At 47.8% G+C, this 57,671-nt stretch carries 48 protein-coding genes (1 of these 48 running past the window's edge); 11 read left to right on the top strand and 37 right to left on the bottom strand.

What is annotated here, in order from left to right:
• The 18 genes from nusA to AC4IE7_RS07060 all read right to left on the bottom strand — a co-directional run.
• Nucleotides 1-1,114 carry the 5' portion of a transcription termination factor NusA gene (gene nusA, locus AC4IE7_RS07145; RefSeq protein WP_490776131.1) on the bottom strand. The gene continues 380 nt to the left of window position 1, outside the view, so the window shows 1,114 of its 1,494 coding nt (coding positions 1-1,114); its start codon is at nt 1,112-1,114; the stop codon falls past the left edge of the window.
• Between the two features lie 15 nt (nt 1,115-1,129).
• Entirely contained in the window at nt 1,130-1,588 is a 459-nt protein-coding gene (gene rimP / locus AC4IE7_RS07140; RefSeq protein ID WP_490776130.1) for a ribosome maturation factor RimP, read from the bottom strand.
• A 269-nt stretch (nt 1,589-1,857) separates the two neighbouring features.
• On the bottom strand, nt 1,858-2,610 hold the full coding sequence (locus AC4IE7_RS07135; protein ID WP_490776129.1) for a DUF1223 domain-containing protein: 753 nt from the start codon (nt 2,608-2,610) through the stop codon (nt 1,858-1,860).
• A complete protein-coding gene (gene msrB, locus AC4IE7_RS07130; protein WP_490776128.1) occupies nt 2,607-3,101 on the bottom strand; it encodes a peptide-methionine (R)-S-oxide reductase MsrB in 495 nt (164 codons plus the stop codon). The genes AC4IE7_RS07135 and msrB overlap by 4 nt, the downstream gene beginning before the upstream one ends.
• 348 nt (nt 3,102-3,449) lie before the next feature.
• Nucleotides 3,450-4,913, bottom strand: coding sequence for a sensor histidine kinase (locus AC4IE7_RS07125; RefSeq protein ID WP_490776127.1), 1,464 nt, complete (start codon nt 4,911-4,913; stop codon nt 3,450-3,452).
• An 87-nt stretch (nt 4,914-5,000) separates the two neighbouring features.
• Complete coding sequence (locus tag AC4IE7_RS07120; RefSeq protein WP_490776126.1) at nt 5,001-5,717, bottom strand: response regulator; 717 nt, start codon at nt 5,715-5,717, stop codon at nt 5,001-5,003.
• A gap of 288 nt (nt 5,718-6,005) precedes the next feature.
• Nucleotides 6,006-7,982 (bottom strand): alpha-amylase family glycosyl hydrolase, encoded by a 1,977-nt coding sequence (locus AC4IE7_RS07115; protein WP_490776125.1) that lies wholly within the window; start codon nt 7,980-7,982, stop codon nt 6,006-6,008.
• A 73-nt stretch (nt 7,983-8,055) separates the two neighbouring features.
• Nucleotides 8,056-8,937, bottom strand: coding sequence for a carbohydrate kinase family protein (locus AC4IE7_RS07110; protein WP_490776124.1), 882 nt, complete (start codon nt 8,935-8,937; stop codon nt 8,056-8,058).
• 128 nt (nt 8,938-9,065) lie between these two features.
• Complete coding sequence (locus tag AC4IE7_RS07105; protein WP_490776123.1) at nt 9,066-9,923, bottom strand: HAD-IIB family hydrolase; 858 nt, start codon at nt 9,921-9,923, stop codon at nt 9,066-9,068.
• Nucleotides 9,920-12,049 carry an HAD-IIB family hydrolase gene (locus AC4IE7_RS07100; protein WP_490776122.1) on the bottom strand — a complete coding sequence of 710 codons (2,130 nt, stop codon included), beginning with the start codon at nt 12,047-12,049 and terminating at the stop codon, nt 9,920-9,922. Before AC4IE7_RS07100 ends, AC4IE7_RS07105 begins: the two co-directional genes overlap by 4 nt.
• A 486-nt stretch (nt 12,050-12,535) precedes the next feature.
• Nucleotides 12,536-13,060, bottom strand: a complete 525-nt coding sequence (locus tag AC4IE7_RS07095; protein WP_490776121.1) for a nitrous oxide reductase accessory protein NosL — start codon at nt 13,058-13,060, stop codon at nt 12,536-12,538.
• An 81-nt stretch (nt 13,061-13,141) separates the two neighbouring features.
• A complete protein-coding gene (locus AC4IE7_RS07090) occupies nt 13,142-13,825 on the bottom strand; it encodes a nitrous oxide reductase accessory protein NosL (protein WP_490776120.1) in 684 nt (227 codons plus the stop codon).
• A 22-nt stretch (nt 13,826-13,847) separates the two neighbouring features.
• Entirely contained in the window at nt 13,848-14,528 is a 681-nt protein-coding gene (locus tag AC4IE7_RS07085; RefSeq protein WP_490776119.1) for a sulfite exporter TauE/SafE family protein, read from the bottom strand.
• The gene (locus AC4IE7_RS07080) at nt 14,525-15,019 is read right to left on the bottom strand and encodes a TlpA family protein disulfide reductase (protein ID WP_490776118.1); all 495 of its coding nucleotides are present in this window, start codon (nt 15,017-15,019) and stop codon (nt 14,525-14,527) included. Before AC4IE7_RS07080 ends, AC4IE7_RS07085 begins: the two co-directional genes overlap by 4 nt.
• Nucleotides 15,016-16,023, bottom strand: coding sequence for a hypothetical protein (locus AC4IE7_RS07075; RefSeq protein WP_490776117.1), 1,008 nt, complete (start codon nt 16,021-16,023; stop codon nt 15,016-15,018). The genes AC4IE7_RS07080 and AC4IE7_RS07075 overlap by 4 nt, the downstream gene beginning before the upstream one ends.
• Nucleotides 16,024-16,026: 3 nt before the next feature.
• Nucleotides 16,027-16,710: an ABC transporter ATP-binding protein gene (locus tag AC4IE7_RS07070; protein WP_490776116.1), complete on the bottom strand. Its 684-nt coding sequence runs from the start codon at nt 16,708-16,710 to the stop codon at nt 16,027-16,029.
• 6 nt (nt 16,711-16,716) lie between these two features.
• Nucleotides 16,717-17,850, bottom strand: coding sequence for an ABC transporter permease (locus AC4IE7_RS07065; RefSeq protein WP_490776115.1), 1,134 nt, complete (start codon nt 17,848-17,850; stop codon nt 16,717-16,719).
• On the bottom strand, nt 17,847-18,137 hold the full coding sequence (locus AC4IE7_RS07060; protein ID WP_490776114.1) for a hypothetical protein: 291 nt from the start codon (nt 18,135-18,137) through the stop codon (nt 17,847-17,849). Before AC4IE7_RS07060 ends, AC4IE7_RS07065 begins: the two co-directional genes overlap by 4 nt.
• A gap of 460 nt (nt 18,138-18,597) precedes the next feature.
• Between AC4IE7_RS07060 and acuR the strand changes: the two genes are divergently transcribed.
• Together acuR and acuI are read left to right on the top strand one after the other, a co-directional pair.
• Nucleotides 18,598-19,233: an acrylate utilization transcriptional regulator AcuR gene (gene acuR, locus AC4IE7_RS07055; protein WP_490776113.1), complete on the top strand. Its 636-nt coding sequence runs from the start codon at nt 18,598-18,600 to the stop codon at nt 19,231-19,233.
• 49 nt (nt 19,234-19,282) lie between these two features.
• Nucleotides 19,283-20,269, top strand: a complete 987-nt coding sequence (gene acuI, locus AC4IE7_RS07050; RefSeq protein ID WP_490776112.1) for an acrylyl-CoA reductase (NADPH) — start codon at nt 19,283-19,285, stop codon at nt 20,267-20,269.
• A gap of 263 nt (nt 20,270-20,532) precedes the next feature.
• Here acuI and AC4IE7_RS07045 read toward each other — a convergent pair whose 3' ends face one another.
• Both AC4IE7_RS07045 and AC4IE7_RS07040 read right to left on the bottom strand, forming a co-directional pair.
• Nucleotides 20,533-21,078: a GNAT family N-acetyltransferase gene (locus AC4IE7_RS07045; RefSeq protein WP_490776111.1), complete on the bottom strand. Its 546-nt coding sequence runs from the start codon at nt 21,076-21,078 to the stop codon at nt 20,533-20,535.
• Nucleotides 21,071-21,649, bottom strand: a complete 579-nt coding sequence (locus AC4IE7_RS07040; protein ID WP_490776110.1) for a TetR/AcrR family transcriptional regulator — start codon at nt 21,647-21,649, stop codon at nt 21,071-21,073. Before AC4IE7_RS07040 ends, AC4IE7_RS07045 begins: the two co-directional genes overlap by 8 nt.
• A gap of 323 nt (nt 21,650-21,972) precedes the next feature.
• On the opposite strand from AC4IE7_RS07040, the gene AC4IE7_RS07035 reads away from it, so the two are divergent.
• The gene (locus tag AC4IE7_RS07035) at nt 21,973-22,395 is read left to right on the top strand and encodes an MAPEG family protein (protein WP_490776109.1); all 423 of its coding nucleotides are present in this window, start codon (nt 21,973-21,975) and stop codon (nt 22,393-22,395) included.
• A gap of 43 nt (nt 22,396-22,438) precedes the next feature.
• Here the strand turns inward: AC4IE7_RS07035 and arsJ are convergent, their stop codons facing one another.
• Together arsJ and AC4IE7_RS07025 are read right to left on the bottom strand one after the other, a co-directional pair.
• Nucleotides 22,439-23,665, bottom strand: coding sequence for an organoarsenical effux MFS transporter ArsJ (gene arsJ, locus AC4IE7_RS07030; protein WP_490776108.1), 1,227 nt, complete (start codon nt 23,663-23,665; stop codon nt 22,439-22,441).
• 2 nt (nt 23,666-23,667) lie between these two features.
• Complete coding sequence (locus tag AC4IE7_RS07025; RefSeq protein WP_490776107.1) at nt 23,668-24,669, bottom strand: ArsJ-associated glyceraldehyde-3-phosphate dehydrogenase; 1,002 nt, start codon at nt 24,667-24,669, stop codon at nt 23,668-23,670.
• Between the two features lie 228 nt (nt 24,670-24,897).
• On the opposite strand from AC4IE7_RS07025, the gene AC4IE7_RS07020 reads away from it, so the two are divergent.
• Both AC4IE7_RS07020 and AC4IE7_RS07015 read left to right on the top strand, forming a co-directional pair.
• Complete coding sequence (locus AC4IE7_RS07020) at nt 24,898-26,034, top strand: putative sulfate/molybdate transporter (protein ID WP_490776106.1); 1,137 nt, start codon at nt 24,898-24,900, stop codon at nt 26,032-26,034.
• A gap of 265 nt (nt 26,035-26,299) precedes the next feature.
• Nucleotides 26,300-26,923 carry a hypothetical protein gene (locus AC4IE7_RS07015; protein ID WP_490776105.1) on the top strand — a complete coding sequence of 208 codons (624 nt, stop codon included), beginning with the start codon at nt 26,300-26,302 and terminating at the stop codon, nt 26,921-26,923.
• A 1,205-nt stretch (nt 26,924-28,128) separates the two neighbouring features.
• On the opposite strand, the gene AC4IE7_RS07010 is transcribed toward AC4IE7_RS07015, so the two are convergent.
• Nucleotides 28,129-33,570, bottom strand: a complete 5,442-nt coding sequence (locus tag AC4IE7_RS07010; protein WP_490776104.1) for a DUF7379 domain-containing protein — start codon at nt 33,568-33,570, stop codon at nt 28,129-28,131.
• Between the two features lie 127 nt (nt 33,571-33,697).
• Between AC4IE7_RS07010 and AC4IE7_RS07005 the strand changes: the two genes are divergently transcribed.
• Complete coding sequence (locus AC4IE7_RS07005; RefSeq protein WP_490776103.1) at nt 33,698-33,838, top strand: hypothetical protein; 141 nt, start codon at nt 33,698-33,700, stop codon at nt 33,836-33,838.
• On the opposite strand, the gene AC4IE7_RS07000 is transcribed toward AC4IE7_RS07005, so the two are convergent.
• Complete coding sequence (locus AC4IE7_RS07000; protein ID WP_490776102.1) at nt 33,833-34,756, bottom strand: hypothetical protein; 924 nt, start codon at nt 34,754-34,756, stop codon at nt 33,833-33,835. The two genes, AC4IE7_RS07005 and AC4IE7_RS07000, sit on opposite strands and share 6 nt — an antisense overlap.
• A gap of 375 nt (nt 34,757-35,131) precedes the next feature.
• Between AC4IE7_RS07000 and AC4IE7_RS06995 the strand changes: the two genes are divergently transcribed.
• A complete protein-coding gene (locus AC4IE7_RS06995) occupies nt 35,132-36,397 on the top strand; it encodes a peptidoglycan-binding domain-containing protein (protein WP_490776101.1) in 1,266 nt (421 codons plus the stop codon).
• A gap of 168 nt (nt 36,398-36,565) precedes the next feature.
• On the top strand, nt 36,566-37,675 hold the full coding sequence (locus AC4IE7_RS06990) for a hypothetical protein (RefSeq protein WP_490776100.1): 1,110 nt from the start codon (nt 36,566-36,568) through the stop codon (nt 37,673-37,675).
• 89 nt (nt 37,676-37,764) lie between these two features.
• On the opposite strand, the gene AC4IE7_RS06985 is transcribed toward AC4IE7_RS06990, so the two are convergent.
• The 13 genes from AC4IE7_RS06985 to AC4IE7_RS06925 form a co-directional block, all read right to left on the bottom strand.
• Nucleotides 37,765-41,256 (bottom strand): sensor domain-containing protein, encoded by a 3,492-nt coding sequence (locus tag AC4IE7_RS06985; protein ID WP_490776099.1) that lies wholly within the window; start codon nt 41,254-41,256, stop codon nt 37,765-37,767.
• Nucleotides 41,257-41,907: 651 nt separating this feature from the next.
• Complete coding sequence (locus AC4IE7_RS06980) at nt 41,908-42,336, bottom strand: DUF4399 domain-containing protein (protein WP_490776136.1); 429 nt, start codon at nt 42,334-42,336, stop codon at nt 41,908-41,910.
• Between the two features lie 755 nt (nt 42,337-43,091).
• Nucleotides 43,092-43,250, bottom strand: coding sequence for a hypothetical protein (locus AC4IE7_RS06975; RefSeq protein ID WP_490776098.1), 159 nt, complete (start codon nt 43,248-43,250; stop codon nt 43,092-43,094).
• Nucleotides 43,251-43,525: 275 nt separating this feature from the next.
• Nucleotides 43,526-44,785: a (Fe-S)-binding protein gene (locus AC4IE7_RS06970; RefSeq protein WP_490776097.1), complete on the bottom strand. Its 1,260-nt coding sequence runs from the start codon at nt 44,783-44,785 to the stop codon at nt 43,526-43,528.
• A 38-nt stretch (nt 44,786-44,823) separates the two neighbouring features.
• Nucleotides 44,824-45,465 carry a hypothetical protein gene (locus tag AC4IE7_RS06965; protein WP_490776096.1) on the bottom strand — a complete coding sequence of 214 codons (642 nt, stop codon included), beginning with the start codon at nt 45,463-45,465 and terminating at the stop codon, nt 44,824-44,826.
• Entirely contained in the window at nt 45,462-46,553 is a 1,092-nt protein-coding gene (locus tag AC4IE7_RS06960; RefSeq protein WP_490776095.1) for a formate dehydrogenase subunit gamma, read from the bottom strand. The genes AC4IE7_RS06965 and AC4IE7_RS06960 overlap by 4 nt, the downstream gene beginning before the upstream one ends.
• Before the next feature lie 44 nt (nt 46,554-46,597).
• Nucleotides 46,598-47,227: a formate dehydrogenase FDH3 subunit beta gene (gene fdh3B / locus AC4IE7_RS06955; protein WP_490776094.1), complete on the bottom strand. Its 630-nt coding sequence runs from the start codon at nt 47,225-47,227 to the stop codon at nt 46,598-46,600.
• A gap of 26 nt (nt 47,228-47,253) precedes the next feature.
• On the bottom strand, nt 47,254-50,151 hold the full coding sequence (locus tag AC4IE7_RS06950; protein ID WP_490776093.1) for a formate dehydrogenase subunit alpha: 2,898 nt from the start codon (nt 50,149-50,151) through the stop codon (nt 47,254-47,256).
• A gap of 18 nt (nt 50,152-50,169) precedes the next feature.
• On the bottom strand, nt 50,170-50,382 hold the full coding sequence (locus AC4IE7_RS06945) for a hypothetical protein (RefSeq protein WP_490776092.1): 213 nt from the start codon (nt 50,380-50,382) through the stop codon (nt 50,170-50,172).
• 192 nt (nt 50,383-50,574) lie between these two features.
• Entirely contained in the window at nt 50,575-51,240 is a 666-nt protein-coding gene (locus AC4IE7_RS06940; RefSeq protein ID WP_490776091.1) for a TorD/DmsD family molecular chaperone, read from the bottom strand.
• 96 nt (nt 51,241-51,336) lie between these two features.
• Complete coding sequence (locus AC4IE7_RS06935; protein WP_490776090.1) at nt 51,337-52,947, bottom strand: 4Fe-4S binding protein; 1,611 nt, start codon at nt 52,945-52,947, stop codon at nt 51,337-51,339.
• A complete protein-coding gene (locus tag AC4IE7_RS06930; protein WP_490776089.1) occupies nt 52,944-53,498 on the bottom strand; it encodes a DUF3306 domain-containing protein in 555 nt (184 codons plus the stop codon). The genes AC4IE7_RS06935 and AC4IE7_RS06930 overlap by 4 nt, the downstream gene beginning before the upstream one ends.
• Nucleotides 53,488-54,006 (bottom strand): DUF3305 domain-containing protein, encoded by a 519-nt coding sequence (locus AC4IE7_RS06925; RefSeq protein ID WP_490776088.1) that lies wholly within the window; start codon nt 54,004-54,006, stop codon nt 53,488-53,490. Before AC4IE7_RS06925 ends, AC4IE7_RS06930 begins: the two co-directional genes overlap by 11 nt.
• Nucleotides 54,007-54,289: 283 nt before the next feature.
• Here AC4IE7_RS06925 and moaA point away from each other — a divergent pair, with 283 nt between their 5' ends.
• From moaA to AC4IE7_RS06910, 3 genes are all read left to right on the top strand, one after another.
• Complete coding sequence (gene moaA, locus AC4IE7_RS06920) at nt 54,290-55,312, top strand: GTP 3',8-cyclase MoaA (RefSeq protein ID WP_490776087.1); 1,023 nt, start codon at nt 54,290-54,292, stop codon at nt 55,310-55,312.
• Between the two features lie 10 nt (nt 55,313-55,322).
• Nucleotides 55,323-56,207: a formate dehydrogenase accessory sulfurtransferase FdhD gene (locus tag AC4IE7_RS06915; RefSeq protein WP_490776086.1), complete on the top strand. Its 885-nt coding sequence runs from the start codon at nt 55,323-55,325 to the stop codon at nt 56,205-56,207.
• A 61-nt stretch (nt 56,208-56,268) separates the two neighbouring features.
• The gene (locus AC4IE7_RS06910; RefSeq protein WP_490776085.1) at nt 56,269-57,183 is read left to right on the top strand and encodes a substrate-binding domain-containing protein; all 915 of its coding nucleotides are present in this window, start codon (nt 56,269-56,271) and stop codon (nt 57,181-57,183) included.
• The last annotated feature ends 488 nt before the right edge of the window (nt 57,184-57,671 follow it).

Below are 57,671 nucleotides of genomic sequence, written 5' to 3'. Positions count from 1 at the left end.
CATCCACATCCAACTGATCCATGAAAGCATCTATAAAACCTTTCGCTTCCGACTCACTCTTCTCGGATGCCTGGGCTTCATCCATTACATTCAGTTCCCAACCGGTCAATTGACTGGCCAAGCGGACATTCTGTCCGCCTCTGCCGATTGCCTGGGATAGATTCTCCTCGCTGACCGCGACATCCATTGCATGGGTGTCTTCATCAACAACGATGGAGACCACATCTGCGGGAGACATGGCGTTGATTACAAACTGTGCAGGATTATCATTCCAAAGAATGATATCGACCCGCTCACCGTTCAATTCATTAGAGACAGCCTGTACCCGGGAACCACGCATACCGACGCAGGCCCCAACGGGATCAATACGCTGATCCAGTGCTTTGACAGCAATCTTGGCACGCAACCCCGCATCCCGCGCAGCGCTCCTGATATCGATCAGACCTTCACCAACCTCAGGCACTTCAAGCTTGAACAGCTCGATCAGCAACTCCGGCATGGTGCGACTGATAAACAGCTGCGGACCTCTGGGTTCGGACCTGACTTCATAGAGATAACCGCGAATACGGTCGCCTACCCGAATCGATTCTTTCGGAATCATGTGCTCGCGACCGATGAAAGCCTCAGCATTTCCACCCAGGTCCATGAAGATATTGCCCCGGTCGATGCGTTTTACCACACCGGTGACCAGCTCACCTTCCCGGCCTTTATAGGCCTCGACCACTTTGGCCCGCTCAGCTTCACGCACTTTCTGAACGATGACCTGTTTAGCAGCCTGGGCAGCGATTCTTCCGAACTCGATTGATTCAATCGGCTCTTCGACAAACTCACCGACCTGGATATTCGGATTCTCCTCACGAGCGGCATCCAGAATAATCTGCCGCAAGGGGGCATCTGGCTCATCTTCCGCATAGGATTCTACAACTTCCCATTGTCTGTAGGTATCGTAGTCTCCGGAAGTGCGATCTATCGCCACTCGAACCAGAATATCGTCACCATTTCTCTTTCGAGTGGCAGATGCCAACGCGGCTTCAATAGCCTCAAAGATGATTGTCTTACCGACATCTTTTTCGTTGGAAACCGCATCAACGACCAGCAGTATCTCTTTACTCATCAAATGTTTCCTAATTCAAAATTCCGGTATCACTCGAGCCGAATCGATCAGATCGATCTGAATTCGATAGAGCGTTCCATCTTCTTCAATTAAAACCTGATTATCTTCCACGCCACCCAGTTCACCAGTGAAACGGTGACGTCCATCAATCTTTGTTTGGGTCTTGACCCGCACCTTACTGCCTTTGAAACGCTCAAAATGAGCCTTTTCAAACAGCGGCCTGTCCATTCCAGGTGAAGAGACTTCCAGCTGGTAGCGCTCTTTGATCGGATCTTCCACATCAAGCACACCGCTTATCTGATGACTGACTTGTACGCAGTCATCCATGACAATGCCCTCTTCGTGGTCGATATAGACCCGTAACAGCGAACCACCTTTGCCCTGGCTAGTCAGTTCAATGCCCAGCAGCTCAAACCCCAGCAGTTCAACTTCCTGGCGTACAAGGGTTTTAAGTTTTTCTGGCGCAGACCTCATTTTTCCCACCGCAATAAAAAATGGGCACATGGCCCATCCTGTCGTACTCAGAAAACGGGAGGCCGTAACCACCTATTCTCTAAATAAAAAAACCCCGCTATCGGGGTTTTATTATAATGCACTGCGGCTGATGACCGACAGCTATCGCAAAAACTGGTGCGAATTTTAGCATAGGACCTGCCTTCAAGCAATTTTAGTATGGTATTGTCTTTATCTATGTAGCGCCAGAAATGATTCCCTGTCACAGCCAGACCGCATAGCGTAAAGCTCTAGCCCGGCAACCACCCTCCTGCAGCCTGCACCGGCGCTCCAGTCTCTGGATCACTCAGCCACACCACCACCGCAAGCCGCTTGGCATCATTTACAGATATTTCAGGCCATGAGAATGACCATTTTCCAGTTTCAGCGCCTGATTCAGACCTGGAATGGCTCAACACAACAAAATTTTCGGATAGATCCCGGCCTCGATTCTCCCCCCCACCAATGTGACTCACAAGATCGAATCCGAGAATCGCCAGATTAGCCTGTAAGCCCTTGGCATGGCCACCTGCTTCGGGAATAAATTCAGCGGAAACCCCTGCCCCTGGATCGACCGCTAAAGTGAGGCGACCAACCCGTAACTGTTTACCCGCAGCGAGTTCAGGATGACGAAACCAGCCTCGCCACTCCTGCCCGTCAACGACAAATCCTGGAGTATAGACCGAACCCAGGGCTCCGCTGTGACGATAGTCCCGCTGGCGTTGACTGAATGCGGATGAGGCAAAGCGATCCGGCCAACCCAGACCGTCCCAGTAATCGACATGAAATGCCATGGGGATCAACTGACGCCACAGTCCCGGATGGTTCTCCAGCTTACTTAGCCAACGATCCGCCGGAGGGCAACTGCTGCAGCCATGAGAAGTATATAGCTCCACAAGCCGCACCTGCTCTACCGGACTACTCAGTGTCAGGGTATTTGTCGCTTGCGCGGAAGCTGTTGCCAGCATACCAGACAATAACAGCAACCCAATTCTGGCAGTCATGAGACATCTGGCACAAATTTCAGTGCGACACCGTTATTGCAGTAGCGCAAACCAGTCGGTTTCGGCCCATCGTTGAATACATGCCCGTGATGTCCGCCACAGCGGGCACAATGGTACTCAGTGCGAGGCCAGATGAGCTTATAGTCTTTCCTGGTTCCCAAGGCATTGGGCAGGTAATCATAAAAACTTGGCCAGCCGGTGCCACTCTCATACTTGGTCGAGGAGGCGAAGAGTGGATTATCGCATCCGGCACAGACAAAGGTGCCCTTACGTTTTTCATCGAGCAGAGCACTGCTGCCAGGCCGCTCAGTACCCTCTTCCCGTAGAATATGAAATTGCTCTGGAGTAAGTCGCTTACGCCACTCTTCCTCGCTCAAATCAAGTTTTTCCACTTGCGTCATCTCTTCACCCTGCTTTGCAAATACAGAATGCCCAATAATCGGCATCACAGTCGCCACACCCATTAGTTTGATCAAACTTCGACGTTTCATTCAATATCTCCTGTTACATAGGCAAGGGATTCACAAGTCACTCCCTCAATGGGATATCTGACCCAGTTGAGTACAGAGTCGTGGTGTGACTACCAGGTTCGGGGATTGGCTAAGCTCGCGCTCTGTTTATAAACCACTTCTGATTTTAATCTCACACTAATCGTTGGCTACATATAGACAGCGATTATCCCACCAGATTCACCCACAAAAACTCGGTATATTGTGCAGGAAAACCATTCACCATCAGTCACATCTCGAACTCATGGGGATCACTCTATATCTCAGCCATCCAGGGCTGATCACGCAAACATCACAAATCGATCACAGTGGCGACTAGTGTGGGAAAATTCAGGCCAGGGGCAGGGTAAAACTGAAACAGGCGCCACCAGACTCATTATTCTCAGCTTTGATTGTTCCACCCTGCAATTCAACCATGCGACGAGCAATGGCAAGGCCCAGGCCAGCATGCCCAGACTCATGACCGCTCTTGTGTTTACGGAAAAAGGGATCAAATATGTGCTCTAACTCTGATTCACCAATACCCTCACCATTATCTGAGACGCTCACCAGAGCCAGCTTCTCCTGTTGAGAAATGGTCACAGAAACCGCCCCACCCGATTGGGTATGATCCAAGGCATTTCCGATGAGATTATCCAGTACCCGCTCGGTCATGGCGAAATCCGCATTAACAAATGGCAGTGAACGAGGGACCGTCCATTCAACCCGAACCTCTGACTGTTGTGCCGGCAATTGGAATTTCTGAATCACATCCTGAACCAGCTCCGCTAACGGCATTGGCTCACAAGTTGGTTGCTTCTCTCTGGCTTCTAATTGAGCCAGTTCAAAAAGATCCTCAAGCATTCCTTTCAAACGCCTGCTCTGCTTTAAGGCTACTCGCAGATACTCCTGCTGCTGTTCCTTATCAAGAGTATTCTGTTTCATATTCAGGGTTTCAAGATAACCATAAAGTACTGCAAGCGGGGTTCTGAGGTCATGGGAGACTTGAGCCACCAGATCCCTTCGCAGGCGATCCTGTTGTTTCAGTTGCCCCCATTGATCGGCAATGCGTTTTGCCATCGCTTCAAATGTAGCCCCTAGCCGCTCAACTTCATCTCCCTCAGGATTAAAAGTCTCCGCTAATTGCTCTTGATGGGTAAAGCCACTCTGCTGAAACGACACCATAACGCTGGAAAGACGCTGTAGACGGCGAGTCAACCAATGAAACAGTAATAGGCCCGTCAGTAAGCCAAACCCCATACTGACCGCAACAGCGCCAGCACTGTATCTCAAGGCATAACTCTCCTGCACTGCCTGTTCGGCGATATCGTACTCTTCACCTCTTAATACCACGTAGAGAAATCCTGCCGCCATATCACCTGCCGGTACTGGCGTTACTGAAAATGCTTTGCGTCGTTCATGGGATCGAGGGTCATCGCCCAACAAGGGAAAGCCTTCTCCGCGCAGAAAAGCTTCTATCGGTTTCAGATCCACCTGCTTGCGTTTAACCTTTCCAGCATCTGCGGAGAAGGCGAGGATAGTCCCCAGCTTATCGAGCAGATAGATTTCAATACTGGGATTTATATCCATATAGTCACTGAAGGTTTTCTTCAGTGCCAGATCATTCATTGCACCATCGATGACAAGCCGTCGATCTGAGACTATGCGCTGCGCCAGATCCCGGTTGAAATGTTGGGTAATCTCTTGCAGATAGCGGTCGGTGGTTGACAGGGTGATCAGGGTATATAAAAGCCCGGTAACCAGAAATAGAGCAATCAGTGCGAGGGATAGGCGAGCATATAAGGAGTGAAACATGAGCTTAGTCGCTTTAACCCGGAACCAGGCTTTTCAGGGTTCGACAGCAATGCCAGCTTTTTAGAAAGATTACGGAAGTTTGGTATTTCAAGCGTCTCCCCTCTCTTCGCGAAACTTATAACCCACGCCCCAGACCGTCAAAACATAGTGGGGATCCGATGGATCTTTTTCGATCTTTGCGCGCAATCGGTTGATATGGGAGTTTACTGTGTGCTCATAACCGTCATGGTTGTAACCCCACACTTTGTCGAGTAGCTGAACACGACTGAAAACACGCCCGGGATGTCGCGCAAAAAATAGCAGCAGGTCGAATTCTGTAGCCGTCAATTCAATATCTTCACCCTCAACCTGAACCTTACGTTTTGTGACATCAATGATCAGCCCGCCACTGGTCAGAGTCTCTTGCTGCGCAACTTTATCACTACCCTCTCTGAGGGCATCAATACGACGAAACAGAGCCTTGATGCGCGCCATCAACTCGGGAACACTGAACGGCTTGGTCAGGTAGTCGTCTGCACCCATCTCAAGGCCCAACACACGATCAAGTTCGGTGGATTTCGCAGTCAGCATGAGTATCGCCACATAGTCTTCAGCTGTTCTCATATTTCGACATAGTGTCAAACCATCCGTATCAGGCAGCATCAAATCGAGAATAACCAACTGATATCGATGCTTTTTGAACAGCTCCATGGCTGCCGCACCGTTTCCAGCTATATCCGCATCGTAACCAGCATCATGCAAATGGTTTTGTACCAAATGGGCGATATCCGGTTCGTCTTCAACGATGAGTAGCTTTCGTTGCATCTGTTTTTATCTACCTTTGGTAAGTTTCTAACCAGAACATGAGTATAAGTTGTTCTGAGATCACCTGGATGTTAATGCTTTTTGAATCCGTAATGTATGTCATGGGATTCACATTAATATCACGAAAGTATCACAGCAATCTATCAGACCAATCGTAACTACCAACCGGGTTATAAGCATCCAGACACTCAGCCATGAAGGCTTCAAAACGCCGCTGTAGCCCCCTGCTAACTTAGTCCGTGAGCAATCAAAAGACGCTCTGTCATAAATATCAATATCTCAGGGATACTAATACAACTCCGACTCCGGACGTTGATCGGTTAACCAGTAAAACTGATGGGGTGGCACAACCAGCTGTTGCTTGAATAGTTCCGGGCTCTCACCGGAATAGAGATCTTTGAGATTGCCATATTCGAACATGCCTCTATTACCTAAGGCACTCAGCTCCATGTACTGTGGCGCACTGTCGAAATTGCAGACCACCAACACGGAGCCCATAGGCATGAAAGGATCGCTCCGCCAGAAGACAAACAGATGCGGGTTCTCTACGTCGATCAGCTCTCGGTTATTAAAATCTGAAAACGCAGGAATACCTTTTCTGGCAGCAATCATTTTTTTCAATCCATCGAATATCTGCTGTTCCGGTGTACCGTGCTGATGGCGACGTGCGGCTCTATCCCAATCGATCTTTGGTCTTTGCATCCAGCGGCTGTCACCCGCCTTATTCTCGTCATTGAGAAAATCCCTGTCATTGAGAGTACCGATCTCGTCACCATAGTAGAGCAGTGGCATACCACCGAATGAGCAGATTAAACTGTGAATCAGCAGTATAACTTTTACCGAATCATTGATAGCTTCAAGATCATTCTGCTCAATGGCAGACTCCAAGCCAACCAGGGATGCCAGGGAACCGGAGATACGAGCATCCCCGGTTTTCAGATTAACGCCGAAGGGTGCACCACGGGCAGGCGAGTCATCATAACTGCCGGTGAAATAGTCGACCAGGAATTTACGGTGCGCGAAAGGCTCATAACCGGCCCGAATGATATCGGCATTATCAAAGCCGAGACCGATATCATCATGACAGCGCAGATAGTTGAGCCATGTTGCCCGATCCAGTTTTGTCGGCAGGCTCTGTATACCCTGCATCAGCAACTGGGTGTTCTTGGTAGCCACAGCATCCCATATCAGCGCCATAAATGTTGCGTTGTAGGCAATTTCGCACTCCTTTGCGATTACTGCATCCTCACCGAAGTATTTAATGATCTCCACTGGCGCCACTATCGCTTCAGCAATAAATAACACCCCAGGCGCGGTAACCTGGCAACAGTCTTTCATGAGTTGTAGCAGCAGGTGGGCCTCACGCTCGTTCTGAGAGGTGGTGCCTATCTTTTTCCATAAAAAAGCAACAGCATCGAGGCGCAGAATATCTGCACCCTGGTTTGCCCAGAACAGCGTGTTATCCAGCATTTCAATAAACACTGCTGGATTGTTGTAGTTGAGATCCCACTGATAGTGATTGAAGACACTCATCACCCATTTGTGCATGCCTTCATCCCAGGTAAAATTACCAGGAGAGGTCTCGGGAAAGATCTCCGGCATTGTCTCCTCGAACATATCGGGGATATCACGATTTTTAAAGGTGTAGTAGTAGTCCTGATATTTCTGTTCGCCAGCCCTCGCCCGCTGCGCCCACTCATGCTCATCCGAAGTGTGATTGAGCACCATATCCAGGACTAGAAGCATGCCTCTTTTACGTGTCGATAGAGCCAGTTTATTGATATCTTCAAGAGTGCCGTAACGAGAATCCACATTGCGAAAATCACTGACCGCATAGCCACCGTCGCTCGCCCCTTTTGGACAGTCCATAACCGGCATCACATGCAGCATATTGACGCCGAGTTCCTGTAGGTAGGGAAGCCGCTCCTCTACGCCTTGCAGATTATTGGCAAAGCCGTCCGCATAGAGTGCCATCCCGACCCATTCCTGACTGAGAAACCAGTTGTGGTGTTTCTCTCGCTCACTGTCGAGTTGTTTGAGGTCGACATGTCGTTGTACATATCGTATTGCCATCACCTCGACCAAGTGAATCATCTGCTCTTTGAAATCATCCCGTTTACCATAGAGGTGATTGAATAGCAGATGAATACCATAGAAGTTGGCACCCAGACGGGTATAAAAATGGCGCAGGTCCCGTTTGCGAATCTCTGTTTTGAGTTCGTCAAGGATTTGATTCAGAAGCGAATGTGCTACCTGCTCATACATAGTGGTTCGCCTGTGGTCGCTCCAACTTACCGCTTCTCTCTTGTTTGGTGTTTCATATCAAGGCCTGTTAACACTAATTCCATTGCGCCATAAAGTCACTATAGAACGATGCGGAGGAGACTGTCGCACCTCTCTGACCCACAATTGCCGAGGCAAAGGCTTGTGCTCGTTTCAAACTGCTCTCCAGTGACCATTGTTTCATCAGCCCAAGCAATATCACCGAGGTAAAAGCATCTCCCGCACCGACTGTATCCACTGTTTCGAGGATAGGTTCAGGAACTATCTCCAGAGGTCGATCCCCGTTACCAGCCAAAACTATAGCGCCCTTCTCCCCTCGCGTCACGATTACCCCTTGCAAACCGTAGGTTGTCTTGAAATCCATAGCTTGCGACAGAAGATCGGATGATTGACCCAGTAACTGCTCAAGCTCATGCCGATTAAGTTTTACCCAGTCTGCTTGAGAGACCCAATCCAATATCTCTTTACGATTCCACCAGGGGGGGCGCAAATTCACATCCAGGAAAATAGTCTTTGCACCACTCTTTTTCAGTTGATCAAGCGCGCTGCGGGCAATCGAGTTTCTTAATCCAAGACTTCCGTGGTAGAGGGTATCGCAAGCGGTATCCTGCAAGGGCAGTGGATCGATGAAGTCATATGCCGCATCCGCCACGATTTCGTAGCTTGGCTCTCCATGATTAATGGTGATTGTCACTTTTCCTGTGGCATGATCTGCATCCTGCTGCACACCTTCGGTCTCCATTCCCCAGCGAGACATAGTCCTGAGAATGGTATCCCCCTCACTGTCCCGACCAACACGACTGACAAAACTTGGGGACTGACCAAAGGCCTGTAGATGCCAGGCAACATTGAAAGGGGCACCACCAAGTACCTTTTCACCCCCAGGAAAGCAATCGTAGAGAACCTCGCCAAAAATAATCAGTTTTTTATTGTTCATAGATGTCTCATTTCTCTATTTGCAGACTTATAGCCCCTCTCCCTTGATGGAAGAGGGGTTGAGGAGAGGGTGCGCGTCAGACATTTGATGAAATTGGAGCATAGACTGCACTAGCCCAAAAATCCTCGTCATCTTGAGTTTTGATTCATAAGCCGACTGGCATATTCCGGATGGTAGTGAGCCAACCCCTCCAGTATCCCCGCACTGTAGTTGCCATTCATTCCCATAAAACCTCCCTTAGCCGGATAAAAGGCATTGGAGAGACCATTTTCATCTACCATTCGTTGAGCCTCACTCAACACCTCTGGTCGGGCATTTGCTACCAGCACTGAGGGCAGATGGCTGGTAAGCACATCAAGATCATTACCACTGTCGCCTGAGAAGAGTGTATCCGCTATCTCATACCCCAGATGCTGACGCAGAAACTCGATCGCCTGGTACTTTCCTGCCCTCTCTGGCAAGAGATCGAGCAAGCCCACCCCTGCCAAGTCATCAATACTCCATATCAGGTTGGCCCGTACACCGAGGTTGATGAGCCGTTTCCTAATCCCTTCCAGTAGTGGACGATGGTCAGCCTCCAGTTCAACATAGAAACTCAACTTGAATGGTTGCTGTTTTTCCGGCTCCTGCATACTAAGGCCAGGCCAATCAGATAACTGTTGAGAAAGTGCCTGGTGAGAATAGCCATTCCAGTCGCTTTCAATCTCTTCCTCCCACTCAGCCCACTTCTCCCATCTGTTTAATCCATGGACCTGGTATAGCGTCGAACCGACATCAGCAATCACATAGTCTGGTTGAGGTAGATCGTAGTCGTTGATCGCATCAATCACCAGAGAACTATCACGACCACTGACATAGGCCAGATCTACATCTTCAGAGTCACAAAGCTGTTGAAAATAGTCTCTCGCGTCTGGGGATTCAGGCTCAGATCCGTTGGGTATCAGAGTTCTGTCCAGATCAGTACAAATGAGTAGCTTTTGGGTCATATGTCTTCTGGTACATGGCAACTTTTGAAAAAGTCATAGTGTTCGATTGCCTCCAAAATGCCCAAGGCATGGGATTGACTGGCGAAGTAGATACGCTCCAGGTCAACCATATGAGAGAGCTCTTCATGATGTCGGTTGGCCACCACCACGGCAAGCGTGTTACCTCGCATCATATCTTCGTCAGAACCCGAGCCCCCTGCAACCAGGGTATTCTCAAGAGGCACATCCAGACGTTGCGCCACATAGCGCAACGCCTGCCCTTTTGACGCCCTTGATGGCAATACATCAAGGAATTGACCGAATGCATGAATGACGTTACAGGTCAGCTCCTCTTTGTGCAGCAGAGTATTGATTTCATCAACAGAAGGCGCCTTGTTTGGATCATAGTGGTAGGCCAGTTTAAAGTAATGCTGATCCCGTTTCGGTTGAGGTTTGATGCCTGGCAGATCCGCCATCACTCTACGAATGCTTTTGGGTTGCCACAGATGGTCAATGTGGTCTCCCCAGTAATCATCCATGGAAAGACCTTGTGAGTAGTGAATTTTAGTGCCTAAGCTGGTGATTAATACATCCGGAATCGGAATGGAGAACTTTTTCATGATCTGCAGTGCATCATCCAAACGACGTCCTGTTGCTATGCCAAATGTGGCACATTTTCGGTTATTCCGTACAACCTCTATAAAACGCTTCAATCCGGTTGGGTTACCTAACAGGTTTTGATCCAGGTCTGTAAAGATTGCCCTGTCCCTGTATCGATATTTAACATGTCTGGGAGGTTTGGTGGGTATCCTTTGATGTGTATCCGGCATCGGCGTTATCAGCGAAAGATATTTTTTCGCATGGGCCTTCCATGAGTAGTGTTTGCGAACACCGGTGAGTCCGTTGTTGGCGAATTTTTGCCACAAATCATTGTCGTGCAGAATTTTCAGTAAGCTGCGCCGGATCGCCTTTTTATTCAGTGGATCGACCAATAGACCGTTTTTGCAATTACCGATGATATCCACTGGCCCGCCATTTTCCGTAGCAATCAATGGTAATCCGCTTGCTGCAGCCTCAAGCAGAGTCAAACCAAAGGGTTCCGTTAACGCCGGATTGACGAACACCCCTTTGGAGTCAGTTGCCAGCTGATAGATCTGTGGCACCTCCCTGGCTAGATGGCGTTTTGGAACTGCCACATGTCCATACAGATCAAAAAGGTCGATGGTCATCAGGATTTCAGTCATAACAGACTGGGGACCACTATCCATATCCCGGATGTCGTCACGATTACCGGCAACAATCACCAGATTTGCTGCATTCTGCAGTTGGGTCGATTCCCCGTAGACTTCCAGCAGGGTGAGAATATTCTTCCGTTCGTCAGCCCGGGAAAGGGCAAGAATAATTGGCTTTTCAGGATCTTGAAGAAACCTGGCCAGGGACTTTTTAAATGAGATTTTTTCCCCTGCTACAGGTGGATGAAATTTAGTCAGGTCGGTGCCAGGCGGTATGACCGCCATACTCTCCGGCTGATAGTAGTTATAGAGGCTGTACTGCTCTTCGATTTCATTGTGAGTACTGGTGATCACCAGGTCGGCGTTTGCCAGCACCTCCTCTTCAGCCTCGACCCGCCGTTCCATGTTATAACGAATGCCAATCTCTTTTCGAGTCAGCCCCTTGGCAAGTAGCTGTTGCTGTTTATCCCGACCCAGAGAGTGACCGGTATGCACTAATGGAATACCCAGCAGATGAGAAAGTCGCACACCGACATATCCAGCATCAGCATAATGGCTATGGACAATATCGGGCATGCGGGGCTGGGTCTTCAGCCAGTTGAGCAGATTATCCATGAAGCTGTCCAGATGATCCCACAGGATCTCCTTGGCAAGGTACCCTTCAGGCCCCGCGTCAACACGGACAATTCTTGCCTTGGGTGAGAGCAAGTCCAAAGGCTCAGCGTAGTCATCGCTGATCTCCGGATCTACGACCCTTCTGGTCACCAGATCAACACGACTGACCTCATCGCATTCAGCCAGGGCTCTGGCAAGATCCACAACATATTTGGTTTGGCCACCGGTATCTGCATCACGTCCCAATTCCAGATCGTGACTACGAATCAGCCCATGAACACTTATCAGACAGATATACATCGCATATTCTCCCCGGCACTGATGCATGAGACAGGAAATCCCGCTCAATCGGAATAATCGAAGATGGCAATGCTTGACCGCCTTGTATAGAGCGACTCTCCCCCAAAAAAGATATGAAATAGATACTTAATGTTAAAGGGTTGGGCGCTGAAACTATCAGTCAGGTAATCCATTTCACTGCAAGCATCAACAATATCTATATATTCAGGTGGCCCTAGATAACCTCAGAATAAGTCCGGGTCGAACAGATTGTCGATCAAAATGCTCCACTTCAAGGTGCAGATCACACCTAACAATTCGCTCTTTGCGAAGACCTGCAATGAAGAGAAGGTACATTTTTCACAACAAGATGTCGGCTCATGGCTTGTTCAGAGACTCCCTGGCAAGGTCGCCTGAGAATGTGCCGTGTCTAGGGATTAATAGTATCAGATTTATACTTACTAATCAGGCCATAGATATTCATGCAGCGAGCATGATATTCGCGGGCTATTTCACGACTGGGCCCAACTCAAATACGCCTTCGTCCATATTAAACAACAGACGCGTTTTTATCTGATCAAATTTCAGAATCGAGACACCCTGATGGTCCAGCTTGAACTCTTCAGCCTCTTCCCTGCTTTCCAGTGGAATCAACTCATGCCCCATGGGGCCTAAAATATCGGAGCCGATGACATAGTATGCGCTGTGTGCATCTATTCTCTGAAGACCGTAGTATTCAGTCACACCTATGCTTTCGATCTCACTCGTCTGATGATTCGGCGCCCATTTCGACAGATCCAGCAGATATTTAAAAAGATCCTTTGCGCCATCGAAATGGTGCGCGTGACCATCCTTGTAGACTACTGTTGCAATCCATTCAGGATATTTTGCAACGAACATCCCACATACCGGACAGGTATCCCTTGGGCCAGGATCAGGCTGATTCACACTCTCTGCAGCCAGGATATTCACTTGAAACAACAAACAGCAAAGTAGCAACGAACTAACGATCTTTTTCAAACCAAATAACATTCACACTTTCCGTTTATCAATTTTTCCAAAAGAGATGTTCCATTAACCCGGCAACATATGTGCCGGGTTAATGAGAGAGTGTTACCCTTTTTTCTGTTTCATCTTTTGCATCATCTTCTGACGGCGTTCAAGACGTTTTTTCCGAACCATCAGGGTATCCTTTGCCATCCCTATATACGCCTCACTCAGCGCTTCATCAAAACCTGCTATCTCACCGCCTTTAGCTGCCTGCACTGCTTTTGCAGCCTCAGCTGAAGAGAAAGCCATTTTGCTCCTGGTGGTCATCGTACCCTTCAACTTAGCCCCTAACAGATAACTTACGTCATCCACATTAACCATCGGCTTGATCTCTTTGTCTGCACCGAAGTCGGCTGCATAGATCGCTTTAGGACCACGATCGATATTTAACGAAAGGCTGATTGCCAGACAGTGAATTGAACAGGTGCCATCCACCAGGCCATCATCGTAGTGAACCAAATGTCTGCTATGGTGCCATTTAGTACGATCCATGCCGCAATAGGGACACTTGGAATACTTTTCAAGCTCATTTTCCAAGGGCTTATCGTCTGGCGTGTTCTTCGGGATAAACTGTAGTGGTGTACCATCTCCATCACAGGCACTATCCGATGCTTTCACCCATCCCTTTCCAGGCACCATCACACCAACGCCCTGTCCCGCTATCGCACCACCTGATAAGCCAGCCAATCCGGCCACAGATAACATCTTCAGCAGATTGCGACGTTCCTTATTACTCTCTTCACACATAGTCTACTTCTCCTTTTCTAAATTACCAATTGGCCAATCCCCGCATGATGTCGAAAAAAATCACACCTTCATACAGGGTCCAAAAGCCAAGCAACAAAACTACAAGACCGGCCATTTTAGCCAACCTACCTCTAAACACAGATCCGACATAAACTCCAGATAAGGTAACTACGACCATGGATGGCAATGTACCAGCACCGAAGCTCATCATGAGTAGTCCAGCCTGTAGCGGGTCTGCAGTGGATAGTGCTTTTACCGCTACAGAAAAAACCAAGCTGCATGGCACCAGGCCATTGAGTGTGCCTGCCGTCATCGCTGTTACCAGAGATGACGAGTTGCTCAGAGTGGCAACAGGAACAGCGACTACAGCAGGCTTTCCAGGGTTTATCTTCAACAAGGGTATACCGAGCATGTTCAAGCCGAGCAACAGGATCAACACCCCCGCCACAATCATCAGGATGCCTTGCGCTTTACCAACAATGCCACTCTGAACCAGTACCTGACCCACAAGGGCACCAGCCACCCCCAGCATGGTATAGACAGCGATACGCATACCATGAAATGCAAACAGTGAACTTATCCTGTATCTCGGAGCCTGGTTGATAAAAAATCCAGCATTGATACCACTGCACATACCGAGACAGTGAAAACTACCTAAAATACCTGTCATAAAGGCCAGACTGAGAGTAAATTCAGAGTTCACAGCAGCTCACTTACAAGTTGTTCAAAAAGCTCAGCTGATGACTCGCCGATGATACGGGTATGTAACCTGCCCTTCCTGTCGAGAAAAAATGTAGTGGGCAATCCAATGACGCCATAGTTGCGCGCTGTAGCGCCTTCATCGTCAAGTAGAACGCCATAACTGATTGCCAGCTTATCTATAAATGCGGCGGCAGTTTCACGATCCTGCCTGACATTCAATGCAAGTATCACCAATCCTTTATCTTTCAATTTTCTATAGACGGGCTCTATATCCTGCATCTCGCTTTCACAGAATGGACACCAATCTGCCCAGAAGCGAATCACCACCACCTTGCCGTCAAATTGATTGGGGTAGTGTTGCAGCTCACCATTCAGGTTTAATAGTTCAAATTCCGGCGTCTGCTTGCCTTTATCCAGCGCGGATGTATCCGCCTGACAGCCCAATAGACTGATCAGCATCAGCGCTACACCAAGAGTATCTTTTAGTTTCACCACCACACCTCAAGCATGGTTAGATTTGAGCGCCACACAGACCAAGCTGCTGTCAGGAAAAACTGCATAAAGAGTATGAGTGAGAGCCAGCTCAGCCTGGGAACCATCGTTGTTACGCTAGCCGTCAGACTTGGAATGCTCCTCCAAGGAGAGATCACTCCGACACTCAGTGATAGAGCCGCTGCCAGAAACAGGGGTATATAGAGAAAATACCCCATATAGTCATGCCCCTGCTTGAGAATACAAAAGGGACAGTGGTGGTGGGGATGCTCGTAGATATAGAGCGATATAAACGACACAATGGAGATCAATGAGACACAAAATGCTGCAAGCCCAGCCAACGAAAGTAACCAACCATTACGACCTTTCAAGGCAACCCAAAGCGCACTGAAAAGCACTAAAACCGATGACACTACCAAAGCAGGCATGGCCTTGCCTGGCGCTATAGCTGATATCTCTGCAGCCACCCCATCCGCTTCAGCGGAGAAGAGGGTTCCACAGCAGGAGGTGATCAGATTGGGGTCCATCTCACTAAAATGAAACCACTGTAGAATAAACTCTGTTATCGCCATCGGGACAGCAATCAATAGTAATCCATATTTATACCTGATAAGAGGATAGTCATATCCCCGATTATCGAGATAGTTTAAAGCTAGCCAGGCTGCAGCAAAAAAGAACATAGCAACCTTTAAAAACAGGGTTGGCCAACCCCAGGGATTAACATTAAGTACCCCAGTTGCACACATTGCCCCAACAAATTGTCCTGACATCGATTCAGCGTTATAGATAAACAGCAGTAGTGATAGAAACTCGAAGCTTAAGGCCCAAATCAACAGAGTCGATATCAGATAGGTGCGACGTTCAAGTATAAGTTGCTGTTCACTACCACTTTGAATATCCCAGAAACGGATTATCTGGATTGCGAAAGCCGCAGCAAAAATCAACATTATGGAGACTATTGCAGAAACCATAATCAACGCCATGATGGAAGAGTCGAATATCACTGCTTACACATCCTCAGACACCACACAGCCATCATGCAGTTCCACTAGCCGATCTATTACATTTGATTCAAATACCGCCGGATCATGACTGGAGATCAATACGCTCTTTCCCGCTTTACGGAGTTCATCGATCAGTCCCATGAACTCAGCTGAAAGTTGGCTATCGAGATTGGCTGTGGGTTCGTCAGCAATCAGTATTTGTGGTTCATTGATCAATGCCCGACATATGGCAACCCGTTGCGACTCACCACCAGACAACCACTCCACCAGGTTGTCAGATTTATTTGCAAGGGCGAATTGATCAAGCAGTCGATCAGCTCTGGCTTTTAAGCTTTTGTATGGCAAGCCCTGCGGATAGGCAGGCAACATTATATTTTCCAGTACACTCAACCCTGGGATCAGGTTAAAGCGCTGAAAGATAAAGCCGAAGGTATGTCGCCGAACTTCTGTCAAAAAACGTTCCGGCAGGCCGGATATAACACGCTCACCCAACTGAATTCGTCCACTGGTTGGACGTGAAAGACAACCGATCAACGACATCAATGTCGTTTTTCCTGATCCGCTGGCACCTTTCAAACAACTGACCTGGTTAGCTTCAAAGTGAGTGGTTATACCCTGTATGGCACAAAACTCATTTGCTTTACCCTGGTTAAAAACCTTGCGGACATCTGTGAGCTGAATCAACATAGATCTCTACCGCATAACCGCATCTGGATCAGTAATTGAGGTGCGCCATACCGGAATAATTGTCGCCAGGATATAGGGGAGCACAGTAAAAAAGAACAGGGTTGCCAGTTGCAGTCCATCTACGATCGGTGTCAGTTGGAATCGAGGATAAAGAACAGCCCAGCCCTTGAGCACAGATTCAAACAGACCGGCGGAAGCAAAAAATACATGGGCATAGGCAGCCAGATACCCTAAAAGAAAGGCCACCAGTGAGATGATTGCACCTTCCCAGAACTTCATGCGCATCACATCGCTGGTCTCCCAGCCTACTGCTTTGAGTATCCCAATCTCACGTCGTTCTTCTGCACTCAAGCCTGAGGCCTTATCCCAGGCGAAAATCACAAAAGCCAGAATAGACCCCATCAACAGAACAAAGATAACGCCCTGTCTCCAGGAAAATACACTATCGTAGGTTCGTAAGATCTCTTCTCTAAGGATTGGTCGACTATCCGGTAGCAACAGCACCAATTTCTCTGCAACTTTGCGTACCTCACGAGGATTTCTCACCGACAATACCAAATCGCTATAAAACCCCTCAGGGATATCAAATAGGCGACGGAACGCCAGTGGTGACATTAACAAAAGGTCAGTAGTGACCAGCTCTGACTTCCTGTCGAGCAGCTTGGAAACTTTAAAAGAGTAAGCCTCTCCAGATTGAGATCTCAGGGTGAGATAGTCACCCAACGATAAGCCTCTGGTACGGGCAATACCGGCACCGATAATAATCTCAGTTATCGGTAGTGACGCCTGACCAGCAGTCATGACGGTATAGTTTGCCTTAACGGCAGGGTCATAGTAGTAACCCCAAAGACGTCCACTCTTTTGTGTGACACCGCGCAGCTTTCCGATTTTTTGCAGATATTCTTCCGGCACCAAGGCATTTCGACCGGCCTGTAATCTTTGAACGATAATTTCGGGGGAGTTTTCCAGCATACTCACTGCCTCTTTACGCAAGGCATGAGTAAATAGCATTACCGAAGCAAGCATGAAGATAATCAGGGTATAGACTGTAAGCAGCGCAAAACTCTTACCCTTGTTTCTAACTAAAGTAGAGAGGGTATAGTCAATCAGATATTTGTGTTTACGTAGAAAAGAGATCACTGCAACAATCCCGAAGGGGGCGGTAGTATTGAACCGCTGGGAAAGTGCTCAATAGCACCTGGATGGTCTTGAAATGGTGAGTGAAGATCTGTCTGTGTTGGATGACGTGTATAGCGTGCCTCAGTAAATAGCGCCAGATCGGTTAAACCCAGCTCTCTCACCAGGTTTCCAGCTTGCACCACTGCAACAGGAGTCTGCCTCTGTTGAAAGCAACTCACAAATATCGTGGAAAAAAAGCCTGCCAGCATAACCAACAGACAGACAAGAAAGGTGTTGGATCTTCTCATTAATCGCTTAAGTCATCTATAAACCCTGCGAGTCTATCTGAGCCGATCTTCCAGTCTCATTGACATGAATCATTTATTGAACTTTTATAAAATTTTTGCGTTATATGACCCATTTTGTAACGTACAGATTGTGGGATATGGCCTGTTTTCCGTTTTTTGCTAGGAACTATCTCGACAGTGTCAAACCAATGCTGCCAGGTAGTAGCCACTCAACTTTATGCTGAAGGTGGGCAAATGCCCCCTGCTTAGGAGGGATTACTGTGTAAGGTTAAGGGCATTTTTTCAGTACTAAAGCAACACCCGTAGAGATATGAAATTTGTATTAAGTCGATTATCATCACCTTTTTGGTGGGGCATGGCCCCACCCTACCCTCTGCATCTTTTTAATTTCCAGCAGTTGACTTTGAAGTTGAAAGTCTATTGATTTGATTTAATTAGACGATCGGTCTATTATTTCGCTATGTCTCCAGTTTCTGCAATAAAACGTGGTCGAGGCAGACCGCCAAAGGATCAGTCTCTATTCAGTGAAGCAAAAGCTGAACTGATACGTGCTGGCATGGAAATCCTCACTGAAAAGGGATTTTCCGCTACGGGTATTGATGAGATCCTGCGAAGTGTCGGCGTGCCGAAAGGCTCCTTCTACCACTATTTCAAAAACAAGGATGCCTTTGGCTCAGAACTGATTCAGAACTATACAAAATTCTTTGAACACAAATTGACTAAATATTTGAGTGACGAAAAGCTCCCTCCCCTGAAACGCCTTGAAGCCTTCATGAATGACGCAATCGAAGGCATGTCACGATACGAGTTCAAACGGGGTTGTCTTGTCGGCAATCTTGGCCAGGAGATGGGTAGCTTACCAGAGCCATTCCGTATTCAATTGATAGCTGCATTGGAGAGTTGGCAAAATCAGGTTGAACTATGCCTTGAGCAAGCCAAAGCCATGAAGCAGATTCCAACTGCAATAAATTGCAAAGAGACCGCCTATATCTTCTGGACCGGGTGGGAAGGTGCAGTACTTAGATCAAAACTTGAGCGTAATCCGTCCGCACTACACAGCTTCTCAAAGTTTTTCATAGGCAGCCTTAAACCTTAGATTTTTTTACATTTTATTAGACGATCGGTCTATTTTGAGGAATATGAACATGTTTAAAGGCATCTTGATTGATAAGCAAGACGATAAATACAACGTCGACATTACAGAGATTGATGAATCCTCACTCCCTGAAGGTAATGTTACTGTTGATGTTCAATACTCATCTATCAACTACAAAGACGCATTGGCAATTACCGGCGCCTCTCCTGTTGTTCGCCGTTTCCCGATGGTGCCTGGAATTGATCTGGTTGGTAGTGTTACCCACTCATCCCACGCCGATTACAGTAGTGGTGATTTAGTTGTCTTAAACGGTTGGGGTGTTGGAGAAGTTCATTGGGGAGGGCTCGCCCAAAAGGCCAGATTGAATGGTGACTGGTTGGTTCACCTCCCAACCTCATTAGAACCCAAGCAGGCAATGGCAATAGGAACTGCAGGTTATACCGCAATGTTATCTATCCTTGCACTTGAGGGTAACGGCGTCACACCAGACAAAGGAGAGATACTTGTAACAGGTGCATCAGGCGGTGTTGGTAGTGTTGCGATTGCGGTGCTTTCAAAACTTGGCTACAAGGTGGTTGCACTGAGCGGAAAGCATGAAGAAGAGGCTGAATTCCTGACTAATTTAGGCGCTTCTGAAATTATCCCAAGTGAAGAACTTTCAAAACCAGGTAGACCACTGGCTAAGGAGCGCTGGGCAGGAGTCGTTGACGTGGTGGGATCTCACGTACTTGCTAACGCATGTGCTTCTACAAAATATGGCGGTGTGGTAACAGCATGTGGCCTTGCAGGTGGAATGGATTTTCCGGCAAGTGTTGCGCCATTCATTTTAAGAGGCGTGTCACTGATTGGTATTGATAGCGTTATGTGTCCGAAAGCAGTTAGACAGGATGCATGGAACCGCCTTGAAAAAGACCTGGATCTGTCAAAGCTTAGTAGAATAGCTGATGAAATCGCTTTATCCGATGTCATCGACACAGCAAATGATCTGTTAGCCAGAAAAATAAGAGGCCGACGCATCGTTAATGTTAATAGATAGCGTTCGTTTCAGCTGGACATGGTGCGGCAGGGCCGCACCCTACAGGTGAATTTATTTCGGGAGTCATCACGATTCAGTTTCGCCCCTCCGGCGAGTCACCTTCCTCGTTGAATACGGCAACCCGTAGCCTGGATGAAGTGCAACGGAATCCGGGAGAACAGTACACCAAACTTCCCGGATTCCGCTTCGCTTCATCCAGGCTACCTTGCTGTTCGATCTCATGGAGACAGCAGTCGTATCGTTGATGTAATAGATAGCCAGTTTCAATCCAGTAATATATCAAGAATTACAAAAGGGCCATCCAGATACTCCTTATTAAAATCAAAGTGTTTGCACAGTGCGAGCATTGGCTTGTTATCCTTCATCACATAACCCCGAAGTTTGTGAAGACCATTATCTTTAGCAGACTCGATGAGTTTTGTTAGTAATTGATACCCAACTCCTTGGCCTTGATACCCATCCACAACAGTAATGGCAAACTCTGCAACCTTCTCCTCTTTTGGAAGTTTCATATAGCGGCCCAGACCAAGGCCTATCTCTTTTCCTTCCGCTATTCTGTATGCGCACCAGGCAACACGATCTTTGCCATCCAGATCGGTTAAATAATCAAGTTGCTTATTTGTTAATCGGTTAATTGGGGCAGCAAATCGAGTCATACGTGAATGGCTGGATAAACTTTTAAAGGCAGTTGCAATCTGATCTTTGAGGAAGGCAGACGTATGCTTTGTATCAGGCTCAACACACAACTGAATCAGATAACTTGTACCGTTTTTCATCTGATATTTTAATGAGGTGTCTGTATCACTCATTATTCAACAGTCTTGTCGCTGACTGGCGACAACTTTTCAAGAGGTTTTCAACTAATTTTGGATCATTAACCGCTCGGCTGAGCGCTACACCACCGATCATCATTGCAGTTAATGCATAAAACTCATCACTCTGCTTCTCTTTACCATAATCAGTATAGCGACTGATAAAACGATTCATATTTTTGTAGATTCGGGTATAGGTATCACGAACATCCGGCTCTCTGGTTGCAACATCGGTGACCAGGAAAGCCAGTGGACAGGGCATCTCCCCGCCTTGCAGATGATTCAGGTCCAGATAACTATCCAGCACCTCCTGAAACCACTCTTTTCCTGGTTTATCGCTACTTAGATGCGCTGTAAACCGCCCATTTTTAGCCGCATAAGTCATCGCTTTGTCATAGAGTTCACTCTTACTGCTAAAGTGGGCATAAAACGCGCCGTGGGTCATACCTGCATCGTGCATAATCTCATTGATACCTGTCTGTTCATAGCCTTGATGAAGAAAACAACGGGCGGCACTCTCAAGGATGCGTTTTCGACTCTGCTTTTTATGCTTGGCTGAATAGGGCATTGATATTATCCATTTAGGGCCTGTTAACACTAATCGAATCGGCCCTGCTAAGACTATTTTTTCGTCCAGCAAAGCAGAATAAGCGAAGTGTAGTCATTCTACATGAGCAAATGATAACGCCGCTGGGCGGAAAAATAGCCTTCGGAGTTTCAGGCATCGCCGGGTTAATAAAACTAACATATCAGAATAATATTATCTTGATCATATTAAATTATTCGATACCCTCCCAATCCAGGGCCTGTAAGCACTAATACAACTACTCAGGCAATCACTTTCTGCCCAATTGAACTCAGTAACCTCTAGATACCGGGGATCTATTCACTATGAACCAATCACTTATTCTTTTACCATTAATTACGCTTGTACTGATTACCGGTGGCATCGGAATCGCCACCCTTGTTGCGCGCTATAAGGCGGTTAGGGAGGGAGCCCTGTCTATTGCATATTTCAAATATAATCGTGGCGGTAAACCACCTGAATATCTGCTGAAGATCAGCCAACATTTCCATAACCTGCTGGAAACACCTCCCCTCTTCTACCTCTCTTTGGTAGTTATTCTTATCCTGGAAAAAGTGGATGCAATCTACCTTGGGTTGGGCTGGCTCTATGTCGCTTCACGTATAGCACATGCCTGGATTCATATCAGCTCCAATAACATTCTCCACCGCAAGAATGCTTTTATCCTCAGTTATATATTGATATTTTCTATTTGGATTCGTTTGTTGATAGAGTTGATTGCGGCTTAACATAGCGCAACATCAAAGATGTTCCAATTAACAGCTCCACTGACTAACCCGTCGTAGCGGAATTTACCTCTTTAGAGTTGACCTCAGGCAGGCCGAAGGAGAGCGCTGCAGCCATCAATACAAGAGCTGCTGACCACCAAAGACACCCTTCCAATCCATACGTCTGGTAGATCAGACCAGAAAGTACAGTGCCAAGCAGGCGTCCACCTGCATTCGCCATGTAGTAGAAGCCAACATTCATGGAGACCTTATCATGATCTGAATAGGCCAGAATGAGGTAAGAGTGAACTGCAGAATTGATTGCGAAAATTACTCCGAACAGAATCAAGCCAAACACCAGCACCTGCTCGGCGGGCCAGCCCAAATGGAGCGTAAAGGCGATACCCCCTGGAAACAGGGCCAACACAAAAGCCCAGAATCTAGCTGTTCCCCCACCAGGCCCCTTTCCGTGGTGACTACGACCTAAAAGTTTTGGAACACTGGCCTGTACCAGACCGTAACCAATGATCCATAGAGCTAGAAAACCACCAACCTGTGTAAAGCTCCAACCTAAAACCTCATAGAGGAAGACCGGTAACCCAACCACAAACCAAACATCTCTCGAACCAAACAGAAAAAAGCGAGCTGCTGACAACCAGTTTATTGCAGATACGCGAGAGAAGACCTGAGAAAACTTGGGTTTCGATTTCATCTTACCCAAGCCGGATGGCAGCAGCACCGCAGTCACAATCAAAACCAGAAACAGTAGCCCGGCCAAGATGGCAAGCGCACCTCGAAACCCAATCAGCTCAAGCAGCGCGGCACCGATAAAATAACCCCCGCCTTTTAGGGCGTTTTTTGAGCCAGTGAGTATCGCAACCCATCTAAACAGTTTTGATTCACCACCACCCCGTACCATGGTCTTAACTGACGCCTTGGCAGACATCTTGTTCAAGTCCTTGGCAATTCCCGAGAGGGCCTGTGCCAGCATCACATATATTACAGACAACCAGGCATCAGGTACCGTAAGTGCCAATAGTGCAATCACCTGCATTCCCATACCGATGTGCATGGTAAGGTTAAGGCCGATTCGTGCACCTAACCACCCACCAACCAGGTTGGTGACAATGCCGAAAAATTCATAAAACAGAAACAGCATTGCCACTTCAAACGGGGAGTAACCGAGAAGATGAAAGTAGAGTACGACCAGCATTCGGATCGCACCATCGGTAATAGTGAAGGCCCAATAGCCCCCAGTTACCAATAGGTAGTTACGCAGTCCCTGTTCCATATTTAGAGTGCAGCCGTAACTTTCCTGGCAATATCGATCAACCGGTTTACATAGCCCCACTCATTGTCATACCAGGCATAGATCTTCACTTGCCGTTCATCGATCACCAGTGTAGAGGGTGCATCCACAATCGATGAACGTGGATCATTAACATAGTCCACAGAGACAAGTGGGCGTTCTTCATATCCAAGTATGCCTTTCAACTCCCCCTCGGAAGCTTCACGGAAATAACCATTCACCTCTTCTGCTGTGACAGGCCTTGATGCCTCGAAGACAAAGTCAGTGAGGGAGCCATTCAATAGGGGCACCCGTACCGCATGGCCATCCAATCTGCCCTCCAGTTGCGGGAAGATCTTGGTGATCGCCTTAGCGGAACCTGTTGTGGTGGGAATCAGAGATTGACCACAGGCACGGGCACGCCTTAGATCCTTATGCCCCTTATCCACTATGGTCTGGGTATTGGTAATATCGTGAATGGTCGTCATACAGCCATGTACTATGCCGATCTTCTCATGCAGCACTTTCACCACTGGCGCAAGACAGTTGGTAGTACAGGAGGCCGCAGTAATCAAATGATGCACTGCAGGGTCATAAAGATCGTCGTTGATTCCATATACGATATTCAATGCTCCTTCCGTGGGTGCGGCAACGATGACTTTCTTTACACCTTGGTCGAAATAGGCCTGAAGGGTGTCGGGTTTCTTATGGTGCTTACCGGTTGCCTCAATGACAATGTCACAACCAGACCAGTCAGTTTCCTCAATGGGCTTATTGGATGTGTAACTCAGCGTAGCACCATCAACACTCACACCCTCTCCCCCCCCCTGGCAGGGTCGATCCCATGTGCCATGAACTGAATCAAACTGTAGTAGATGGGCTGAACATACGGCATCAGCAGCAATTTCATTGATTTGACAGAACTCCAGCTCCGTCTCGCCCCACCCCACTCTCAAGGCCAGCCGCCCCATACGGCCAAAGCCATTGATACCAATACGTGCTTTCAAGATAGTCCCCAATACAGTGATGATTGTGATTGAATCCTGAGTAATCACCAATAGTTGCAGTGCTCAGAACACAATATCGTATCTGTTTATTTTGCAGCGAAATTATTACAGTAACCTTACAAAGCTACTACTTTACCAATTATTGACCAGTTTCCGTCATCTGTCCTAGTTTTTTGTCTAGCGAGTATAGTCATACAAATACCCACAATCTAACCTACAATAGATAGCGTGCTGCAACATAACAATCATCCCCAACGCTATCGATATATCGGCGATCTGTCTGGTGCTTTTGCCGATCTTGGCACCTTTCTCCCTATCGTCATAGCTGTGTTGGCCCTACAGAAGGTAGACCCATCGGGACTATTTATCGGTTTTGGTATTTTTGCCCTGGCGGTTGCTGCTATCTATCGACGGCCGATACCGATACAACCCATGAAAGTTGTCGCAGCAGTGGTCATCACCCAAGGCCTTGATGCACAGACCATCGCTGCAACAGGTTTTCTATTGGGGTTAACCGTTATAGTGCTCTCTCTCTCCGGTGCGCTCGATCTGCTTGCTCGCAAGATACCTTCCTCGGTTCTCTCTGGTATTCAACTGGGTGTAGGCCTCATGTTGGCCTGGGCAGGTGTGGGACTGATTGTCGAACAGCCCATAGTCGGTATAGTAACCACAGCAGCACTGTTTATGCTTCTCGCTACGCCTTTGAATCCATTCGCTGCAATACTGGTTGTCACCTCTGCTTGCCTCTGGACATTAGCCAATCAACAGAACACACTTCCGGAGATCAACTACGGACTGCACATGCCACAATGGGTCGGTTTTGGTTGGCAGGAGCTATGGTCATCCACACAATCAATCCTGCTGCCTCAAATCAGTTTAACCTTAACCAATGCCATCATTGCCACCTCAGCCATCGCTGCTCACTACTTCCCTGATGACAAGCATCGCATAACTCCAGCTCGACTGGGTCTCACTACTGGTTTTTTGAATATGCTACTGGCACCACTCGGTGGTTTCCCAATGTGCCATGGTGCGGGAGGACTGGTAGTTCAACACCGATTCGGCGCACGTAGCTGGCTCGCCCCAACCCTGTTTGGTTTCTGCATGCTCTGCATGGGAATCTTTCTGGGTAAGGATGCAATGAAACTGCTGTTACTCATCCCTCTCTCAGCAGTTGGCGCGCTTTTACTCTATGCCGGCTTTGAACTTGCATGGAGCAAAACCTTGGTTAAGTCATCCCCCATGGAGTTGAGTATCATAGCAATAACAGGTATCTGCTGTGTAGTTTTCAATGTTGCTGCTGGCCTGTTAATTGGCTGGCTCTGTCATGCCTTGAGTTCGAAACTGACTTCCTCGGGACAGTAACCATTACTCTCATCCAGATATATTTTCAGCACACTGGACCACAAATTCATACAAGTAAATAGTTCACAACAAAGAGAATTAATTGTTACAAGATCATTTACCTTCTGCTTTTAGAATAAGAGATGCAAGCAGTATAAAAGCACCAATGCGGTAGAAGTCTTTGTCTATCCGAAGAAGTTATTAAAAAGCAGATATATCAAAGTATTTGCCAGTAGAAAATACCGCAATAAAACTGAAGGATCAATCTTTAACACGGAGCATGGATATGAAAAAGTTACATCGTTATTTTTTTTGGAATGCTCTTGTTGCTGTCTTGATTTTTCCTGTCATCACTTCTGCTGATCCTGTAGTCTATGTTGGATCTAATAGTGTGATTGGATTTGATGGTATCGAGAGAAACATTTCAGTTACTATGACATTTGAGGATATTTTCGACAGGCACAGTGGTACCCCACCACCTGGCTTTAATTATCATGATAGTTTTGGTCATTTTGATATATACACTTATCTTGTAGAAGTAGAAGGTATAGGAATTTTCGCCGGTAGCAATGGCCGACTCAATATTTGGCTCGACCAAACACCCGATGAACAGCATTTCTATACAGAAGAGCTTGAAGTTTTAGAAAACCATAGTCTGATGCAGTTTTATGATGGCAGTGGCAACCCTTACGATTGGTCACCCTGGATGGGAGTGACTCCCGATTATGAGTTACCTGATGAACTGGTTATAGTGCGCCTGAATGTCTCTGCAGAATATGCATTCGATTTAGGCAATGAGATTCACTTAAGGCCACTTAAATGCGATTGTGAACACAAACGAGATCGTAAACACCAAAAAGGTGACAAACATAAATGCAGGCGCGGTGAAAAGTTAGAATCTAAGCGTTAACTTAGAACAACTCGTTACTGTAAATTGCTGGGCAGTAGTGACTAGTGGGTCGCTCGGTAATTTCGGTAACCCTCAGCCGCACCAGAAGGGTTGGTTTCATGAGAAGCCGATTATATTCACCGACACCTAAAGACGGAAGCTCTCTTTTAACCTGATCATTATGTAGATTTCGTCTTAGCTGGACATGGTGCGGCAGGGCCGCACCCTACAGCACGATCCTTCGCCATAATAGAGGCATTAAGATCCTCTAGCTTGAGGTAGAGGGGTGTTACTTTCTTTATTATTCCGATGTTTTTATAAAACCATCAGGCGAATAGAAATGCGTTAGCGTAGGGTGCGGCCCTGCCGCACCAGAAGGGTTGAAATCACTGAGACTCCGGTTATATCCACCGACACCTAAAGACGGAAGCTCTCTTTTAACCTGATCATTATGTAGATTTCGTCTTAGCTGGACATGGTGCGGCAGGGCCGCACCCTACAGCACGATCCTTCGCCAATATAGAGGCATTAAGACCCTCTTCAGCATCAGGTTTAGGGGTGTTACTTTCTTTACTAATCTGATGTTTTTATTTAACCATCAGGCGAATAGAAGTACGGTGGCGTAGGGTGCGGCCCTGCCGCACCAGAAGGGTTGGATTCATGAGATTCCGGTTATATCCATCAATGTCTAAAGACAGACTCTCTCTTAACCTGATCATTATGTAGCATTCCTTATAGCTGGACATGGTGCGGCAGGGCCGCACCCTACAGCACGATCTTTGCCAAAACATAGGCATTAAGACTCTTTCCAGCTTGAGGTAGAGGGGTGTTACTTTCTTTACTAATCTGATGTTTTTTATTTATCCATCAAGCGAATAGAAATGCGTTAGCGTAGGGTGCGGCCCTGCCGCACCAGAAGGGTTGGATTCATGAGAAGCCGATTATATTCACCGACACCTAAAGACGAAAGCTCTCTTTTAACCTGATCATTATGTAGATTTCGTCTTAGCTGGACATGGTGCAGCAGGGCCGCACCCTACTGCACGATTCTTTACTCCAGAACTATCATTATCTCACCTTTCACGCAAAAGGGAGAGGCGCGATGCTCTACCATCCAAACTGCCTATCTGATAATTGGTTTTTTTTCAGCCTGCTATCCTGTGATGGGTACTATTTCTCATCTCTTATCTCTCGCTTGACAAGAGAACTTAACTAAAACTAACTCATTAATCCGAGCTTGCATTCAAACCGTCGATCAGAACGTCTATCCCATCAGCGACCTCTTTGATTTTTAGACTTATTGAAATATTCCGTAAAAATTGCAGATGCTCATCAACAGACCTAAACTGCCTGGGTGAAGCTGCAACCTTCCGAATCTCCTGATAGCGTTTACAAATATGAACTGCCCTGCTCTTGAGCTGGCCCTGACATATAGCATCAAGCAGATTGAAATCGTTCTCAGAGATGGCATCCCAGAATCGCTCATGGTCAAGAGCGATCTCTCCGATCTCTACTTTCGATTTCAACTCAGCAAGCAGGTCATGGAAATCATCCTCCTCTTTCGCGTTTGCCTTGGTTACCTGTTTCAGCAACCAACGAACCAACAACCAATGGTTGAGTGGATAGGGGTAGACTTCGCCGTGATCCCGACGCTTTTTCTCATAGGCTGCTCTGTAGCAATCACCCATTAAGGCCAAGCTCTTTTTCAACTTTGTAATTTCCTTACGCTCAACCATCGCACGCCGTTTATACATGCTACCTTTAAGCGCCAGACGCTCAACAGTTTCACCAAAATTGGTATTGAGTTGATTGATACGGGTTGCAGACTGCCTGATCAAACCTCTCGACTTGGATTGCACTTTTCGCTTTTCAGTTGCACTGATATCTGTTGATTGTTCTACACGCTCATACAGGTCCACAGCATGGCGTGCCTCGAAATTACTGAGCTGTTCCGCACAGCGAATAGAGGCATATGCAGGGTCGCCTGAGAGTGCCTTCTCATAGGCATCAATCGCTTTATCGAAGCAGTCGAGTTCTCCCCAGGCTCGACCCAGGGCCTCTTGTAGACGACTGTCGTGCAGCCACTTGTGCGGCACTTCATCGCTCAGTGATTGTACCCAGAGCTTCAACCCGTTCACCTCCGATAAGGAGGCAGTCTTGGCCCGCTCGGTAATGTTGTTGATCTCTGCTTGATACTCAGAAAGTGAAACATACTTACAACTGCCACCGCTATCACCCCTACGAGATTTACTCTCCATGACCAGGGTATAGCCTGGATCCCCATAACACTGATAGGCACCCCAGGTATTAAAACGTGGATGATCCTTATAGGTTGTCTGCCGCGCCATCTTAACCGCGTCGCCAAAGCTGGCACCGGAGAGAAACTCCTCATAGAACTTTTCAGCAAAGGTGACTGCGGCTTCGTCGTTGACAGCCCAACCAGCAGCGATCACTGCACGCACGCCCTGACGGATCAACTGGGTGGCAAGATTGGATGCCAACTCATGGCGACGATAGCGGTTGTCTTTGTTCTCTGCACGGGTACTTCCGAGATGACAGCAGTTGATGAAGACAAATGAGGGAGTAGCCGGCATCTGTCTCAGTTCAATCGGTGTCAGAACATGATTCCTGCCGATGACCATCCCTGTGACTTTTGAGTTTTCATCACCCTTCGTCAGTTCGTAATCCACAACACCGTGGCCTGCCAGATGCAGGATCTGATATTCATCGGTCATCAGCGCGCAAAGAATCTCACTGCCACTACTGTTTATCATCGGCTCAGTACTGCTGCTATAACCATAATCTTTCAGCAATCGATAAACAGCATTCGCTTCATCCTGTGCTCCGATCAATTCAACAAAACCCTCATCATCTACATTTGGGTCGCCGATCACCAAGGCAGCACGATTATCACAAATCTTGGTACTGACCTGTTCCGATGAGACAAGCTGGCGAATCAAACCCGATTTATTAGCAAGAGGTTCATTACCATCCTGTCCTGCGTATTCCAGCAGTTCCCAGGGATAACCGGCAGAGTCATTATCTACCATCAGCACCATGTCCTGGTTGTGCCGGGCATGGTCTTTGAACTCAGCCGGTACCAGCAGTTCGAACAGGGCACGACCGACACAGTTCGCCGAAGAGGTGTCACTGGTTGCCTCTTTCAGGAAGGGCACCACCGACTGTTTCTGTATCGGCTGGGTAGTCATCTCGGCCCGACTTCCACGGGAGGTCAAAGCGGTGAACTTAAGGCCACCCTCTTTAGTGCCTTCGATACGCAGACGCTGCCACCACTCAGGGTCTTCTCGATAGTAGACCCGTGTACGGCCTCCATCCCCCCGCTTCACCACCGGTTCAATCTCGATGTGTTGCTTGAACTCGGGATTATGGTCAACAATGCGGCGTAGGGTATGAACCATATCCACTGCCGTATCTTCGTAAAGTTCGATGAAGGTAAGTGCAGCTACCGTGTTGTCCAGGTTGCCGGCAGCCCCGGCAAGCAGACGATTGGCCTGCAGTAGTGCCCGCAGCAGGGCCATGATGGCATCCTCAGGGGCTATGCCTCCAGCACCGGTTCCAATTAACAGGGATGACATCTCAATACCCTGCTCACCTATATCGCCCCGCTCTGTAGAGTTGACCACATACCTTAGAACCGCTTCGCGAAATGTGTCTGTCAGTTCGCCAGGAGTCAGGGAACCGACTTCCCCAAGACCAACGATCAGGGCACCGGGAAACTTATGGTCCTCGAGATTGAGCAACACCTCATGGCTACACAGTGGGCCGGGATACAGGCCGAGCTGCAGACGTTTGCTGAGGCGACCGTTGAGACGACTATCCAGGGCAGCCTCCGCACTGACGATGGTATCACCCTGGTAGTGACCAACGGCAATCGGCGATTTGGCAAAACATAAATTGCCGTGGACAACGCTGATTCTGGGTACTCTTTCCAGCACCTCTTTCGGTCGATAGGTCTCGAAACGCCGCCCCATGGTTGCTGCCTGAATATGATTTTCGCTGGGATAAAAATCGATCGAATCCGGCGCCATCTCCCGATATTGCTCATCGGCTGATCTACTGACAGGCGGTTTTGTTGAGAGTTCTCTTGTCTCCCCTGTTTCGAGGATATCAAGTATTCCGCGATAGGCAGGTTGATGGTCGGGAATATCGCCATGTACCGCATCGACAAACCAGTGTTTGATACCTTGGGGTATCCCGCTCTCCCAGGTTACCTGGCCATCACCTTTACGTGTGGAGAGGATGCGTATTTTTTTCTTTCCATGCCTTTCGACAATCTCATGGCCTACTGGCGTCTCTTCAGCACGACCGGCTATATAAAAAACCTGCCCCGACTCAAGACCGCTGTTTTTCACCGCTTCCCAGGTTTTTTGTGCATCCTTTAAATGCCTGGAATCTGGTCGATTCCATCCATTGCCGAGCACCTCCTTATATCTATCCCAGATATCCTCAGCAGGTAGCTGGTGATTTTCATTCACTGGTAGCAGTTCGAGTATGCCTTCAAATTGGCTGATCAACTCGAGTAACTCGTTCTGGTTATGCTTCAGATCTGCAGCTGCCAATGTCCGGATCAGACGATCCTGGCCTGCCAGAATTCTTGGAATTGAGAAGGAGCCACGATTGGGCGTGCCCAACATCAGCACCCTCGACCCTTCTCGTCCACGCATAAGATCCCAGACACGACTATTTGAAGCGGCCATACCACGAAAGACCAATCCCCCCATCGAATGGGCAACGATCCTTACCGGTTGATCGGATCGGCTCAGTTGCTTATCAACCTCCGCAGCAAGCAACTCACCATTTTTCAACACAGAGAGCCGCCAGTCATAATCGAAAGGGATTACCTCATGAGTATCTGAAAGAAATTCAACCAATTTGGCATAGGTGCCGGCAATCAGCCCGTCAGGCTCAATACCTCTTCCACCACGCTGCAACCGTTTGAAACGGCCACGCATGAGATCGAAGGGATCGATCCAGATCCTATTGCCCTGCTTTGCCAGGTGGCTCCCGCTAATGCCTGGCAAGACGAAGACCACAGGCACTTCTCCCGAGCGTTTATCCCTTGGTAAAGAACGGGCGATAACCCTGGGCACCTGCTCCCTTAAAACAAAACCTGATGGAGGTGATTGCGTTCCGCTCAAGGCATTCAATAATCCCTTACGACTGCGGCTGTTGGTAAAGTAGCAAAAATGATTGACCTCTTTTCCAGACTCAGGCATCACAGGAACCTGTCGAACACGGCGAGCACCCCCATCCATGGATGGCGTATTTACAACCAGGTCGTGCTCACTCTCATAGAACTGATCCAGAAAAAAGAGTGCGATCTTCTTGAAGATGCCAGTGGCTTCTATGTCGCCCTCGATAACCGTTAATGGTGCCTCACTGCTCACTGACGTGGCGTTGAGCAGCGCGATCAGGGGTGATCCCGGCATCTGAGCCTCAAGGCCAGGCAGGCTTTCAGGACGAGTACGCTCCTTGGCAACTGCCAAGGTGAAAACCTTGAAAAAATCGTAGATCCTACTCACCTTGAGGGCTGGGATATAACCGATCACATTCAGCAGCCCGGAGAGATAGATATCGAGTTTGCCGCTGGCCAGAGTTGTGCCGCGAGCGGGACAACCGACGCGAACGAATTGCTTTATCTGCGGCTGCTTCTCGATCAACAGAGTGTTGAGTCGTTGCAGTTGCTCCCGGTGGCGCTTGTAGTCGTTCTCCACCTCATCTGGCAGTAGATCAGCAAGCCCTGTAAGGTGATGGGTGGTAAACAGCTCTATCTCTTCTTTGGAAAAAGGTTCCTGATTCTCGCTCAACTGACCACGACAAAGCAGCTCACCGACCAGACCTCCTCGGGAGTGGCTGACGATATGGAGTTTGACCCCAGCCGGTATCGCCTCCATGACCTGCAGCGCATTGTCTATGGGGCTCTCGGTCAAAGTACGGTGCTGCAGGGCCAAAATATTCCCTTTGTAACGTCTGCGTAACTCACCCCAAAGGTTATCCTCATCAAGCTTCCAGAGTTCAGAGAAACTTCCCTCAACACTCGAGCCTGTTCCATGCAGGAATAGAAGAATCTCTCGCGACAGATCAAGTTCATCTATCTTGACCGGTTCGAGCTTAACCGCTTGCTCACTATTTGATTGCTGATCCTTTAAACAGACAAGAGCACTATCTCCGACAAGTTTCTGCTCCAGCCACTCAGCTACCTTGCGTGCTGTTAAGGATGCAGCCTTACCAGTTACATGGTCGATCAGAGCAGCTTTGACATCGAGCAGTTTCAGACTCTCAACTAACAGTCCATCCTCACCTCTGCTGCGTTGGTTTGTTATGGTCAGTTTTTTCGGAAGCTCAACATCTGATGCACCCACACTGCGCATGCGCTCTTGTGGAAGAATTTCGTCACACAATCTTCCAACCGAGGTATAGAGCTGAATACCACCTTCCAGTTTGAGTTGTACGACATCATCATCTTTCGCTGTTAAAGTAACAGTCTCTGATGCACCAGCTCTATCCCTTGTGAGATCGACTGAAGACCCTTCACGAACCTCTACTTTTAGAAGATCAGAAAAATCGTGTTGGTGGTTTAGAGGCAGTTGATCGTCAGCTTTCCGGCCACTGACATTGATCCTTCTTTTTATATCTTTTTTAGCCATTTTATAATTATCCTCTCTAGCATCTCATCGCAGAACAATTTTCCCAAGAAATAGTCGGATACTGATAGACCACCTGACGAGAAGACCCTCATTTCTCTACTTACTATTAACCTTGAATACAGGAATTATGGATAACAATGTAGCCTGGATGGAGTGCAACGGAATCCGGGAGAACAGTGCGCCATTCTTCCTGGATTCCGTTGCACTCCATCCAGACTACGAACTCTCTTTCGACACACCCGATACATATCTTTCTCGATTGTTATGAAGCAAGAAAATTGGCGATATGTTCCGACATTTCAGGTGTCCTGAGATAGCCATATGACTTATGGTGATTGTGACTCTTTTTGCCGGGTCCGATGTAATCGTTGGCTACCAGATCGTCAGATACCTCGATACCAACAGCATTGGCAGCGAAGTCACCGTTGAGAAAAATATCCGCTGCAACCGGATCCTTCTTGTCAGCAAAATTCTTCCAGCTTGTTTTAACCACTGAGGGTGTACGCACTTCTGCATCATAAGTACGTTCATTGATAATTTTTGTTTTCACATGGGGCAACCCAAGGGGTGAGCCTATTGTGACAAAATGGGAGAGTTCAAAGTCAGGCTTAGCTCTGCCCAAATCACGTAAGGCATCATAGGAGATGATAGTACCCATTGAGTGGGAAATGAGCATGATGGAACTACCCTCAAGAGGAATCAGACAATCCAATAACTCCTTACGTAGCACTTCCTGGGTAGGCTTATGGTTGTTATTCCGGTCAAGAATCTTTCGGTTGTCGTAGTAGAAATCGAGATCTTTAAGTAGACGACCGATTAGATAATCGGCTACAGACTCCAAACCCACACTATTTTTAAGCGTATCAGCCGCATCACCGATTATGTCAAATAGACCGGCCCTGGCTTTATCTAAAAAGCTATCTTTATATTTTCTCAGGGTGCCATCAGCTGCCTCTACATAAGGCTCGTCATTGAAGAGTTTATCGAAAGAGAAGTTCTTATCATCATGCAGCGGATTCTTGTAGAGCAGATCTGCCCAATGGACCATGTGAAACTCATAATTGGCAGAGTCGATGTCTGAGTTCCGTTTCAGCCCCTCCCTGATTGAGGCGTCCCACCAGCTCTCCAATACTCTCTTTTCTGGCTTATTTGCTAACCCATGAATTCCTACGATCACCTTTGCCATTACATCTCCTCCTGTTCCATTTTTATGGCCTTCATTACCAGGAAATAATCAGATACTGGTAGATCACCTGAGGGAAATATCCCCATTTTAATAGTTAAAGAATAGACATATATCAGAAAATTAGAAGTCTACTATTACCTTGACTATTGAAAATATTTTCTGCTATAGCCTGTAATTAAAGACGAACATATTGCAGCCAGCTGAAAATAGCCAGATAACTCACTGTAGCTGCTTGTGCAGCGCATCAAACCTATAACACTACTATATGGACTATTAAACTTCTCTGGCTATTGCAAGCTGTCTGCTAGTGTTATTTGAGCATGATCTGAATATTTAGTTATGGAATTTTTTTAACCTTAGGAGCTGGGGACAACCATGGATACACTAAAACTCGGACATTATGATCGCACATCAAAACCAGATAGTTGGAGAGCATATATTCGGAGATACCATGAGCCACAGATAACTGACAAAAGATTTCGTGGCGCTGTCAATAATCAGTGGCAGCAACCCAAGGCATTGAATGGATCTCATGTTTCCGATCTTCAGCAGAACCTTAAGAGTCTGGGGTATCTACCTCAGGGATCTATTGATGGAATATTCGGGTATCGAACACATTCAGCAGTCGGGCTGTTTCAGGAATATACTAGAAGTGTTGGTGGGCTGGATAGTTTAGGGATAGCTGATGGATTAGTTGGGCCAAAAACGCAAAAAGCATTGCAACAGGCCATGAACAGTAAAACATATTGCCAATGGACAGATACAAACAATCACCAGCAGAGGGATTGGTTGAGACTATTAGAGTCAGTCAGAGAGAAATATCGTGATGAATACCCAACCTTATTGCCTGATCTATTTAGTGTTGAAAGTGTCACACTTAACCCAGATGATTGGCAAATTAAACCGAAGCCAGTACATATAATTGGTATACGGCGCACTGCCTGGGCATCCTCACTCGATAGTTCTGGAAAGCGCATGAACAATGACGTATTCGTGGTCATAGCCAATGGCAATGTGATCTACTTTTTTGGCTCAACAGACCCCACATCCAGTTACTCAACCAATCCTGCTGGCATGCCCTTCTTATGTAAGGGCCAGCACAACTATCGTTTTGGATTCCATCGTCTGAGTAACAAAGGCATTAAATGCTATCGAGCTCTTCGTCCGGTCAACCCAGGCGTTCGTGTGGTTCGTGACAGCAACCGTGACAAAAAGCCATCTCCTGGTGACAGGCTTGACCTGAAAGCCAATACCACAATCAACATTCACTGGAGTGGACGCGGCACATCAAACTGGTCAGGGGGTTGCCAGGTAATTGGAGGTGCGCTCTATATTGATCATTCAGGACGCAAAGTTGACTGCTGGGAACATGCTGCAATAACTTACGATGATATCGGCAGAGGAAAGAACCGAGGTGCATATGACCTGATGCTAAACTGGATTACAGTCTGTTCACCCGATATCACAAAGAATGGAACCATTCCATACACCTTAATAGAGGAAGATGATTTGGAAATACTATCCCCAAAACTACACCAATCTTCAGTTGTTGCCTTTAGAGAGGCCGCACAGACAGTGGCTTCCCATGATAATAGAATCAAACGTTTTGTAATGGATAGAGCACCTGAATTGCTGGCATAGTGTTATACTTATAGTCGCCACATGGACAATGTGTGGAGTAGGGTCTCGACTAAGTAAACTGTAGGTTTCTATCACAGTAGTATTTCAGTGTTTAGAGATTAGCGTCATCAATACCTTTGTAAATTTTTGATCAATACATCTCAATCTGTTAAATAACCCGAGGTAGTTATGAGCAGCTCTTTCGGCGAACAATTAATACAATTTGCTTATGCCGTTGACTATATCGATGCAGATAACTTTAATCGCATACGTCAATTGGTTGATAATTACACCCGTAACACCCTGAACATCACTGTGACGAGATTTATGGTCACATCACAGATCGGCGATAAAATAGGCCTGATCCCACATAAATTTGCGACCATGGGTAAATACAGCACTATGCCAGTGCATGATGAAAATCACCATATTAGCAGCCAAACGGCCTATTCATTTATCAAAAAAAAGCCTCTTTGGATTATCAGTTCTACCGCTAAAACCCCCCTATTAAAAAATAGTCTCAAATATAGGGATCTGTGGAGTAAGTCTACTAATATTCCAAAATATATAAAACCCAGCAACGATGCAATCAAAACCTCTATTATCATTCCGCTTAAAGATGAGAATGGTAATATCTTTGGGGTTTTTAACTTTGAGACTACCGAACGCCTCGATATTACCCAGGCCGCTAAACAGGAACTCTCTATAATTGCTGATGCAGTAGCGATAACCTACCGGACATATTCTACAACTAAAGCTAGAAACCTATTTACGGGCAATGCAATAGACGAACTCAACAAGGTTCTGCAAAAGCCACTTCCAAAGTTAACCAAACCCAATATTTTTCTCGCATCCTCAAACGAAGCAGAAGGCGATGTTATTGAGGCAATAAAAGCTGTATTTATGGAAAAGGAGTACCTGGATAAATTCAATCAGATCTACTGGAAAGACATACATCGCCCGGGAAACATCAATATGCAACTACTTCTCGAGCTTGGCACATGCCGCTATGGGGTCTGCTATCTATCTGAAGTAATTTCTGGCGAGAAACCTGCACTCTATCAGGACAATCCCAATGTGGTATTCGAAGCCGGCATGTTACACGGTCGAAGTGATTCCGACTCACCTATTCCTGCCAGCTGGATACCGATACGTGAAAAAAACTCTACTGAAGCACCATTCGATTTTGCTACGCAACGAATGATTCAGGTACCGAGAAGCAATGGCAAACTACAGATAACAGAGTTCAAGGCGATGTTTCGTAAACGCCTGAATGCCTTGATTGGAGTTAAAAAGTAACAGATATGCGCTAAACATAATCTTAACCTACCTCGTTTCCTCACATTTTGAAGTAAAGGGCACCTCTATTAACCAGAGGCGATGTATCTTCAGATGATTGGGATTTGTTCTTTTTCATCAGCATGAATCAACCATTCCTTCAAATCATTGGCTGTTTGTGGCCGGGCATACAGATAGCCCTGAGCCTCTTGGCACCCTTTACTGAGTAGAAATTCTGCTTGAATTTGATCCTCAACACCTTCCGCAATCACTTTCAATTTCAGAGCACGTCCCATAGCAATTACTGCCTCAGCAATTGCCATATCATCGGCATCACCAGGAATATCACGCACGAAGGATTGATCTATCTTAAGCTTGTCAATCGGCAGGGTTTTAAGATAGCTCAGAGATGAATATCCTGTACCAAAATCGTCAATTGCAAGTTCGACACCGATATCACGCAACTTCAGCAAAATATCTGTTGCATGGTCGGAAGCCCTCATCACAAAGCTCTCCGTAACCTCAAGCCCCAGCCTTTCGACAGGCAGGCCAGTATCAGAAAGGGTTTTACGAACCTGTCCGACAAACCCTTCATCATGAATTTGTTGACCGGCGATATTAACAAACAGGCGGCCAAACTCTAATTTCTTATCCAACCAGCTACGACCTTGCTCACAGGCAGTTTTCAATATCCAAGCCCCGAGTTCTCTGATCAAACCACCTTGCTCAGCAACGGGTATAAAATCACTCGGCGGTATCAAACCGCGATCGGGATGCTGCCAGCGCACCAGCACCTCAAGGCCCACTAACTCTTTTGTAGTGAGATTAATTTGAGGCTGGTAAACAAGAAAGAATTGTGACTTCTCAAGTCCTTCCCGTAGTGCGCTATGTACAAAACTGTATTCAAGCGCTTGATCTGTCATTGCCTTAGTGTAGAAACGATAGGTATTTCTACCTGCATCTTTCGCCTCATACATGGCTGCATCAGCAAAACTTAACAGAGCATCTGTATCCTCGCTGTTATCAGGGTATACGGCAACGCCAATACTTGCAGAGATACCCAGAGCCTGCTCATTCACCACAAACGAACTCAAGAATACCGATAGCAGCTTTTCAACGAGTGGTACAGCATCTGCTATAGATTTCAGATCTTCGAATAGTAAGCAGAACTCATCACCACTAATACGACCAACGGTGTCACCTGTTCGGATAAGCATTTTCATTCGCTGTGCTATTTCTATCAGAAGTTGATCTCCCACACTATGCCCCAGTGTGTCATTGACATTCTTGAAGTGATCAAGATCGAGAAATATCACCGCAACTTTTGTGTTGTTGCGCTTTGCTCCCGCAAGAGCGTGTTTCAGCCGGTCTCTGAAAAGCATTCTGTTAGGTAGATCAGTCAGGGGATCATGATGGGCCATATGGGCAAGACGGGCTTCAGTCGATTTCAATGAGGAGATATCAGCAAAGACACCAACATATCCTGTTGTCTCACCAATTTCATTTTCCACTGCATTCACAGTGAGCATCTCAGGATATATGGTGCCATTTTTTGTGCGATTCCAAATCTCTCCATGCCAATGACCATACTTCAGTAACTCTCCCCACATATCACTATAGAATTTATCATCATGCCGACCTGACTTGAGTATTCTCGGATTTTCTCCAATCACCTCGTTACGGGAATATCCTGTAATCTTGGTAAATGCATCGTTTACATCGAGAATCACCCCATCAATATCTGTTATTGTGACCCCTTCGCCAGTACTGCGGAAGACAGCCGCCGCCTCCCTGAGTTTCTCTTCGGCCTTCTTCCGCTCATTGATGTCCTCGATAACTGAGATAAAGTAGAGTGGTGTTCTGTCATCTGCACGAACCAATGCAACAGAGAGGCGGATCCAAATAAGGCGACCAGACTTTCTTATGTACCGTTTATCAATTGCATAGTTGTCTCGTGTTCCTGCCAGCGCCTCCTGGTATAGTTTGAGGTCCCCATCCAGATCTTCATGATAGGTAATATCCTGAAAGGTTTTAGTCAGCAACTCTTCTCTTGAATAACCTACAATTTCGCAGAGTTTATCGTTGACCTCAAGCCACTCACCATCGATTGATAGTCGGGCAATACCTACCGCAGCCTGATCGAATGTAGCTCGAAGACGTCGTTCATTTTCAGCCAGACTCTCTTCAGCATGTTTACGGTCTGTAATATCGAATTCTGTTGTAAGAATAAGTGGCGGATCGTTTCCGATATCAATACGTTTGGCATTAACCGCAACAGAAAATTTACTTCCATCCTTACGAACATGCTCATTCTCTATGTAGAACGGATGACCTGACATGATCTCATCCGTTCTGCTTCTGACCAACTGCTTTCCCTCCTCATCATCCAAATCAGCAACCGGACGGCCGATAAACTCCTCTCTCGTGTAGCCATGTATTAACCAGGCCGCTTCATTAGCCTCAGTAATCACGGGGATGCCATCAGAGGTATTTGGATCGAGAATCATGCAATAGCCACCAGCCTGCTCAAAAAGGGCACGAAACTTCTCCTCACTGCGCCTTAATGCTATTTCACTGTTTTTACTATCAGTGATATCAGTTGCAATACCTTCCATTGCTTCCGGTTTGTCATACTCATCCTTTATCAATACATTACGCTGGCTGATCCACTTGGTCTTACCTGACGGTGTAACAATCTGATACTCATAGGTACGGGGCATATCGCCGGCCAGAAGCTTTCCCCACTGTTCAACAAAATAGTCCTGCCACGCAGGATGTATTAATTCCTGAATTTTTTTTGGTGTGCTATAGAACTCATCCGGCGAGACTTCAAAGAGATCGATTGATGCTAAATTCACATATTCATATCTACCATCAGGTATTGACATTCGATAGATCATATCTCCAGAATTTTTCGCCAAGCGGTTGAATTGTCGTGTACTCTCTTCAAACTTATCAGAGATCTTCCTGCTTGCTTTGTAAAAAACGATCATCGTGACCAGACTGACCAGTATCGCAAGGGAGATAATGATAACGCTTGCGCGGATGAATGGAGCGCGAATATCCTCCATGTCCATTTTTGCAACGATGCCAAGATTGAGGGATTGAACTGGTTCGTAAGCTGCCATCACAAGAACCCCCCTGTAATCATTACCAATCATCCAACCGGATTGACCTGATAATGCCATTCTCATTGGCTCTGCTCTACCTTGCTCCTCAAACGAGACAGGATCGGGAATATCCATACCAGCCATGCGATTCCGCATCAGAAATACAATTTTTTCATTCTCTTTAATCGCCAACGTAAATTCGCCGCTACGACCAAACTGAAACTGTTCGTGAGCAGCTTTTATCTGATCTATAGTGGTCTCGTGTACTGTGTCATCCGCATGGTGACTTTCCATATGGTGTAAATTGTTAATAGCAAAAGACTCAATCAATCGAGCATTGCTTTGTGCGGTCTCTGAGAGACGTTGCGTTGTTTGGGTGATGGATGTCTGGTAGAGGATGTAGCCAGCTATACCAGAGACAAAAACTATGGCAATAAAGGTCGTTATAGCAAGGCCGATGATTTCGCGTCGAATAAGATCTAGCCTAAACACAATTATTGCCTGGGATTCTGAGAAACAATCAAATTTCTCGAATTGTTGATAACAAAGTAATGAATGTAATTATATTGATTCTGCCATTTCCTCGAATCTAGTACTTTAAATAACCACACGATTCAAATACCTCTAAAACCACTGGCAAGCGCTTAATAAATCGAAGGAAATTAGAGCAAAGTCGAAGTATAGAGCCTGCTGCACCTAAAATAGAGTCGATATGAGCCGCGCTTTGATCAAGGGCAGGCTTGAAATCCTGAAGACAACATACTTAGTCGCCGGGTTAATAGCATAGCAAGCCCTTTTAGGGTGGTGCTTTTTAGCAGTATAGCCTACATAAATAGGCTTGGTAGTGTGTATTAAGGGCAGCAGAAGTGTAATAGCCTGACAGCCTCGGCTGCAGAATGGCTAGGGTGAGAGTGCTGACTACTTTATCTGAAATTTTTGGGGTATACAGAAATACATAATCTAATTCTGCTGAAAAGCCGATAGAGTTGAATATTACAAATAGAGAAATAGATTGTTTTTACTATTTATGTAGTTTTTCAGTAACTTACATTGAGGTATTTGAATTTAAAATACGGGATTTCTGGTGCGGTAGGGCCGCACCCTAAATCGCGTAGTGTTTATTAACACCCTTGATAGATATGACTATTCAACAGTAATAGTGATTCTATCTGAGATGACTGGCGGCTTGAATGGAATATGGTTTTTATCCCCTAGTAACAACTGCAAACTATGTTTTCCTTTGGGAAGGTCAAGGGTGACCTCAGTTTGCCCACCTCCGAAATGACGGTGAGATTCGTCAGAGGGGAGTGGCATATCCAAGGCAGGCAGGTCTGCAACATCTATTAACAGATGGTGGTGTCCGGTATTTGCTTTGTCTATACCAGCCGGTGCCACCCCCATGCCTTTTAAACCAAATTGCACTGTGAATGGTGATGATACGGTTTCACCATTACCAGGTGAGATGATATAGAGATGAGTTCCTTCAGGAGCAGGTGTTCCAGCTATGGCTAGGGATGTACTGAATACCACTAGCAATAATCCAGATAGGACATTTTTCAGATATAAAGTCATCATCTTCTCCTCTGACAGTAGTTTGTAAGTGCGCTGCTGTTCTGCTGATTGTATTTGTTGGATCACGCGTATATCGATTGTGATCTTACCTATTACAGATATTATTCAGAGATAGATCCCCAACTTAACTGAGATCAGTACGGTAGCCTGCACCCTGCGTTAAGGCATAGTGGTATAGACACTCAGCTTGAGCATTTATTGAAAAATATAACCCTTTAGAAATGAGTATTTTATAAACTCTCGCCCTCCAATTCAGTTATGGCTATCTGATCTGGGATGTTGTGGTTTGTGGTTAATTAATACTTATGTTTAAGAAATAGAACATGACGCATTGTTACCCTCCATTTCGTTACTGTTTGGTCGGGCTCGACCCCACCCTGGGCAGTTTTCTAAGAGTGGCCATAATCTCTATTTCTTCAATATCAGTTGTTGAACCAATCAATCCAAGAACACAAATAAATGTAGGGTGCGGCCCTGCCGCACCATAGGGGTGAGAATTCACCAAAAAACCAGATACTTTGCTTCATTACCAGCAGCGCCTCTATACCGACTCTTCAGGTGGCTTTGGTTTTAGTTGGGCATGGTGCGGCAGGGCCGCACCCTACAGGTGAATCCATTTTGGGGAGCCAGCCGGCTACTTGTTTCATCCTCCTGGGCGAGTCATTTACCTCGTTCCCAGGCTCCAGCGTTAGAATGAATAGGGCAGCCCGTAGCCTGGATGAAGTGCAACGGAATCCGGGAGAGCAGTGCGCCAATCATCCCGGATTCCGCTTCACTTCATCCAGGCTACCTTGCTCTATTTCTTCAACATCAAATGTTGAACTAATCAACCCAAGAACCAAATAGATGTAGGGTGCGGCCCTGCCGCACCATAGGGGTGAGAATTCACCAAAAAACCAGATACTTTGCTTCATTACCAACAGCGCCTCTATACCGACTCGTCAGGTGGCTTTGGTTTTAGTTGGGCATGGTGCGGCAGGGCCGCACCCTACATTTCGTCAGGTAGTTTTATATCGGTTGAATTGACAGGAGCGCACCTTGTCAGGTGAGTTTTATATCGGTTGAATTGACAGGACCGCACCTTGTCTGGTGAGTTTTGTTTCGGTTGGGTTGGTGTGGCTGGGCACACCTGACTTCTATATCGGATAGTTGTGGGTATTTTTTCTATGACAGAACTTTCAAAGGTAACTTACTCTTCCTGGATATGTTCAGCCAGAAGTTCTGTCAAACTGATCACTTCGGTATCCATCTCGTAGTGCTCTATGCCCTCTTCCAGGATAATCCGGCAATTGGCACAGGCAGTGACCATTGTATCCACACCGGTCTGCTGGATCTGCTTTTTCTTCCGCGTGAATACCTGCAGCCGTAGCTCTTCTGCTCTTTCATTGGCACTCACACCGCCGCCGCCACCACAGCACCAATTCATTACACCTTGATCTTCCATCTCTCTAAAATTCACAGCAACACTATTCATCAGCTCTTTGGGTTGATCAATCACTCCACCACGCCGAACGATCTGGCAAGGGTCATGCAATGTCATTGGGGTATCGTCCCTGGAGGCAACTTTTATTCTTCCCTCTGATTTGAGTTGCTCCAATAATTCAAGGATATGTACCACCTCAAAATCGTAGCTACGTCCTATTAGGTTAGGCCCTTCCCAGCGTATAGCAGTATAGGCGTGTCCACACTCAGGACTGACTACAGCCTTAACGCCAAGTTTTTCTGCGGCATCCACTACCCGACCCACCAATTCTGCAGCGGCCTCTTTATTACCAATCTGAATGCCACTGTTGGTCGCTTCGAATGCTTCACTACTGATCGTCCAACTCACTCCGGCAGTTTTGAATATCTTTGCAATGCTCTCTATATACTCTGGAAAATTGACAATCTCCATGGATGAGAAAAGGGTCATATAGTCCGCCCCCTTCTGATCTATAGGTATCGATAAGCCTGTATCCTTCTCCACATGGGCCAGTGATGCTTGCAGGGTTTTAAAGGTCACCCCCATAGGACTACCGATTTTTAAAGCACGCCGGGTCGCCTCTTTCATACCCTCTGGCGCATACCCAGCGACTGAAAAGGCTTCCCGCTGTTTACGAATCATATAGGTAATATCATTACCCACAGGACATACCATGGAGCAGCGTCCACAGAGTGTGCAACTGTCGTAGACCAGTGTTTCCCACTTCGCAAAATCATCTTCCGTCAATGTTTTGCCTATTCCCAATGACGTACCCAACTTACCCCAGAAGGTCTTCTCCTGACGCCAGAGTTTTTTCATCGGTTCCAGTTTATAGATTGGGGTATACCGGGGATCTCCTGTCTCGGTGTAGAAAAGACAGGCCTCTGCACAAAGCCCACAATGGACACAACTGGAGAAGTATGACGCTACTTTTGCATCCAATTGTTCCCTCAGTGCCTCTACGCCTTGTTCAAAGGGGTCACTCATGGAAATCTCTCCTAAGGCTGTGGGCCGTTCGGTAAAACCTAAGCATTTACACCTTTACGACCCATTGCCGCACCGGTATAACCACGGCTCATGACAAAGGTAAAGGCGTGCATTAATTTACTGAATGGAAAATAGAGCAGCAACAGCTCCGCAAGCAACAGGTGTAGTAGACGAAGTGGTTCAAATGACTGGGCCAGGGCAAGACAACCACTCAACATCACCAGGAACACCAGGATGGTGCCTATATGATCATCCAGGTCTGATAGAAGACGGGTAACCGGATTGAGTACTCTGTGCAGCCACAGCAGAATCAAACCGGCGAATGCAACTTCTGCTGATATAATAAAGGCCCAATGAGGTATTGCAGGCCAGGCAAAACCGGTAATCCTGTCTGCTATGAAATCTATATGCGGTTGCGCTAAGAAGAGCAGTACAAACAGTCCAAGATGAAAGGCATATCCTGCAATCAGCTGTAGCTTGCCACGTCTCGTCACGGTTCGCTCAGGAACAAAGCGAGTGAACAGGGTGCGAAAGGCACCACTGCTTGCACTTCCCTTCGGATTTGCCAGGTCTGCTTTGACGCCGCTTAGTACGATTGAACCGATACGCCAGATAACGCCGATAATAAACACGCCCAGAGAGAAGCTCCAGAGTGGGCCATCTATAAACTGCCCGATCACTTTCCGCTCTCCTGGAGTTTTACGATTGTCATCTCGGGTAAACTACTGCCCTCTAATTTTTCCACCTCAGCCTGCGATAGATCATCTCCCTTTTCGATTACCTCAGTTGCCCAATGGTCATGATGCTCTTTTGCCCAGTTGAGATCGCAGTAGCCTGTGGTCATACCATCAAGGGCCCCCTCCATACCCACAGAGCCGATATAGATGTGTCCAATGATCACTGTGATCATCAATATTGCCCCGAGGGCATGTCCTACGTGGGCAAGTTCCATCCATTCCCTTCCCTGTCCGAAAACGGGGAACACCAACATCAGACCTGATGCGATAATGACGCTGCCTACCAGAATAAGCAGCCAGAACATGCTCTTCTCACCCATGTTAAAAAAGTTCGATGGCACATGTTTAGAACCGATAATACCACCACCTCTGAGCAACCAGCTGAGATCGCCTTTCTGATAGATATTGCGACGTACGAACTGAATAAACATCAACACCACAGCAAGCATAAACAGTGGCCCTATAAGGTTGTGCCCCTCTTTACTGGCTGACGCCAAAACAGAAAATACCTCTTTACCCAGCACAGGTATAAGCAGGGGACGGCCAAACAGAAGAATTAAACCAGAGATGGCAAGAAACAGAAAAATCGAAGCGAGAAACCAATGGATCATTCGCTCATAAGTCGAGTAGCGAAACAACTTACGATCTGAAGGGCCACCTTCAATAAGCACCTTGCCTCTGATCATGTAGAAGATCCCCAGCAAGGCTACCACCCCAAGAAGAACAGAGCCACCAACAGGAATCAGCTGCTCCATTCTGAACTTTCGCCAGCGATCACCATTGGCATTGATCAGCACACCGCTATCAACACCTCTGACCTGACTCTTTCCTTTACTGCCACTCTCTCTTTGCCGCACATCCCGCCATAGCTCTGCTGCGGGATTAAGCACTGCACTTGATGGCATATCACGATTAACTTTTGTCTCAGCAAGAACCTCTACGGGCAGACTGTAGAAGAGTAAGAACAGCAACAGCCCACCACATGAGATACGTTGAAGCCTGTTACTGATGCTCTCTATTCTAGTTATCATGAACCTCATCCTAATGGCATAAACATCATTACTACGGTCAGGTCTTACTCGTTTGAACTACTCTTTCCACCCACGTTTTTTGGTGCCCGGAATGATGAATCACGATATGAAACACCACGTGCCATGACACTGGCGCTGCGATTGATAATGCGCTTGCGATAGACATCAGAGATCACATCCGCATCACCGGCCAGCAGGGCTTTGGTCGAGCACATCTCTGCGCACAAAGGCAGCTTACCTTCGGCCAAACGGTTGGAACCATATTTGCGATGCTCATCCGAGCTGTTATCGGTTTCCGGCCCACCGGCACAGAAGGTGCACTTATCCATCTTGCCCCGGGATGCAAAGGCGCCATCTTCTGGAAATTGAGGCGCACCGAAGGGACAGGCGTAGAAACAGTAGCCACAACCGATACAGATATCCTTGTCATGCAATACCACACCATCCTGAGTGGTATAGAAGCAATCCACCGGACAGACAGTTGCACAAGGGGCATCGGAGCAATGCATACAGGCGACTGAGAGGGATCTTTCCCCCTCATCGCCATCATTGATGGTGACTACCCGTCGACGGTTCACCCCCCAGGGAACCTCGTTTTCATTCTTACAGGCCGTTACACAGGCGTTACACTCTATACAGCGCTCGGGATCACAATAAAATTTCATTCGTGCCATGTCAGATATCCTCTATTAATTCCCAGTTACGCTTTGCTTATGCGGCACAGGCTACACTTGGTTTCCTGCATCTGTGTAACGGAGTCATAGCCATAGGTCATGGCAGTATTACAAGCTTCACCCAGAACATAGGGATCAGCACCTTCCGGATACTTACTGCGTAGATCTTTACCCAGGAAATGTCCACCAAAATGGAAGGGCATGAACGCCACCCCGGCGGCAACCCGTCGGGTAACCTGCGCTTTAATTTTGATTCGCGCACCCTCTGCACCTTCAAGCCAAACATCGTCGCCATCTTTGACACCGGCGTTATTGGCATCCCTGGGATGCATCTCGACAAACATATCCTGCTGCAACTCAGCCAACCAAGGATTGGATCGGGTTTCATCACCACCACCCTCATACTCAACCAAGCGTCCTGAGGTGAGTATGATCGGATAATCTTTCGAGTAGTCTTTCGCCTGGATCGAACCGTAACGCACCGGCAAGCGATAGAACGACTTTCGGTCTTCGTAGGTGGGATACTTCTCCACGAGATCGCGGCGACTGGTATAGAGCGGTTCTCTGTGTATCGGCACCGGATCGGGAAAGGTCCAGACAACTGTTCGTGCCTTGGCGTTGCCAAAGGGGGCGCAACCATGTTTGATCGCCACACGTTGGATGCCACCGGAACGGTCGGTCTTCCAGTTCTTGCCCTCTGCAAGGGCTTTCTCTTCTGCAGAGAGGTCATCCCACCAACCCAACTTTTTCAGCAATTTATCGGTGAATTCAGGATAACCATCCTTGATCTCAGATCCTTTCGAATAGGCACCGTTGGCCAACAGACTTACACCATTGCGCTCCACACCAAAACGGGCACGGAAGGTTAAACCACCATCGGCTACTGCCTTGCTGGTGTCATAGAGATTTGGTGTGCCAGGATGTCCCATCTCCGCTGTTCCCCAACAGGGCCAAGGAAGACCATAGAACTCACCATCACAGGGGCCACCTTCAGCAAGCAGTGAGGTGTAATCAAAAGTACCCCAGTTTTGTTGCTGCTTCTTCATCCGTTCAGGACTCTGTCCGGTATAACCGATGGTCCACATACCGCTATTGAATTCACGGGTAATGTCTTCAATCAAGGGCTCTTCATTGGTCACACTGATATTTTTAAATAACTCATTGCTGAAACCGAGTTTGTTCGATAGACGATACATGATGGTATGGTCTGGCAAGGATTCAAACAGGGGTTCGATCACCTTGTCGCGCCACTGCAGCGAACGGTTTGAAGCGGTAACCGAGCCGTAGGTTTCAAACTGGGTCGCTGCGGGTAGCAGATAGACCCCATCTGTACGATCATGCATAACCGCAGAGACAGTTGGATAGGGATCGATTATCACCATCATATCCAGTTTTTCCATCGCCTTTTTCATCTCTGGGCCACGGGTCTGACTGTTGGGTGCGTGGCCCCAAAGAACCATGGCACGAACATTATCCTTTTGCGCAATATTGCCCTTCTCTTCCAACACACCATCGATCCAGCGGGATACCGGTATACCCTTGGTGTTCATCACCAGGGCATCTTTACCTTTTGACTGCTCATAACTGGCCTGATCGAAGCGGCCAGCGAGCCAGTCATAGTCCACATCCCAAACCTTAGACCAATGGGTCCAGGCGCCTTTAGAGAGCCCGTAGTAACCCGGCAGTGTATGTGAGAGAACGCCAAAATCTGTTGCACCCTGAACATTGTCATGCCCACGGAAGATATTGGTTCCACCGCCAGCAACACCCATATTGCCCAGGACCAGCTGGAAGGTGCAGTAAGCACGGGTATTGTTGTTACCAATGGTGTGCTGTGTCCCACCCATGCACCAGATGAAGGTGCCGGGCCGGTTGTCCGCCATGGTTTTTGCAGCGGAATAGACCTGGTTTTCCGGTACACCAGTCACCTTCTCTACTTCATCAGGCGTCCATTTGGCCACCTCTTTTTTTACCTCTTCCAGACCGTAGACACGCTGACGGATAAACTCTTTGTCTTCCCAGCCATTCTTAAAAATGTGCCATAACATACCCCAGATCAACGGCACGTCGGTACCCGGACGCAGGCGCAGGAATTGATCGGCGTGGGCAGCAGTACGGGTAAAGCGTGGATCGATAACGATCAGTGGCGCGTTATTCTCCTCTTTGGCCTTGAATACATGCTGCAATGAAACCGGATGGGCCTCGGCTGGATTGCCACCGATAATCAGAATCGCCTTGGATTTATGGATGTCATTATAGGAGTTGGTCATGGCGCCATAACCCCAGGTATTGGCAACGCCGGCAACGGTGGTGGAGTGACAGATTCGTGCCTGGTGATCTACATTATTGGTGCCCCAGAAGGCAGCAAATTTGCGGAACATATAGGCCTGTTCATTATTATGTTTTGCAGACCCGAGCCAGTAGACTGAGTCAGGGCCAGACTGCTCGCGGATTTCGAGCATCTTGTCACCAATCTCATTAATAGCCTGCTCCCAGGAGACCCTTTTCCACTTACCATCAACCAGTTTGGTGGGATATTTCAGACGCCGCTCACCATGCCCATGCTCTCTGACTGATGCCCCCTTGGCACAGTGGGCACCAAGATTGAATGGATGATCAAATGCAGGTTCCTGTCCTGTCCAGACACCGTTTTCAACTTCAGCAATAATGCCGCAGCCAACAGAACAGTGTGTGCAGATGGTCTTCTTCAGTTCAACCTTGCCGCTTGTTGCATCCGTTGCTGCCTGGGCCTTTTTAATCATGCCTGGCGCAAAACCGGTCGCCAGTGCGGCACTGCCTGCCATCAACCCGGAGTTGCGTAGAAAACTACGACGATCCATGGCGATACCAGCAGCGGCCTTTTTGGGGGAGGTTATATCGGTATTGATATCTGTCACAGAGTCAGAGATTTTTTGCAATTTCATTCCGGTATCCTCAACGACTCAACGATTAGTAGTCTTGTAGTAGGCGGCGATATGTGGCGTCAGTCGATATCCTTTTTGAACCTGACTCTTCTCTTCAGGTTCTTCTTCAACTGATGCTGATGTCAGACCGGGAAGAGTCGCTGCAACTGCCACACCGACACCCGCACCGGCGGTAGTACGCAGAAAGGCTCTACGCTGGTTATCCGGTGATTTTCTTGACCGCTTTTTCATGGACTCTTCCTCCGATGCATTAAACTTGTGTATCTGCGTTTGTCAGTCCGGATACTTCATCCGGGAACGCGGTTCGAGTAGCTTGTTCAGCGTTACCTGGTAACTGCTTGTAGTTGGATAAAAACTCAATCAGCTGTTGGTGAATAAAGTATCAATTAACTCTGTTTTTCATTATCAGGATGAGAACCCGGACTAGACTGTCATATTCAGATAGCGCTTCTCGAGGGCAATAAAAGCTTTGCCAAAACGCCCCACCGCCCGATAAAAAATTGCCGACTTTGCTTCACTCAAATCGGTAAAAAAGCGAGCTAACCAACTCGCCAGATGTGTTTCAAAAAACTGCGATTGAACTTGTACGCTCTGGGACTCCTGGATCAACATAGCCATCACTTCGCATAGGGCTGCAACATGATCCTCTGGCTCAGTCACCCCATCCTGGCGTTGAAATCCCAACAGATTGAGATCGGTACGGAGCCTTCCCAATGGACGTTCCATTAAAAAGCCTGTCTGGTACCAGGAGCCATAAGGCACCAATTCACCTCGCCCCATGCCGATGAACAGATCATGAAACTCATCGTCCACCGTCTCGCTGCTGGAAGTGGTTGCAGAGAGTCCCAACATCGACATAGCCAGCGCCAGCTCATCGGCTTTCGAAGAGAGGTCAGCAAATATTGCTACCTGATCCAGAGTCTCTTGGTCCGGTGAATTTCTCAACAGCTGCGCCAACATCCCGTAGGCACCGACACGACACTGCTGCGCTTCATCCAGAGAGTGCTCCCGAGCGGCAAAGGCTGCTTCATCGGATGCCCATGGGCTTATGCTTTGATTGTTTTGCGCCGTTTGGCTCAAGTCAGTCATCTACAGTCTCCTCGGATAAGACAAGTGCAAACCGCAGACCAGATCCACGGGAAAAAAAATGACAAATTGGGTAGATAATGGGCAATCAATAGGGTTTTATTGGCGAATTTGGCCATCAAGTGCTTCCGGATCCTGGGCAATATCAACCACACGACACTCATCACAAAGAGTCAGGCGTCTTAGAGCGCGCTCACTTTGGAACATATAGTGTCCACTGAGCTTGCTGCGCATTTTTTCAATCACCGAACGAGTAGCGAATGGCTTTCCGCATGAGACACAGTGGAAGGGCTGCTCTTCATGCAGGGTTCGAGGATGACTGCGTCGTTCAGTGTCAAAGATCAGTCTGGGGGTAATCCAGATCGCATCTTCGGGACAAGTGCGGGTACAGAGACCACACTGCAGACAATTGGCCTCAACAAAACGCAACTGAGGATGCTCTCCCGACCCACTCTGCAGCGCTTTGCCTGGACAGACGCCGACACAAGAGAGGCATAGAGTACATGACTGAGCTGAGACAACCGCCTCACCAAATGGCGCACCCTGACTTAGAGTTGCCATGGGCTTGGCTCGTTGAGACTGGGCAAACAGATGATCGATTGCCAGATAGACCGTTTGACGTTTATCACCAAGCCCGGAGAATCCAGCCGGCTTTAAATCGGGCATAATGGATGAATCCTTGATCTCCTCCAGTGCGCCCAATCTGACAACCCCCGCCGGATACCCCATCGCACTGACCACCTCCTCGGCGGTAAGTAACTGCTGCTGCAGGGCGTCGGCTACATCATCGGGTAGCTGATTGTCATTGACCAACCAAACCGCCTGCGCCCCGTAAGCGAGCGCCGACAACCAAACTTCAAGCCCCACACTGGCCAACTCCTCCACTTCCATCGTCAGATAGTTACCCTCTTCCGGTGCAGGAACTGGGGCGTCTGAACTGGCTCGTATCAGAATTATGGGATGCTCACCCCCCGCTTCACGGTAGACAGTCAGCAGTTTTCGCAAACGTTCCAGGGTATCTTTCACACCTGGATAGACATAACGTATGGCGCCACTTGGACAAACTGTCGCACAGGCGCCACCCCCCTGACATAGATAAGCATTGACCTCTATAGTCTCAGCCAGGCTACTGATCGCTTCCGCCGGACAGACATCGAGACAACGGGTACAGGCAGTTTTACCTGAGCGACCATGAGCGCAGATTTGAGGGTCGTAGTCGAAGTAGCGCGGCTTTTCGAAACGGCCGGTCATATCAGCCAGAGTCTCCACCACCTGATCAAGTTCTGATTCATTAAAAGAGGATCGGAAATAACCAGGGGGTGTCAAATCCTGGCCCATCAGGGGTTCAGGTGTGAGATCAAGAACCAAATCCACTGCAATGATTTCGAAATTCGATCGTCCCTCCTCTCCCAGCAGGATCTTGAATGCCCCCAGATAACCCTCTATGGCAATAGGCCGCCCCCCTCCCGGCACCACAGGTACACCTGGCTCTTCAGCACCTTCGGTTAAAATCACCATCGGATGAAGTTTGTCACTTAGTCGAGGTGCAATTTCCAGGGCCTGCTGATTACCGATAATTGCCAACCTGCCACAGGACTGATAATTGACCAGACCAGTCGCCTCGATCCGCACTCGATTCATAGCGGCCTGAGCCTCCTGCCGAGCCAGATGATCTATTTGTTGTTGTGTCTGTTTGTTCATATCGCTCATGATGGGGTCTCTTGATTAATGTCATCATCACGCCCTGATTCACCCGACAGCCGCTCTTCCGATGACACCACATCTTGCGGCGCCTCCTCCTGCTCAGACTCAGTCGCACCAGTGCTCTGGGCTTGCTTAGATTGGAGTTGATCTTCTGATTCAGCCACCTCTTCCTCTCTTTTCCGTTCCGCCTCAAGCTCCATTTGATGCCTTAAATCAGCTGTAATTACATCCCCAAGCGCTTCGAACTGGGTGAAGTCCTCAGCATAATCATCCAAGCCATCGCAGACATTGAAAGCAGCGCCATGAAACAGTTTTCGTAAGGCAAGTTGACGTAACTGTTCGGAGACTTTTGGAGAGAGAAAGCCGCTGTAATCCGACTCTTCATTGAGACTTTCCAAAGGGGGCATATCTTCATCAGATGGTTGGGGTTCCTCTACTGTTGGCGCTTCTGCAATCAACGGCTGTTGAGAGGCCAGTTTTCGTTCTGACCAACGACTATAGAAACCATCACCTTGATTGGATTTCTCTTCATCCAATGACTTTTCATCACGATCCATGGGGCCTCTCTGTACTCATTTTCCAGTCGGCCCGTTTGCGTTTTGTACGCTTTGTAGGCACATAGTGAGTCAGCACAAATGTTTCAGCCCAACGGTATATCTCTGGGGTCACAGCCACGGCATAGACGGTCTCATCCCCTTCGAGATAGGCATGGGCCTCATCAAAACTGAAACTCACCAGAAAGGGTGTGGGCACACCATCATCACTCTCTGTCGCTACCACGTAACAGCGGGGTTCAGTAGAGAGCAGATTGTGGTAATAGCTTTCGCACTCATCCACATGCAGGCGCAGGGTAAAACCGGAATAGAGATATCGACAAACCTCCCCCTCCTGATGAATCAACTCAACTTCACTCTCAGCTGTAGTTCTCCGTTTAGCCGCCAGGATGCCAACTACTTCCCACTGTTTGCTTACCCAGATATTGCTGCTGGGGGACTGCTGCATGATTACCGAAACCGAAAACTCCTGGGGAATGGCGCTGCCGATCTCGTTTTCTGAAATAGACATATTCGATGCCTCTTGAATCGATGAGTTTTAATGAGTGGATCGCAAGTTACATACCACTATCAACATTCGGAAAATAACCAGGGAATTTGCGGTTCAGGAAAATAGTCCAAAAAAAGGAGTTGTGGCAAAACAGGGCAAAATGTCCCGTTTCAGCGCTTCGAATGGGACATTTCATACCACCACAACAATCATTCGGCCTGCAGATACTGATCTGGCAGCACACGCTATTTCGGTATGACTTTTGCGTACAGATCCAGAGAGCTTGTTGGAGAGACAACCCCCTATGCCCGATACAAACAATAACCAGGCAACAGATCGAAGCAGTTTGACAGACCGCTTCGACCGCAATATCACCTACCTGCGAATCTCAGTCACCGACCGCTGCGACCTGCGTTGTGTCTACTGCATGTCTGAGGATATGGAGTTTGTTCCCAGATCACAGTTATTGACACTGGAAGAGCTCTATCGGGTAGGTAAAAACTTTGTCGACATGGGGGTGAACAAGATCCGCATCACCGGCGGCGAACCCCTGACCCGTCGGGGAATCATGCAACTGTTCGAACATCTAGGAGAGTTAGAGGGTCTGAAAGATCTGACCCTCACTACCAATGGCACCCTGCTCTCCCGCTATGCCAAGCCACTCAAAGCAGCTGGCGTCACGCGCATCAATATCAGCCTCGACACCCTACAGGCCGACCGCTTTCATGCAATGACCCGGGTTGGCGATATACGGCGCACAATGGCAGGCATTGATGCTGCCCTGGAAGCTGGCTTTCAACGGTTAAAGATCAACTCTGTAATACTCAAAAATCGAAACCACGACGAAGTAGCAGATCTGGTTCGCTTTGCTGAAAGCCGTGGCATGGACATCAGCTTCATTGAAGAGATGCCCCTGGGAATGATAGGTGACCATGATCGAGAAGAGCTCTTCTACTCAAGTGACCAGGTAATGCAGGATATTCAGCAACACTATGAGCTGACCCCGACTACTGAAAACACAGGCGGCCCCGCACGCTACTATCGACTCAACGGTTCAAATGCCCGGGTGGGATTCATCTCTCCACATAGTCATAACTTTTGTGACACCTGCAATCGGGTTCGCCTGACCGCAGAAGGCAAACTACTGCTCTGTCTTGGCCAGGAACACTCAAAAGATTTGCGCCGTGTTGTTCGTGCCAATCCACTGGATGATGAACCCCTAAGACAATCCATAATCGAGGCGATGGAGATCAAACCCAAGGGACATGAGTTCGATCTCAGCGCTCAACCGGTTCTGTTCCGACATATGAATGCCACTGGCGGATGAGTCAGCAGTGATGAACAGACAAAACTCTGATCAATATCGACCTCATCTCACAGATGCCGGCCTGAGTGCAGCTCACCCAGCGACAGCCGTTGATGAATTTGGCGAAATCCGCCATGGTCGGGTCGCTGCCGAGCGGGCGCTCACCGTCTACCTGGACAAGCGCGAGATGGTCACCCTCATGACCCTGGGAACCCGTCCGGAAATGCTTGTTCTCGGCTGGTTACATAATCAACGGCTGATTACCGATATCCATCAGATCAAGGCGGTTCAAGTGGACTGGGAGACAGAGTCTGCAGCTATCACAACCTTCGATGGCATTGCGGATCTGGATAAAAAGACCGCGCATAAAACAGTCACCACCGGCTGTGGACAGGGCACAGTTTTCGGCGATTTAATGGAAGATCTGGATAAGATCGAACTGCCCCAGCGTCGCCATCTTCAATCAGGCATCTATGCACTGTTAAAAAATCTCAGCAGCTACAACGAAGTCTACCAAAAAGCAGGTGCAGTTCATGGCTGCGCCCTCTGTCGTGGTGCAGAGATCCAACTCTTTATCGAAGATGTAGGTCGACACAACGCAGTTGATGCCATTGCCGGGCATATGATGCTGAACCATACAACAGGCGCAGACAAACTTTTCTATACCACTGGAAGACTGACCTCGGAGATGGTGATCAAAGTTGCACAGATGGGCATACCCTTTCTACTCTCCCGCTCAGGAGCCACCCAGATGGGAGTCGATCTTGCCAAACAGGTGGGGGTCACCTTGATTGCCCGAGCAAAGGGAAAACATTTTCTAATCTACAACGGCGCAGAAAACATCTCATTCGATGCAATCCCTCAGGTACGTTTCAAAGCCTCAGACAGTAAACCGGCGGAACACGCCAAGAGCTGATGATATTAACCTGGCAACCTGAAAGAAAACTATTTGGGTGTTGGATTAGTAAGGAGAAAATATGGCAGCAGTTATCTCTCAGGACCAGCATGTATTCATGAATGTAAAACAGGTCGCGGAGTATCTGCACCTGAATGAAAAGAAGATCTATTCACTGGTCAATGAGGAGCGTATTCCTGCAACGAAAATAACTGGAAAATGGCTATTTCCCAGGGAACTGGTTGATCGCTGGATGCTCGATTCAGCCCATGGTGGCCTGATGACCAACCGACTGGTTATCGCCGGTAGCGATGACCCCCTGCTCTATCGTCTGATCATGAACTTTGCACAAGAGACCGGTGCTCATGCACTAATCAGTTACTCACCGACAGGCACAAGACTCGGCCTGGATCTACTGCAGGCGAACCGTGTTGATGCCTGCGGCATCCACTGGGGGCCGAACCAAGAGAGTGACACCCGCCACCCGGCGCTGTTACGTCAATACCCTCAATTCAGACAGTGGGTGTTGATACGACTCTTTCGCAGAGAGCAGGGATTGATCGTGAGCCGGGAGATTGGAGAGCAACGACCAGATACCAAAACCCTGCTGGAGGGTTCTTACCGATGGGCCATGCGACAGACCGGTGCAGGCGCACAACGTTTTCTGCTGGAAGTCCTGAGCCAATACAGTGTTAATGTAGATCGACTGAATAGCGTATGCACTGCCCTCTCAGAGCGGGAGGCTGCAGCCAGCATTGCAATGAACCAGGCCGACGCCGCACCGGGGGCGAGAGCAGCGGCCAAAGAGTATGGCTTGGAGTTTATCCCCTTCGGCTGGGAATCATTCGACCTGGCGCTGCCGAGGAACATCTGGTTTCGCCGACTGTTCCAGGATCTCATCAACCGACTACGCTCGGCAGACTCTCTGGCCATGGGAGAGCGCCTGGGGGGTTATGATCTGAGTGAAGCTGGAGAGCTGGTCTGGGGGGATGAATAGAAGAGCCTCATATTGATAGGCAAGTGAACACCAACAACATTGAAAAGGTGCGTCAGGGACGCACCCTACAAAACACTATTCCACCCGTAGACTGCGGCCCTGCCGCACCATCTCCTGCATATAACTAACCAGGCAATAAATACTCCGACACTCAGCCATTGAGCACCACACCACACCACAACTTAACCCCACAAAATACACAGATGCATCAGGAACGTACCCTACAAAACATTATTCCACCCGTAGGGTGCGGCCCTGCCGCACCATCTCCTGCATACAACTAACCAGGCAATTAATACTCCAACACTCAGCCATTGAGCACCCCTACCACACCGCAACTTAACCCTACAAAACACACAGATGCATCAGGAACGCACCCTACAAAATACTATTCCACCCGTAGGGTGCGGCCCTGCCGCACCATCTCCTGCATACAACTAACCAGGCAATTAATACTCCAACACTCAGCCATTGAGCACCCCTACCAC

This window comes from Candidatus Thiodiazotropha sp. AKAK3, assembly GCF_058244645.1.
Note: the sequence above shows the minus strand (reverse complement) of the source record. Positions and strands in the feature narration are given on the sequence as shown.

What these genes read in the sequence shown, in the direction of transcription:
- AC4IE7_RS07115 (WP_490776125.1), bottom strand. Translation starts at nt 7,982, where the DNA reads ATGTATGAGCAGGTAGCACATTCGCTTCTGAATCAAATCCTTGACGAA.
- arsJ (WP_490776108.1), bottom strand. Translation starts at nt 23,665, where the DNA reads ATGGAACAGGGACTGCGTAACTACCTATTGGTAACTGGGGGCTATTGG.
- AC4IE7_RS06930 (WP_490776089.1), bottom strand. Translation starts at nt 53,498, where the DNA reads ATGGATCGTGATGAAAAGTCATTGGATGAAGAGAAATCCAATCAAGGT.
- AC4IE7_RS07090 (WP_490776120.1), bottom strand. Translation starts at nt 13,825, where the DNA reads ATGTGTGAAGAGAGTAATAAGGAACGTCGCAATCTGCTGAAGATGTTA.
- AC4IE7_RS07005 (WP_490776103.1), top strand. Translation starts at nt 33,698, where the DNA reads ATGGATAACAATGTAGCCTGGATGGAGTGCAACGGAATCCGGGAGAAC.
- AC4IE7_RS07095 (WP_490776121.1), bottom strand. Translation starts at nt 13,060, where the DNA reads ATGTTATTTGGTTTGAAAAAGATCGTTAGTTCGTTGCTACTTTGCTGT.
- AC4IE7_RS06950 (WP_490776093.1), bottom strand. Translation starts at nt 50,151, where the DNA reads ATGAAATTGCAAAAAATCTCTGACTCTGTGACAGATATCAATACCGAT.
- AC4IE7_RS06945 (WP_490776092.1), bottom strand. Translation starts at nt 50,382, where the DNA reads ATGAAAAAGCGGTCAAGAAAATCACCGGATAACCAGCGTAGAGCCTTT.
- AC4IE7_RS07070 (WP_490776116.1), bottom strand. Translation starts at nt 16,710, where the DNA reads ATGTTGATTCAGCTCACAGATGTCCGCAAGGTTTTTAACCAGGGTAAA.
- AC4IE7_RS07060 (WP_490776114.1), bottom strand. Translation starts at nt 18,137, where the DNA reads ATGAGAAGATCCAACACCTTTCTTGTCTGTCTGTTGGTTATGCTGGCA.
- msrB (WP_490776128.1), bottom strand. Translation starts at nt 3,101, where the DNA reads ATGAAACGTCGAAGTTTGATCAAACTAATGGGTGTGGCGACTGTGATG.
- AC4IE7_RS07040 (WP_490776110.1), bottom strand. Translation starts at nt 21,649, where the DNA reads ATGCCCTATTCAGCCAAGCATAAAAAGCAGAGTCGAAAACGCATCCTT.
- AC4IE7_RS06960 (WP_490776095.1), bottom strand. Translation starts at nt 46,553, where the DNA reads ATGATAACTAGAATAGAGAGCATCAGTAACAGGCTTCAACGTATCTCA.
- AC4IE7_RS07125 (WP_490776127.1), bottom strand. Translation starts at nt 4,913, where the DNA reads ATGTTTCACTCCTTATATGCTCGCCTATCCCTCGCACTGATTGCTCTA.
- AC4IE7_RS07135 (WP_490776129.1), bottom strand. Translation starts at nt 2,610, where the DNA reads ATGACTGCCAGAATTGGGTTGCTGTTATTGTCTGGTATGCTGGCAACA.
- AC4IE7_RS07010 (WP_490776104.1), bottom strand. Translation starts at nt 33,570, where the DNA reads ATGGCTAAAAAAGATATAAAAAGAAGGATCAATGTCAGTGGCCGGAAA.
- AC4IE7_RS06995 (WP_490776101.1), top strand. Translation starts at nt 35,132, where the DNA reads ATGGATACACTAAAACTCGGACATTATGATCGCACATCAAAACCAGAT.
- AC4IE7_RS06975 (WP_490776098.1), bottom strand. Translation starts at nt 43,250, where the DNA reads ATGAAGCAAAGTATCTGGTTTTTTGGTGAATTCTCACCCCTATGGTGC.
- acuR (WP_490776113.1), top strand. Translation starts at nt 18,598, where the DNA reads ATGTCTCCAGTTTCTGCAATAAAACGTGGTCGAGGCAGACCGCCAAAG.
- AC4IE7_RS07110 (WP_490776124.1), bottom strand. Translation starts at nt 8,937, where the DNA reads ATGAACAATAAAAAACTGATTATTTTTGGCGAGGTTCTCTACGATTGC.
- AC4IE7_RS07000 (WP_490776102.1), bottom strand. Translation starts at nt 34,756, where the DNA reads ATGGCAAAGGTGATCGTAGGAATTCATGGGTTAGCAAATAAGCCAGAA.
- AC4IE7_RS06990 (WP_490776100.1), top strand. Translation starts at nt 36,566, where the DNA reads ATGAGCAGCTCTTTCGGCGAACAATTAATACAATTTGCTTATGCCGTT.
- AC4IE7_RS06910 (WP_490776085.1), top strand. Translation starts at nt 56,269, where the DNA reads ATGGCAGCAGTTATCTCTCAGGACCAGCATGTATTCATGAATGTAAAA.
- rimP (WP_490776130.1), bottom strand. Translation starts at nt 1,588, where the DNA reads ATGAGGTCTGCGCCAGAAAAACTTAAAACCCTTGTACGCCAGGAAGTT.
- AC4IE7_RS07015 (WP_490776105.1), top strand. Translation starts at nt 26,300, where the DNA reads ATGAAAAAGTTACATCGTTATTTTTTTTGGAATGCTCTTGTTGCTGTC.
- fdh3B (WP_490776094.1), bottom strand. Translation starts at nt 47,227, where the DNA reads ATGGCACGAATGAAATTTTATTGTGATCCCGAGCGCTGTATAGAGTGT.
- AC4IE7_RS06915 (WP_490776086.1), top strand. Translation starts at nt 55,323, where the DNA reads ATGAACAGACAAAACTCTGATCAATATCGACCTCATCTCACAGATGCC.
- moaA (WP_490776087.1), top strand. Translation starts at nt 54,290, where the DNA reads ATGCCCGATACAAACAATAACCAGGCAACAGATCGAAGCAGTTTGACA.
- AC4IE7_RS06925 (WP_490776088.1), bottom strand. Translation starts at nt 54,006, where the DNA reads ATGTCTATTTCAGAAAACGAGATCGGCAGCGCCATTCCCCAGGAGTTT.
- AC4IE7_RS07045 (WP_490776111.1), bottom strand. Translation starts at nt 21,078, where the DNA reads ATGAGTGATACAGACACCTCATTAAAATATCAGATGAAAAACGGTACA.
- AC4IE7_RS07035 (WP_490776109.1), top strand. Translation starts at nt 21,973, where the DNA reads ATGAACCAATCACTTATTCTTTTACCATTAATTACGCTTGTACTGATT.
- AC4IE7_RS06935 (WP_490776090.1), bottom strand. Translation starts at nt 52,947, where the DNA reads ATGAGCGATATGAACAAACAGACACAACAACAAATAGATCATCTGGCT.
- AC4IE7_RS07120 (WP_490776126.1), bottom strand. Translation starts at nt 5,717, where the DNA reads ATGCAACGAAAGCTACTCATCGTTGAAGACGAACCGGATATCGCCCAT.
- acuI (WP_490776112.1), top strand. Translation starts at nt 19,283, where the DNA reads ATGTTTAAAGGCATCTTGATTGATAAGCAAGACGATAAATACAACGTC.
- AC4IE7_RS06940 (WP_490776091.1), bottom strand. Translation starts at nt 51,240, where the DNA reads ATGACTGACTTGAGCCAAACGGCGCAAAACAATCAAAGCATAAGCCCA.
- AC4IE7_RS07100 (WP_490776122.1), bottom strand. Translation starts at nt 12,049, where the DNA reads ATGTATATCTGTCTGATAAGTGTTCATGGGCTGATTCGTAGTCACGAT.
- AC4IE7_RS06980 (WP_490776136.1), bottom strand. Translation starts at nt 42,336, where the DNA reads ATGACTTTATATCTGAAAAATGTCCTATCTGGATTATTGCTAGTGGTA.
- AC4IE7_RS07105 (WP_490776123.1), bottom strand. Translation starts at nt 9,923, where the DNA reads ATGACCCAAAAGCTACTCATTTGTACTGATCTGGACAGAACTCTGATA.
- AC4IE7_RS06970 (WP_490776097.1), bottom strand. Translation starts at nt 44,785, where the DNA reads ATGAGTGACCCCTTTGAACAAGGCGTAGAGGCACTGAGGGAACAATTG.